This is a genomic window from Blastococcus jejuensis (genome assembly GCF_039534705.1).
GTDB classification, from domain to species: domain Bacteria; phylum Actinomycetota; class Actinomycetes; order Mycobacteriales; family Geodermatophilaceae; genus Blastococcus_B; species Blastococcus_B jejuensis.
This window is the reverse complement of record NZ_BAAAVV010000012.1, coordinates 1-54,684: the sequence shown is the minus strand read 5'-3', so window position 1 is coordinate 54,684 and position 54,684 is coordinate 1. Positions and strand designations below refer to the sequence as shown.

The following is a 54,684-nucleotide window of genomic DNA, read 5'->3' as shown; positions in this document are numbered from 1 at the left end:
CGGTGAGCTGTGCGAGCACGTCGACGTCCTGCACACCCTGGCCGGGGACGACCTGACCGGCGCCATGCGGACCTACCGCGGCGAGGGCAAGGCCTTCGGCTGAGCACTGCGCGAGAGGCCGGTGGGGCCGCTGGTGACCGTGCCCCCGTGTCGGGGACGACCTCCGGTCGAAAGGGCCACGAGCACATACGGTCCCGTCCGTATTCGTAGCCAGATGCGAGGAGCACGCGTGTCCCACCCCCAGCAGACCCAGTACCAGCAGTACGAGCCGCCGCACTACAACCCGCCTGCCGGCGCACCGCCGAAGAAGGGGGCCGGGCTCGCGATCGCCTCGATGGTGCTCGGCATCATCGCTCTGCTGCTCAGCTGGGTGCCGATCATCAACAACCTCGCCGCGGTCCTCGCGGTCGTCGGCCTCGGGCTGGGCATCCCGGCGCTCATCCTCGCTCGGCGCGGCACGCACAACGGCACGGGCCTGGCGATCACCGGCCTGGTGACCTCGGTCCTCGCCCTGGTCCTCGTCATCGTGACCCAGCTGTTCTTCCTGAAGGTCATCGACGAGGTGGACAACGCCATCGACCGGAGCACCAGCACGGCGGAGGCGCCGGTCGCCCCCGCCGACGCGCCCGTGGACGGTGCGACCGCCCCGGCGGCGGACGTCGTACCGCTGGGCGTCCCCGTCCCGGTGGGCGACTACCAGGTGACCGTCGACCTGGTCGAGCTCGACGCCAACGCCAGCGTGGCCGCCGCGAACGACTTCAACGAGCCGCCGACCGGTCAGTACGTCATCACCCAGCTCACCGTCACGTACGTGGGCGCGGAAGAGGGCATGCCCGGCTGGGACCTGACCGCGATCTTCCACGGCACGGACAACCGCCAGTACAGCGACGCCGACTGCTCGGCGGTCCTGCCGGACGACGCCATGGACGCCCCCACCCTGAACAGCGGCGGGTCGGACACCTTCCAGTTCTGCATGGACGTGCCCCCGGCGGCCATCGAGGGCGGACAGCTGTCGGTCGAGCCGACCATCAGCTTCGACGACGAGGCTCGGGTCTACTTCGCCATCAGCTGACACCTGCGCGACCGTGCCGCCGGTCCGTCCCGCTCGGGACGGGCCGGCGGTGCCGTTCACGCAGGCGGGACGCCCGACTCCCGCGCGCGACGGTCAGCGGGCGCGGTGGACTCGCGTCTCGTCGAACACCGGCTCGGCCGACTCGTAGACCCGGCCGTCGGCCCCGAACACGAGGAAGCGGTCGAAGGACCGGGCGAACCAGCGGTCGTGCGTGACCGCCAGGACGGTGCCCTCGAACGCCTCCAGCGCCTCTTCCAGCGACTCGGCCGAGAGCACGTCGAGGTTGTCGGTCGGCTCGTCGAGCAGCAGCAGCGTGGCGCCGGAGAGCTCCAGGAGAAGGATCTGGAACCGCGCCTGCTGGCCGCCCGACAGCGTCCGGAAGGGCTGGTCGGCCTGATCGGTGAGGCCGTACCGGCGCAGCGCCGCCATCGCGCGGCCCCGGTCGACCCCCGGCCGGCCCGGCTCGCCGTGCCAGAGCAGGTCGACCGGGGTGCGGTCCTGCCACTCGGGGTGGGCGTGCGTCTGGGCGAAGAACCCGGGGACGACGCGGGCGCCGAGCCGCCAGTCGCCGGTGTGCGCGACGGACTGCCCCGCCAGCAGCCGCAGGAAGTGCGACTTGCCGGCCCCGTTCGCACCGAGCACGCCGACCCGGTCGCCGTACCAGACCTCGAGATCGAACGGCTGCATCAGACCGGACAGCTCCAGCTGCTCGGCCATGACCGCCCGCACGCCGGTCCGGCCGCCGCGCAGCCGCATCGCCACCTTCTGCTCCGGCGGTCGGTCCGGGGGCGGACCCGCTGCCTCGAACTTCGCCAGCCGGGTCTGCATCGCGTGGTACCGGTTGGCCATGTCCGGGGAGTTGGCCGCCTGCTGCTGCAGGGTGCGGACCAGGTCGATCAGCCGCTGGTGCTCCTCGTCCCAGCGCCGCCGCAGCTCGGCCAGCCGCTCGTGCCGCGCGGCCCGCGCCTCGTGGTAGCTGACGAACCCGCCGCCGTGCACCCACGCGGTGCCGCCCTCGACGGTGACCACGCGGTCGGCCACCCGCGCGAGGAGCTCCCGGTCGTGACTGACGAACAGGACGGTCTTGCGGGTGTCGAGCAGCCGCTCCTCGAGCCACCGCTTGCCCGGGACGTCGAGGTAGTTGTCGGGCTCGTCGAGCAGCAGCACCTGGTCCGGCCCGCGCAGCAGCGCCTCGAGCGCCAGCCGCTTCTGCTCTCCCCCCGACAGTGTCGACAGCTCGCGGTACTTGCACCGCTCGAACGGGATGCCGAGCGCGGCGACGGCGACGGTGTCCCAGGTGACCTCGGCGTCGTACCCGCCCACGTCGCCCCAGTGCGCCAGCGCGCCGGCGTAGGCCATCTGCGACCGCTCGTCGTCGGTCTCCATGAGGACGAGCTCCGCGGCCTCGACGGCCTCCCAGGCCTCGCGGACGGCCGGGGGCGAGAGATCGACCAGGAAGCGCTGCACGGTCGTGTCGTCGCGGACCGAGCCGATGAACTGGCGCATGACGCCGAGCCCGCCGGTGCGCGCGACCGACCCGGCCTCCGGGATCAGGTCACCGGCGATGATCCGCAGCAAGGTCGTCTTGCCCGCCCCGTTCTCACCGATCAGCGCGGCCCGGGCGCCGTCCCCGACGCGGAAGTTCACGTCGTCGAGCAGGACCCGCCCGTCGGGAAGCGTGTGCCGGACACCGGTGACGTCGACGTAACCCACCCGGACATCCTCCCGTCCGGGGCAACCGGGTTCCGCGCGGTCAGCCCAGCGACACCCGCAGGCGCTGGCGGGCGAGGCGCTCGACCAGTTCGGGCAGCGCACCGTCGGGCGAGCCGCGCAGTTCCTCGCGGCAGGTGCGCACCACCACGGCGACCGAGTGCCCGAGTTCGGGGAACTCCTGGCTGAGCCGCAGGACGGCGGAACGGACGGACGGGTCGGTCGAGGTGGGCAGAACAGCCAGCACCATGAACGGTCCTCCGGTTGCGCGAGCCGCGCGATGCGGCAGTCGATGTCCCCCCGCAGGGTCGCCGACGGACCGTTCCGACGGCGAACCATTTCCTGGGGACACCGTGACGGCTGGGACGCCGGGAAGCCAGGGACCAAGGTCCCCGCGGGCCGGACGGCGGTGCCGACGGGGCCCATGTGCCCCTGTCGCGGCGGCCCTCCGACGCGACAGCATCGCCACGGAACTCACGACGGAGGTGCACCGTGCTCTTCCACGACCGCAGGGACGCCGGCCGCCACCTCGCCCGGCAGCTGCACCGGTTCAGCGGGCAGGACGTCGTCGTCGTCGGTCTGCCGCGCGGCGGGGTGCCGGTGGCCGCCGAGGTGGCCCGGGCGCTCGACGCGCCCCTCGACGTCATCGTCGTCCGCAAGCTCGGGGTGCCCTTCCGGTCGGAGCTCGCGATGGGCGCCGTCGGCGAGGGCGGTGTGCTGGTGCTCGACGAGCGCGTGCTGGACCTCGCCCGCGTCGACCGGTCCGCCCTGGAGCGCGTCGAGGACCGCGAGCGCGCCGAGCTCGAGGCGCGGGTCGCCCGGTTCCGGGCGGTCCGTCCGCGGGTCCCGCTGACCGGTCGCACGGTCGTCCTGGTCGACGACGGCATCGCGACCGGCTCGACGGCCCGGGCCGCCTGTGCCGTGGCCCGGGCGCTGGGCGCCGCGCGGCTGGTCCTCGCCGTCCCGGTGTGCGCGCGGGACAGCGGCCGGCTGCTGGCCGAGGACGTCGACGAGTTCGTCTGCCTGGAGATCCCGGCGCACTTCGCCGCCGTCGGCCAGGCCTACGACGACTTCGGGCCCACGTCCGACGACGAGGTGCTGGAACTCCTGCGCGAGGCCGAGCGCCGGCATCCCGGTGCGGCGGTGCCGGCCGCACCCACCGAGCCGCCGCCCCGCGACGAGGAGGTCACCGTCACCGCTGGCGGCGTCCTGCTCGCCGGGCACCTCACGGTGCCCGAGCACGCCCGGGGCGTGGTCGTCTTCGTGCACGGGAGCGGGAGCAGCCGGCACAGTCCCCGCAACCGCTACGTCGCCGGCGTGCTGCAGGCCGCCGGGCTGGCCACCCTCCTGTTCGACCTGCTGACCCCCACCGAGGAGCACTCCCGGGCCGCGGTGTTCGACATCGGGATGCTGGCCGCGCGGCTGGTCGAGGTCACCGCCTGGCTGCGGCGGCAACCCGGCTGCGCGGCGCTGCCGATCGGCTGGTTCGGCGCCAGCACCGGCGCGGGGGCGGCGCTCGCGGCGGCGGCGATGCCCGGCGCCGACGTCACCGCCGTCGTCTCCCGGGGCGGACGGCCCGACCTGGCCGGCCCACGGCTGGCCGAGGTGCACGCCCCCACCCTGCTGATCGTCGGTGGGCTCGACACCGCGGTGCTCGAGCTCAACGAGCTCGCCCGGCTGCGCCTGCGGTGCGAGAGCCGGCTGGCCGTCGTCCCGGGCGCGACCCACCTGTTCGAGGAGCCCGGGACCCTGGAGCAGGCCGCCGAGCTGGCCCGCGACTGGTTCGTCGACCACCTCGTGCGGACCGCCCAGCCCAGCGCCTGACCGGGACCCCTCGTGCGCGACGGCGTCCTGGTGCTGGCGCTCTGCGGTGACGTGATGCTCGGCCGCGGGGTCGACCAGGTGCTGCCGCATCCGGGGGACCCCGCGCTGCGGGAGGAGTGGGTCCGCGACGCCCGACGGTACGTGGAGCTGGCCGAGGCCGTGAACGGCCCGGTCCCCCGCCCGGTCGACCCGGGGTGGCCGTGGGGCGACGCGCTCCCGGTGCTGGCCGCCGCGGACGTCCGGATCGTGAACCTCGAGACGAGCGTGACCCGCAGCGACGACTTCGCGCCGGGCAAGGCCGTGCACTACCGGATGCACCCGGCCAACCTGCCCGCGTTGTCGGTCGCACGGCCCGACGTCTGCGTGCTCGCGAACAACCACGTGCTCGACTTCGGCCGCCGGGGCCTGGCCGAGACCCTCGACACCCTCGCGGGCGCGGGTCTCCGGGTGGCCGGAGCCGGGCGGGACGCGGCCGGGGCGGAGCGACCGGCCGTCCTGCCGGTGGGCGGCGGGCGCCGGGTGCTGGTGGCCGCCGTGGGACTGCGCTCCAGCGGGATCCCCGGCTCGTGGGCCGCGACGGCCGAGCGGTCGGGGGTCGCCTACCTCGACGGGCTCTCCGACGCCGCAGCCGACGACGTGCTCCACCGGATCGAGCGGGTGCGCGGCGAGCGCGACCTCGTCGTCGTCTCGGTGCACTGGGGACCGAACTGGGGGTACGAGACCCCGGCCGAGGAGCGTCGCTTCGCGCACCGGCTGATCGACGGCGGGGTCGACCTGGTGCACGGGCACTCGTCGCACCACCCGCGCGAGATCGAGGTGCACGCCGGGAAGCTCGTGCTCCACGGCTGCGGGGACCTCGTCGACGACTACGAGGGGATCGGGGGGCACGAGCGGTTCCGCCCCGACCTGCGCCTGCTGTACCTGGCGACGCTCGACGCGGGTTCGGGTCGGCTGATCGGGCTGCGGATGGCGCCGCTGCAGGCGCAGCGCCTCCGGCTGCAGCGCGCCTCGCCCGGCGACTGCCGCTGGCTGCGCGACCGGCTCGCCCCGGCGCAGGGGCGGATCCGCACCGAGGACGACGGCACGCTGGCGCTCGACCCGGAGCGGGGCTGACCGGCCGGGTCAGGCGGCGTAGTACGCGTTGCCGCCCTCGCGGGTCGCGGCGACCGCGTCGCGCACGAGGGTGCCCAGCGCGTCGGCGTCGACCGTGTCGAGCGAGGTGAACCGGATGCAGCTCTTCCCGCACGAGACCTTGCCCAGCTGGGCCGCGCGCGACTCGGCGAGGTACTCCCCGTCGACCACGGCGCAGACGTAGAGGGAGAGGTGCCGCTTCTGTGCCGCGAGCGCGATCAGCGGCCACATCGTCGTCGTCTTCGCCGACTTCGGCCGGTAGGGCATCAGCCCGTAGCCGAGCATCGTCGAGGAGCCCACGGGCACCAGCTGCCGGTCGATGCCGGGCGCCGCGGCCATGACGAGCTCGTCGACCCGGCGCAGCTCCTCCTCGCGCGGGCCGGCGGCGCCGAACCAGGCGTCGACGTCGGTCATCGCCCCTCCCTCAGGCCAGCGCGATGGACAGGATCGTCGCGGCCGCGGCCAGGATCATGGCGAGCACGACCAGTGCGGCCACCAGCCGCCGCCGGCGGTCGGCATCGCGGCCCCCGGCCCCACCCATCCCCATCATGTCGGGCAGGCTACCGCCGGACGCCGACGTTTCAGCGTGGTCGCCGCCCCCACAGCAGCGTGTCCAGGGCGGTGCCGGCCGGGGTCTCCCGGCGCACCTGCTCGAACCGGTCGACGTCGAGCAGCGCGGCGACCGGGGCCAGCCGCTCCACGCTGCACAGGATCGCCGGGTCGGGCGGACCCCCGACGCCCGCCGTCAGGTTCTCGACGTCGTGCCCGAGGACCAGCAGCCGGCCGCCCGGGCGCAGCCAGCCGACCGCCCGGGTGAGCAGCGCGACGGTCTCGTCCTGCGGCAGGTGCAGGTAGGCGACCAGCACGAGATCCAGGCTCTCCGGTGGCGCCGTCCAGGCGAGGACGTCGGCGGTGACCCACGTGACCCGGTCGCCGCCGGGCTGGGCCCGGCCACGGGTCAGCCCCACGTCGGAGAAGTCGACGGCCGTCGCGCGCCAGCCGAGCCCGGCCAGCCACAGCGCGTGCCGCCCCTCCCCCGCGGCCAGGTCGACCGCATCGCCCGGCGGCACGTCGGCGAGCAGGTCGGCGATCAGCCGGTTGGGCTCCGCCGACCACTGCTGCTTCTCCGCGTACCGCTCGTCCCAGTCCTCCGCGCGCATGCCGCGCAGTGTGTCAGTGCAGGACCATGCCACCGGCGACGTTGAGCGCGTCCCCGGTGAGGTAGTCGGAGTCGCTGGAGGCGAGGAAGAGCGCCGCCCGGGCGACGTCGCCCGGTTCGGCGAGGCGACCGAGCGGCGACAGCGCCGACCAGGAGTCGACCGGACCCCGGTTCCGGCACGCCGGATCCATCTCGTCGAGGACGTAGCCCGGGCACAGGCAGTTGACCGTGATGCCGTGCGGTCCGAGCTCGTGGGCCGCGGCCCGGGTGAGCGCCATGACGGCGGCCTTCGAGGCGGCGTAGTGCGCCTGGCCGCCGCCGCTCGTGCCGCCCATGCCGGCCACGTTGATCACCTTGCCCGCGCAGTCGGCCGACGGGGTGCGGAACGCGATCATGGACCGGGCCGCGACCTGCGTGGTGATCAGCATGGCCCGCGTGCCCAGGTCGAAGACCTCGCCGAGTTCGACGGGCTCCATGTCCAGGAGGGCGGAGAAGCGCATGACCCCGGCGTTGTTCACCAGGACGTCGAGCCCGCCGAGCCGGCCGGTCGCCCGGTCCATCACCTCGCGCGTGCCCCGCACGTCGGACAGGTCGACCGCGTAGCCCCAGGCGCCGATCTGCTCCGCCAGCCGGGCGGCCGCCTCGGCGCACCCGTCGAGGACGGCGACGTGCGCGCCCTCCTCGGCGAACGTGCGGGCGATGGCCGCCCCGATGCCCTGGCCCCCGCCGCTGACGATGACGCGTCGTCCGGCGAGCCGGTTCACGCCGGGGACCCCAGAGATGTCAGGGGTGCGGGAAAAGGTTGTGCCATGACTGTTCTCCTCGGGTTGTGCGCCGACCCCGATACCCCGCCCCGGCCGCCTCACCCACGATGCAGGGGTCTTTGTCGGACCGCTTTGGCACTGTGTCCCCCGTGACGTCCCCGTCCGAGGTCGGTCTGCTGCGCCTGGTGGCCCAGCGGGTGGCCGGGCCGCACGAGGCCACGCCGCTCGACGTCGTGCGCCGGTTGACCGCCCTGCAGGGGCAGGACTTCCCGGGCGCCCTCACCGCCGTGGCCCTGCGGACGGCGGCCGGCACGCGCGAGGAGGTCGCGGCGGCGCTCGACGCCGGCGAGATCGTGCGCACCTGGCCGATGCGCGGCACGCTGCACCTGGTCGCGGCCGACGACCTCGGCTGGATGATCGGCCTGCTCGGGCCGCGCGTCATGGCCGGCGCCCGGCTGCGCCGGCAGCAGCTCGGCATCACCGACGAGGACATCGACCGCGCCCGCGCGATCGGCGTCGAGGCCCTGCGCGGCGGGCGGCGGCTGCGCCGCGCGGAGCTGCTGACCGCGCTCGCCGACGCGGGCGTCGACACCGCCGGGCAGCGCGGCTACCACCTGCTCTGGTACCTCGCCCAGACCGGCGCGCTGTGCCTGGGCCCGGTCGACGGCGGCGAGCAGCGCTTCGTCCTCACCGACGAGTGGATCCCCGCCCCGCGCCGGCTCGACCCGGACGAGGCCGTGCACGAGCTGGCCGACCGGTTCTTCCGCGGCCACGGCCCGGCCACCGTGAAGGACCTCGCCCGCTGGGCCGGCCTCCGGGTGACCGAGGCGCGCGCCGGCCTGGCGTCCGCCCGCGACGGGCTCGCCCGGCTCGAGGTCGACGGTGTCGAGCACTGGCTCGACCCCGAGACCCCGGATCGGCTCGCCGCCTGCCGCGCGGAGGCACGGGGCGTGTTCCTGCTGCCGGGGTTCGACGAGTTCGTGCTGGGCTACGGCGATCGCGGCGCCGTCCTCGACCCCGCGCACGCCGACCGGATCGTCCCCGGCGGCAACGGCATGTTCCGCCCGACCGTCGTCCACGAGGGGCGCATCGTCGGCACCTGGGGGTTCACCGGCCGCGGCGCGAAGCGGGCGGTCCGGGCCACGCCCCTCACCGCCTGGCCCGCCGGCGTCGAGCAGGGGATCGCGGCGGCGACGCTGCCGGCCTAGTTCGAGAACAGCCGCGCGAAGAAGCCCTTCCGAGCCGGCCGCCATCCCATCTCGTGCAGGAGGACGAACAGCGGCTCCTTGATCCGGGCCGTCTCGAACTCGTAGCTCCAGGTGTGGCCGGCCTCGCCGTGGGAGGTCGCCCGCAGCGCGGCGCCGCCGCCCCACTGCTTGCCGATCGATTTGCCCTTGAACACCTGCTTCGAGCCCCCGAACTCGATCTTCCCGCCGCTGAGCCGGACCTCGCTCTCGCTCTCCTGCTTGCGCTCGGAGAAGCCGTACGTCCCGGCCGGCTCGTCGAGGGTGACCGTGAGCTCGTAGTCCTTGTCGATGGTGCCGGCGGAGAGCAGCCCCTGGTAGGTGACGTCGGCGATGTCCCACGTGCCGATCACCCGGTTGCCCTCGCAGCGGTAGCGAAAGGGCTGGCCGGCCGGGTTCAGCTCGGCGGCGATGCGGGCGCAGGTGTCGGCGATGCTCGGTGCCACAGTTTCAGCTCCGCTTCTCGACGAGGAATACGGGGATCTCCCGGTCGGTCTTCGCCTGGTAGTCGGCGTAGCTGGGGTAGGCCGCGACCGCCCGCTCCCACCAGAGCGCCTTCTCCTCGCCGGTGATCTCGCGGGCCACGCCGTCCCACGGCTCGGGGCCGTCCTGCACGGTCACCTGGTCGGGGTGCGTGCGCAGGTTGTGCACCCAGGCCGGATCGGTGGGCCGGCCACCCTGCGAGCCGACCATCGCGTAGACGCCCTCGTGCTCGACCCGCATGAGCGGCTGCTTGCGCACCTTGCCGCTCTTCGCACCGCGGGTGCTGAAGATGACGACGGGCAGGCCGGTGTCGCGCAGGGTGTTGGCCTCCCGTCCGCCGGTCGCCTCGTAGCGCTCGACCTGGTCGCGGACCCACTGCTGTGGGCTGGGCTCGTACTCACCTTCCAGCGGCATGGAACCGAATCTAGAGGCCGCCGCGGCGTCAGGCCCGGGGAGGCTGGTAGTCGATCGTGTGCGGCACGAAGTAGCTGAGGTTGTCGGTGATCAGGCCGTCGCTCTCGCGGATGCCCAGGCCCGCCGGCTCGCCGTCGACCACCCACGCGCCGAGCACCGGGTGGTGGGGGCCGTCGACGCCGGCGAAGTCGGGCAGCGGCGCGAACTCCTGCAGCACGTATCCCTCGGTCCCGTACCGGCCGGGCAGCTCGGCGAGCACCTCGCCCTCGCGGACGATCGCCACGTTGGCCCCCTCGCGACCCCACAGGGGCTTGCGGACGTAGGAACGCCAGCTCGTGGGCGCCTCGTCGGCGAAGTAGGCCGGCAGCAGGTAGCGCCCCAGCGCCGGGTCGGTGCCGAAGAGCTGCCACAGCACCGGCAGCAGTGCCTTGGTGCTCCACAGCATCTTGTAGACCGGCTCGACCCAGGTGGTCCCGCCGGGCCGGGCGGAGTCGGCGAGCACCGCCGGGCCGAACTCGTCCTCGAGCAGCCACTCCCAGGGGTAGAGCTTGAACACCAGGTCCAGGTGGCGTCCCTGGGCGTCGTAGAACCGGCCGTCGCCGTCGTCGAGCACGATGTCCTCGACGACCAGCTCGATGGCCTCGTAGCCGGCCTGCACCACTGTGTCCATGAGGTAGGCGACGGTCATCCGGTCCTCACCGGAGGTCTCCTCGCTGGTCCAGGCCAGGTGCACCCGGGGCCGCACACCGGTCCGCCGCTCCCACTTCACGAGGTTGCGGGTCCAGGCCGCGACGAGCTTGTCGTGCAGTGCGTTCCACTGGTCGCGGCCCTGCCCGGTGAACAGGTGCCAGTTCCACTGGGTGACGGCCGACTCGACCAGCCCGGTCGGGGTGTCGGCGTTGAACTCCAGCAGCTGGGGCGGGCCCTGGCCGTCGTAGCGCAGGTCGAAGCGGGCGTAGATGCTCGGCGGCTCGGATTCCCACGTGCGCCGGATCTGCGGCCGGGCCATCGGCGGGATGCGCATCCGATCGAACAGGTCGTTGTCGACGACGTGGTCGCCCGCGGCCACGCACATCTCGAACAGCTGCGCGACCGCCCCCTCGAGCATCTGGACCTCGTCCATCGAGAAGTCGTAGAAGGGGCCTTCCCGCCAGTAGCTGCGCACCTCGCCGCCGGGCACCTGGGTCTTGTTGTAGACCAGGCCCTGCGCCTCGATCTCGGCCTCCCAGCCGGGCCGGACGACGCCGCTCTCGATGCGCCTCATCTCCCCCTCCCCGCCGGCGAGAGCGAGGTGCTCAGCTGCCTGCTCCGGTGCCCGCCCGGCCGCCGACGCCGCTGCCGATGCCGCCGCTGACCCGCGTCCCGCCGGTCACCTTCCCGGAGGCCGGCAGGCCGGCGCGCTGCCGGGCCGCAGAGTCGCGCGGGTCGATGCGCGTGCCGCCGGAGGGGAGCCGGCTGCCGACCGGGAGCCCGGACCGGAAGCCGCCGATGTACAGGAAGAACAGGCCGCCGCCGTTGTAGCTGTCGTCGCAGTAGTCGTCGTCGACGATGTTGCCGTCGGCGTCGGTGCAGTACGCGACCTGCTCCTCGCCCTCGTCCTCGCCCGCGCCGCAGCCGGCCATGAAGCCGGTCGCCGCGGTGGCGAGCACCGTGGTCGTCAAGGCGGCGCGGATGCGGTTGGAGACCGCCATGACTTCTCCCGTCGTCGGTTTGACCAGACCCTAGGACGTTCTCGCCTCGCGGTGGGCGCCCGGCCCGCGCGGCACGCGCCGGACTCCGGGACGATCAGCTCCGAACCGACTGGAGGCCCCGATGAGCACCGCCGTCCCCGTCCCCACCGTCACCGTCCGCGGCGAGGCGCTCCTGGTCGTCGATCCTGAGATCGCCGACCTCGGGGTCACCGTGCGAGTCCGGGCCCGCGACCGCGAGACCGCCCTCGAGCGAGTCCGGGCCCGGCAGGACGACGTGACCGCGGCCGTGCGGGCCGCCGGCGACGCCGTCGAGACCGCCGAGACGACCCGCGTCGCCGTGTACCCCGGCAGCCGTCCGGACGGCGCCCCCGGCGATCCGGTGGCCAGCCAGCACACCCGGATCACGGTCGGCCGGCTGGACGCGGTCGGCGACCTGCTCGTGGCGCTGGGCCGGCTGGACGACGTCGAGGTGTCGGGACCCTCGTGGGGCCTGCGGCCCGACAGCCCGGCCTACGAGCAGGCCCGGCTGGCGGCGGTGACCGACGCGGTCCGCCGTGCGCGGACGTACGCGGCGGCCTTCGGCGCCGAGCTGACCGCGCTGCTGGAGGTCTCCGACGCGGGGATGTCGGGCGGCCTCCGAGTCGCGGGGGCGATGGAGACGGTGGCACTGTCCGTGCCGGGCGGGCTCCACCTGGACCTGACGCCGGCACGGTCCGAGGTGCACGGCGCGGTCGAGGTGCGGTTCGCGATGTCGGCGCCGGACAGCGGTACGTGGAGCACGGAGGTCTTCCGAGGATGAGGTATCGCGAGGGCGGCAGCCTCGACACGTCGGCAGTCCAGGATCGCCGCGGCGGAGGCGGGCGGCTCGGTGGCGGGCGCGGCCTCGCCGTCGGGGGCGGCGGCCTGGGCGTGGCCGGTCTGGTGGTCTTCGTGCTCATCCAGCTGCTCGGCGGCGGTGGCGGCGACGTCGGCTCGGCCCTCAGCGGGCTGGGCGGGCTCGGGCAGGGCGAGCAGGCCGACAACAGCCAGCTCGAGCAGGCCTGCGACGACAGCGGCGACGCCAACACCTCGGTCGACTGCGCGGTCGTCGCCGACATCGAGTCCATCCAGGACTTCTGGACGACGCAACTGGGCGAGCGCTACGTCCCGACCGACACGGTGTTCTTCTCCGGGCAGGTGCAGACCTCGTGCGGCGGGGCCACCAGCGGATCGGGCCCCTTCTACTGCCCGGCCGACCAGCGCGTGTACATCGACCTGAGCTTCTTCGACCAGCTCCAGGAGCAGTTCGGCGCCCAGGGCGGCCTGTTCGTCAACGCCTACGTGATCGCCCACGAGTACGGGCACCACGTGCAGAACGTGCTCGGCACCAACCGGCAGGTCACCCCCGGCGAGTCCGGGCCCACCAGCGGCACGGTCCGCCTCGAGCTGCAGGCCGACTGCTACGCAGGCGCGTGGGCCAACCACGCCGAGACCGTGCCCGACGACTCCGGTCAGCCGCTGATCGAGGAGATCACGCAGGACGACATCGACCGGGCGCTGGACGCGGCCGGGCGGATCGGTGACGACTTCATCCAGGAGAACCTGGGCAACGGCACCGTGAACCAGGACGCGTTCACCCACGGCTCGTCCGAGCAGCGCCAGCGCTGGTTCCTCACCGGGTACGAGACCGGCGACCCGGCGCAGTGCGACACGTTCGGCACCGACGACCTCGGTTGACGATGAGCGCACACCTCGCCGTCACCCGGGACGGCCCGGTCGCCGTGCTGACCATCGACCGCCCCGAGAAGCGCAACGCAATGACGGCGCGCATGTGGGCCGAGCTGCCCGACGTGCTCGCCGGTGCGGCCGCCGACCCCACCGTCCGCGTGCTGGTCGTCACCGGTGCGGGGCCGAGCTTCTGCGCCGGCGCGGACATCGGTGACCTGCTCGGCGGCGACGATCCGGCCGACCCGATGGCCGACGTCCGCCGGCACAACCTCGCGGCTCAGGCGGCGCTCCGGGAGTTCCCGACGCCCACCGTGGCGATGATCCGGGGGCACTGCATCGGCGGCGGGGTGGAGATCGCCGCGGCCTGCGACCTGCGGTTCACCGACCCGACCGGGCGCTTCGGGGTCACCCCGGCCAAGGTCGGCATCGTCTACGCACCGAGCTCGGTGAAGGCCCTGATCGACCTGGTCGGGCCCGCCACGGCGAAGTACCTCCTGTTCAGCGGAGAGCAGATCGACGCAGCCACGGCCCTGCGCACCGGGCTCGTGGACCGGGTGGTGGACCCGGCCGATCTCGAGACCGAGGTGCACCGCTTCGCCACCGTCCTCGCGTCCCGTTCTGCGCTCACGCAGCGCGCCGTCAAGGAGGTCGTGCGCGCGCTGGAGGGCGGGGGCGACGGCGCGGCCGAGGCGGCCCGCTGGTACCGGAAGACGGTCAGCTGCGGAGAGCTCGCCGAAGGCGTGGCCGCCTTCGGCGAGCGACGCCCACCGCGATTCCCGTGGCCGGTCTGACCGGTCGTTTCCGTTTCGGAGTCACCCGGTCGGGGGTACCGAGTCCTCGCGGCGCTCCCTGAAGAAGGCGGGGAGCGATGCGGCTCTCCGCATCACACGCCTGCCCGCCGGGTTCCGAAGCGCATGGATGCGCCGGAGCACGTCTGCGGCCAGGGAGCGCCTCAGCCGACCCCCATGAAGAAACTGCCGAGGAGGACCGATGACTCATTCCATCGACGCCCCACTCCCGCCCCCCGCCACCACGGGGACGGGCACCTACACGCCCCCCACCACCGCCACGGGCTCCCCGTCGACGTCGGACGTCGCGCGCGACGAGGCCATGAACGTCAAGGACACCGCGGCGCAGGCCGGCAGCCAGGTCGCCTCGACCGCCGCCGACCAGGCCAAGGAGGTCGCGCACGAGACCCAGCGTCAGGCCAAGGACCTGCTCGACCAGGGCCGCGCGCAGCTGAAGGACCAGACGATCACCCAGCAGCAGAAGGCCGCCCAGGGCCTCACCTCCCTGGCGCAGGAGCTACGCGGCCTGGCCGACGGAACCAGTGCCGGCGCCCCCGGCCCCGCCCGTGACCTGCTGCAGCAGGCCTCCGGGATGGTCGAGACCTTCGCCGACAAGCTGCAGAACCGGGAGCCGGCGCAGCTGCTCGACGAGGTGCGCGACTTCGCCCGCCGCAAGCCCGGCATGTTCCTGCTCGGCGCGGCCGCCGCCGGCGTCCTCGCCGGCCGGCTGACCCGCGGCGTCCAGGCCGCGCACTCCGACTCGTCGGGCAACGGCTCCGGGTACCGCCCCGGCCAGACGAACTACGTCGACCCCGCGCCGACGTACTCGGACTACACGGCCACGGGCCCCGACTACACGGGTACCGACTACCCGAGCACCGGCGCCCCGCTCGCCCCTGCGACGACGCCCGGCACGGGCGCCCCGCTGCCTCCGCCGCCCTACGGCACGGTCCCGCCGGCCGGCAGCGTCGTGCCACCGGCGGCCCCGGCGGGCTGGGACGACCCGAGCCGGCGCCCGGGCGGGGTGGGCTGATCCATGAGCTCCCCCTACTCCGGGGCGACGCCGGCGGGCGCGCCGCAGACCTACCCGTCGCAGGGCTTCTCGGACACCGCGGAGATCCCGACGACGACGCAGCAGAACTACGCGGCGGACTACAGCGGCGCCATGGGCACGCCCACCACGGCCGAGGGGCGACCCGACGTCGAGGGCACATCGGTGGGCCAGCTGATCGGTGAGGTGACCAAGGACCTCTCGACGCTGATGCGCCAGGAGCTCGAGCTGGCCAAGGTCGAGGTCAAGACCGAGGCCAAGAAGGCCGGCCAGGGCGCGGGCATGTTCGGCGCCGCCGGGTTCGCCGGCTACATGGTGCTGATGTTCGCCTCCTTCGCCCTGTGGTGGGCGCTGGCCAACCTCATGGACATCGGCCTGGCCGCGCTGATCGTCGCGATCCTCTGGGGCGTCATCGGCGCCGTGGCGTTCGTGATGGGCAAGAAGAAGTTCCAGCAGGTCAACCCCAAGCCCGAACGCACCGTCGAGACCCTCCAGCAGGTTCCCGGCGCCCTCAAGCCCCACTGACCCCCCGACCGCAGAGCATCAGGAGTCGCAGACATGACCAGCAGTGACCCGGACGTCATCCGGCGGCAGATCGAGGAGACGCGGCGCGAGCTCAGCTACGACGTCGACGCCCTCAACGAGAAGGTCAACCCGGCGCGCGTCGTCGACCGGCGGGTCTCCGCCGCGAAGGGACGCGTGACCAGCCTCAAGGAGAAGGTCATGGGCAGCGCGTCAGACACCACCGCCTCGATGCACGGCACCGCCGCCAACGCAGCCGGCTCGGTGCAGAACGCCGCCTCCGGCGCCGTCGGCACCGTGCAGGACGCCGCGTCGTCGGCGGCCGGCGCCGTGCAGCAGGCACCCGACGCGATCGTCCGGCAGACCCAGGGCAACCCCCTGGCCGCAGGCGTCATCGCCTTCGGCGTCGGATGGCTGGTCTCCAGCCTCCTGCCGGCGTCGGAGAAGGAGAAGCAGCTCGCCCAGCAGGCCGAGAGCGCCGTCAAGGAGCACAAGGACACGCTGCTCGAGCCCGCCAAGCAGGCGGCCCAGGAGATCGGCGAGCAGCTCAAGCCCGCCGCTCAGGAGGCCGTGGAGTCGGTCAAGGCGACCGCCCAGGACGCCGCCTCCACCGTCAAGGAGGAGGGCCAGACCGCCGTCCAGGACGTGCAGGGCCAGGCCCAGGAGTCCAAGAGCAAGGTGCAGACCCAGGCCTCCAGCTCCTGACCCACCGGGGTCGGTGACCAGCCGACCGCAGCGACTGCGCCCCGCCGGGATCTCCCGGCGGGGCGCAGTGCTGTGCGGCCTCACCCCTGCGGGTGAGACCCGCCCCGGCGCACTGCAGCCCTCCCCCCGGATGACCGTTGTCCCAGGTGACAACGCCATCCGGCTCCGCGCGGACACCTCGCCGCGGCGCCCCGACCGACGGGAGCACCGTGGACGCGAGCCTGCCCGTCCGGGTGCTGGTGGCCGACGACGAGGAGGACATCCGCGCGCTGGTCTGCCTGGCCGTGCGCAAGGCCGGCGCCGGCGAGGTGACCGCGGTCGCCGACGGCTCCGCCGCCCTGGCCGCGGCCCGCAGCGGCCTGCCGGACCTCGCCGTCCTCGACGTGTCGATGCCCGGCGCGTCCGGTCTCGAGGTGTGCGCCGCGCTGCGCCAGGACCCCGCCACGGCCGGCATCCGCATCCTGCTGCTGTCGGCCGGCGCCTCGCTCGAGGACGTCGCCCGAGGCCTGGCGGCAGGGGCCGACGCGTACCTCGCCAAGCCCTTCTCCGTCGCAGGCCTGGTGCACCAGGTCCGCAGCCTCACCGAGCGCCAGCCGGCATGACGACGGCGGTCCTCGGCCGGCCGGCGCCCCAGGATCAGCGGCGCCGCTGGTTCCGCGGTCTCCTGCCGGGCGCCTCCTCGGTGCTCGGACGATCGCTGCCCTCCACGGCGATGTTCGCCGTCACCGCTGGGCTGCTCGCCCTCGGCGCGTTCCCCGTCGTCGACGGCGAGCTGGTCGCGGCCGGCCTGGTGCTGGCCGCGCTGACCACCGCGGTGACCACCGCGACGGCCCGCCTGGTGGACCGGAACTCGACCGGGGACAGCGCCGTCCTCGTGCCGGCCGCACACCTGGCGGCCGTCGCGCTGCTCAGCGCGGGCACCGGCTCCCCCGCCGTCCTGTTCCTCCTGCTCGGGCCCGTGCTCGCGCTGGCCCTCACGCCCGGCCGCCGGCACGTGCTCGTGGCCGCCGTCGGCACCGCCTGCGTGCTCCTGGTGCCCGGCGCCCTCAACTCCCTGTCACCCGCACCGACAGACCTCCCGGGCGCGCTGCTGCTCGGGCCGCTGGCCGTGGCGGTCGGCGGGCTCGCGGTGAACGAGGCCGCGCGCCGGCACGGCCTGCGCGCGGCGGAGGTGGTCCGGCTGCGGACCGAGCGGTCGGCGCTCCTGGCGCAGGTGCAGACGCGGGCCGACGAGCTCGATCTCGCCACCCGCATGCTGGCCGCCCGCGCCCAGACCATGACCAGCGTCATCGACGCCGTCACGGAGCAGTCGATCATCGGCACCGACCGCGACGGCGTCATCCGCGTGTGGAACCCCGGCGCCGAGCGGATGCTCGGGCTCCCCCGCGCCGACGTCGTCCGCACGCGGTCGATCGTCGAGTTCCACCTGCCCACCGAGCTGGAGACCGCCGCCGAGGACGCCGGATCGGCCGCGGGCATGGCCGCCCTCGTGCACGCCGCGCAGGAGCACGGCAGGGACGTGCGGGACTGGACCTACGTGGCCGCCGACGGCCGGCAGCGCACCGTGTCCGTGGCGATCACGCCGCGGACCGACGACTCCGGCGCGCACGCCGGCTGGAACTTCGTCGGCACCGACATGACCGAGGTGCGGGCCACCGAGCGGATGAAGGACCAGTTCGTGAGCCTGATCAGCCACGAGCTGCGGACGCCGCTGAGCTCGATCCTCGGCTACCTGGAACTGGTGCTGGACGACGAGGAGCAGACGCTCACCGACGAGCAGCGGGCCTACCTGGGCACCGTCGAGCGCAACGCACACCGGCTCCAGCGCCTGGTCGGCGACCTGCTGTTCACCGCGCAGGTCGAGGCCGGCCGGTTCACGCTGCAGCCCGAGGACGTCGACCTCGCGGCGGTCGTCCGTGCCGCGGAGGAGACCGCCCGGGTCAACGCCACGAACGGCGGGGTCGAGATCTCGGTGGACGTGCCCGACGACGGTCTCGTCGTCCCTGGCGACGCCGTGCGGCTCGGCCAGGCCTGCGACAACCTGGTCTCCAACGCGGTGAAGTTCACGCCGACCGGCGGCCAGGTGACCCTCACCCTGCGCCGGGCCTGGCAGGCGGCCGACGGCGAGGTGCTCGACCACGAACTGCCGGGCACGGCACCGGTCGCCCGTCTCGCGGTCAGCGACACCGGTGTCGGCATCCCGGCCGGCGAGCAGGGGAAGCTGTTCACCCGCTTCTTCCGGGCGTCGACCGCCCAGCGCAACGCCGTCCCCGGCGTCGGGCTCGGCCTGACCATCACCAAGGCCATCACCACCGCCCACGGCGGCGCGCTCGACGTGACCAGCGCCGAGGGCCAGGGCACCACCTTCACCTTGACACTCCCGGTTTAACCCAATAACTCTGTCGTCCTCCGGACGACACCGCGGCCAATGGCCGTCCCCCGGTGCGTTGAGCCGCTGCGTCACGCCTGCGCGGACCCCTCCGGGGCCCACTCGGCGCGACCTGACCGTCCCCGGCTCTTCAACTCCCCTTCTTCTTGCGCTTCTCTTGCGGATTGCTCCATTCGGGCGTGCGGAATGACGGTCACCTTGGTCCTTGTCAGCGGGAAGGCCTGCTGGCACGGACGAAAGGGAGAAACGGACATGACCAGCAAGCCCCGCACCATCGCTTCCAGCTCCACCGCCCGCAAGGTCGTCGGCTCGCTCGGCGTCCTGGGCACCGCTGCCGCGGTCGCCGGCATGGGCACCTTCGGTGGCTTCACCGACAGCACCGCCCCGGTCGCCACCACGATCCAGTCGGGCACCCTCTCCATCGACCTGACCCAGCAGGGCTACAGCGTCCCGGTGACCACCGCCGGCTTCCTGCCCGGTGACTCGCTCACCCGCGCGGTGAACCTGGTCAACGACGGCAACTCCGCCCTCGGCTCGGTCACGCTGAACTCCTCCGCCACGGCCGGCAGCATCCTGACCACCGACATCGTCAACGGCCTGCAGCTGGCCGTGAAGAAGTGCTCGGTGGCGTGGACCCAGGGCGGCACCGCGCTGGCCCCGACCTACACCTGCTCGGGCACCGAGACCCTCGTCGGCTCCGGCCCCGCCGTCAGCACCATCAACCTGGCCGGCGCGGCCGCGCTGAACGCCGGTGGCACCGACCACCTGACGTTCTCCATCTCGCTGCCGACCACGGCCGACAACACCTTCCAGGGCAAGTCCGCGTCGCTGAGCCTGACCTTCACGGGCACCCAGCGCACCGGCACCGCCCGCTGATCACGGCCTGACGACCACACGGAGATCTCGCCATGACCGCCGTCCTCCCCGTCCGTCGCCCGGGGGCAGCCGTCCAGCTGCCCCCGGCCGGGGACCCGCGCCTGCTGATCGGCCAGTTCGCCGACCAGGCCGGCCACCTCCTGGGCCGCGCCCTGCGCAGCCTGGCCCCGTGGCTGGTACGCGGAATCCTGGGACTGGCAGTCCTGGCCTTCGCCGGCCTGGCCGTCGGACCGCACCTCTTCGACTACCGCACGATGACCATGCTCACCGGCAGCATGGCCCCCGAGATCAACCCCGGTGACGTCACCATCGTCACCCCGATCGCCGTCACCGACATCACCGAAGGCATGGTGCTCACCTACCACCAGCCCATCGGCGAGCGCGCCCTGATCACCCACCGGGTCATCTCGGTCGACAAGACCCTCGACGGCACCGTCACCATCCAGACCAAGGGCGACGCCAACACCGCCGTCGACCCCTGGACCGCCACCCTCGAAGGCGACACCGCCTACCAGGTGCAGGCCGTCATCCCCGACCTCGGCCACCTCATCCAGGCCCTGCGCACCCCCGTCATCACCCAGGCCCTCACCTACGGCGCCCCCACCCTCCTGGTCGGCTGGCTCCTGCTCACCATCTGGCGCCCCACCCCCACCGACGACACCCAGCACCCCGAGGACACCAAGGAGGCCCAGGCATGACCACCACCCGACGCATCCTGGTCCTGACCGCCCTCGCGGCCACCATGTTCCTCGGCAGCGGAGCCGCCGCCCAGGCGTCGTTCACCGAGTCCGCCAAGGTGACCGCCACCCCGATGTCGATCGCCACCGGCACCGTGAGCGCGCCGGCCGCCGGCTCGGGCTCGCTCACCTGCGGCCGGACCAGCGCCACCATGGGCCTGACCTGGACGAAGAGCACCTCGGCCCGCATCAGCGGCTACCGCGTGACCGTGCACTTCAGCGACGGCTACACGCAGACCGTCGACAAGGCCGCGACCGACACGTCGTGGTCCCAGGGCATCACCCTCTACAACGTCACCGCCTACGCCGTCCGGTACACGGTCAGCACCGTGACCGACTACGGGTGGACCGCCGAGTCGGCCTCGACGGGGTGGTTCCAGTGCTGACCGCCCTGGTCGTCGACGACGAGTCCGACGCCCGCCGCCGCGTCGCCGGCCTGCTCCGCCTCGGCGGGTGGCAGGTGCGCGAGGCCACCGGCGCCGAGGACGCGCTCCGCCAGGCCGCGACCGACGACCCCGACCTCGTCGTCACCGACGTGTCGATGCCCGGGCAGAACGGGCCGACGATGCTCCGCCGCCTGCGGCACAACGGCTCCCGGGCCCGCTTCGTCGTCGTCACCTCCGACCCGACGCCGGACGTGCGCGCCGAGGCAGCCGCCGCCGGCGCCCTGGCCACGCTGGCCAAGCCGGTCGAGGCCCGCATCCTCCTGGACTTCCTGCGCCGCCGGACCACGGGGCCGGCTGCGCAGGAACCGACCGCCGAAGACCGGCCGTCGGCGATCACCGACGTCGACGACCTGCACGACGAGGACCTCGACGCCGAGCTCATGGACCGGCTGCAGGAGATGTATGCCAGCGCGCTGCCGGGCCGGCTCTCGGCGATCGCGGCCGGCGCTCGAGCCGGGGACGCGGCCGCCGTCGCGTCGGCGGCGCACACGCTGGCCGGGACCAGCGGGCAGCTGGGGCACCCCGCGGTCGCCGAGGTGTGCCGGGCCATCGCGGCGGACGCCCGCCGCGGCGTCCTCGCCCACGCCCGCGTCGTCCAGCTGAGGGCTCTGGCCATGTGATCTGTCGTCCTCCGGACGACACCGTTCTTGCGGGTTTCTTGCGGATCGCACGCGGCTGGCCTGCGGTTGCTCCCGGAAAGTCGTCTGTGTCAGCGGGAAGGCCGCCGGCACGGACGAAAGGGAGAAACGGACATGACCAGCAAGCCCCGCACCATCGCTTCCAGCTCCACCGCCCGCAAGGTCGTCGGCTCGCTCGGCGTCCTGGGCACCGCTGCCGCGGTCGCCGGCATGGGCACCTTCGGTGGCTTCACCGACAGCACCGCCCCGGTCGCCACCACGATCCAGTCGGGCACCCTCTCCATCGACCTGACCCAGCAGGGCTACAGCGTCCCGGTGACCACCGCCGGCTTCCTGCCCGGTGACTCGCTCACCCGCGCGGTGAACCTGGTCAACGACGGCAACTCCGCCCTCGGCTCGGTCACGCTGAACTCCTCCGCCACGGCCGGCAGCATCCTGACCACCGACATCGTCAACGGCCTGCAGCTGGCCGTGAAGAAGTGCTCGGTGGCGTGGACCCAGGGCGGCACCGCGCTGGCCCCGACCTACACCTGCTCGGGCACCGAGACCCTCGTCGGCTCCGGCCCCGCCGTCAGCACCATCAACCTGGCCGGCGCGGCCGCGCTGAACGCCGGTGGCACCGACCACCTGACGTTCTCCATCTCGCTGCCGACCACGGCCGACAACACCTTCCAGGGCAAGTCCGCGTCGCTGAGCCTGACCTTCACGGGCACCCAGCGCACCGGCACCGCCCGCTGATCACGGCCTGACGACCACACGGAGATCTCGCCATGACCGCCGTCCTCCCCGTCCGTCGCCCGGGGGCAGCCGTCCAGCTGCCCCCGGCCGGGGACCCGCGCCTGCTGATCGGCCAGTTCGCCGACCAGGCCGGCCACCTCCTGGGCCGCGCCCTGCGCAGCCTGGCCCCGTGGCTGGTACGCGGAATCCTGGGACTGGCAGTCCTGGCCTTCGCCGGCCTGGCCGTCGGACCGCACCTCTTCGACTACCGCACGATGACCATGCTCACCGGCAGCATGGCCCCCGAGATCAACCCCGGTGACGTCACCATCGTCACCCCGATCGCCGTCACCGACATCACCGAAGGCATGGTGCTCACCTACCACCAGCCCATCGGCGAGCGCGCCCTGATCACCCACCGGGTCATCTCGGTCGACAAGACCCTCGACGGCACCGTCACCATCCAGACCAAGGGCGACGCCAACACCGCCGTCGACCCCTGGACCGCCACCCTCGAAGGCGACACCGCCTACCAGGTGCAGGCCGTCATCCCCGACCTCGGCCACCTCATCCAGGCCCTGCGCACCCCCGTCATCACCCAGGCCCTCACCTACGGCGCCCCCACCCTCCTGGTCGGCTGGCTCCTGCTCACCATCTGGCGCCCCACCCCCACCGACGACACCCAGCACCCCGAGGACACCAAGGAGGCCCAGGCATGACCACCACCCGACGCATCCTGACGCTGGCCGGTCTGGTCCTGGCCGTGATCGTCGGCACCACGATCCCGGCCTCGGCGACCTTCGCCGACTCGACCTCCGCCCCGACGATGACGATCGCCACCGGCACGGTGGCCGCGCCGACGGGCCTGTGGCTCAACGACTACTGCGTGACCACGACCACCACGGTGCGGCGGACGGTCTACACCGACCCGGTGACCGGCGTCCAGACGCAGACCGCGTACAGCTCCAGCTCGTCCACGGCTACGAGCACCACCAACGTCCAGAGCAGCGTCTCGACGCCGGTGGCCGGCCCGGGGGCGAACGAGACCACCACGACGACGGTCTCGAAGAACACGAACCTGCACGTGACGTTCGGCTGGACGGCCAGCCCGTCGCCCCGGGTGACCGGATACCTGATCTCGGCGTTCCTCGGGATCGACGGCTCGACCGCTCCCCTGCTGACCACCACGGCCACCTCGGTGAGCCAGGTCAACGACGCCGACATGCTCTACTACCAGCCCCGCCTGAAGGTCACCACGCTGACCGCGTACGGCTGGACCGCCGACTCGGGCCTGACTGCCCTGCTCTCCTGCTGACCCCGCCCTCCCCCGTGATCATGAAGTTGGGGAAGCGACACACCGACCGACGTCGACGTGTCGCTTCCCCAACTTCATGATCGTTTCGGGCGGGGCGATGAAGGCGGGCCGAGAGACGGTGCCGTGCGGGGACCGGAGTCAGGCGGCGACGAGGCGGTAGCCGACCCCGCGCACGGTGCGGATCTCAGGCGAGTTCAGCCCGGCAGCGACCAGCTTGCGGCGCAGGTTGGACATGTGCGCCTCGACCAGCCGGAGGTTGCCCTCCCAGTCGGTCTGCCAGACCTCGCGGAGCAGGGTCTCCCGCTGGAGGACGCGGCCGGGCCGGGAGGCCAGGGCGGCGAGCAGGTCGAACTCGGTGCGGGTCAGGTCGACGACCTCGCCGTCGACGCGGACCTCGCGGCTCTCCTCGTCCACCTCGAGCTCGTTGAGCCGGCGGACCGACGTCTCTTCGGCGGCCGGCTCGGGTGCCGGGGCGGCCTGACGCGGGAAGCGGAGCATCGCCTGGACGCGAGCGACGAGCTCGCGCGGCGAGAAGGGCTTGGCCATGTACCCGTCGGCGCCGACGGCCAGCCCGATGAGCAGGTCGACCTCCTCGGCGCGGGCGGTGAGCATCAGGACGTAGGCCTGGCTCTCGGCGCGGATCTGGCGGCACACCTCGGTGCCGTCGGCGTCGGGCAGGCCGAGGTCGAGCACGATCAGGTCGGGCGCCTCGCGGCGGACCTCCTCCATGCACGCGGCTCCGGAAGCCACCGCACGGACGTCCATCCCGGCCCGTCCGAGCACGGTGACGACGAGCTCGCGGATCTCGTCGGTGTCCTCCACGACGAGCACGGACTGAGCTGCCACGACCTGTCCTCCTCACCCAACGGTCGTCGGCGCGGAGGGCAGACCCCTTCGTCACCTGACCGGGTGATCGGCAGGAGCGGCATTCCCCTTGAGTCCAGCGGACTTGCCGGTTTCCGTGGGCCTCCCCGAACGGGTGACGAGAGGCCCCTGCGGAATCGCTGTGAGGTGTCCCACAGCGGTCCTCGCGGACCAGCGGCGATCACTCTCCGTGTTCGCCGGAGGTGGTTTCGGGGAGGCGGCCATTGGTAACGAATGCATAACGTGGAGCCGATGACTGCCCCGCCGACCTCGGCCCCCCGAGCCACCGACGGCAGCCGCACCCGCGAGGGGCGCCGGCTCGATCTCGACGTCGTCCGCGGCCTGGCCATCGTCCTGGCGCTGGGCTGGCACTTCAGCGGCACCCCGACCGGCAACGCCGTGATCGACACGCTCACCTGGCCCGGCCGCACGTTCGGCTGGGCCGGCGTCGACCTGTTCTTCGTGCTCAGCGGCTTCCTGCTCGGCCGGCTCGTGCTCAACGAGCAGGCCCGCACCGGCCGCTTCGACGGCCGGCGCTTCACCGCCCGGCGGCTGCTCAAGCTGTGGCCGGTGCTGTACGTCTTCCTCGCCGTCCACGCGCTGTTCGGCCCGGAACCCGTCGGGTCGTACCTGTGGCAGAACGCGGTGCACCTGCAGAACTACGCGGGCACGTCGCTGGCGCACCTGTGGTCGCTCGCGGTCGAGGAGCACTTCTACCTGGCCCTCGCGGTGCTGTTCCCGCTGTTCGCGCGCCGCAAGGGCTCGCCGCGGGCGCTGGCGGCGATCCTGGTCGGCGTGCTGGTCGCGGCGCTGGCGCTGCGGATCTGGGGTTACACGCAGGGCATCAGCGACGTCCGGCTGCAGTGGCGCACCCACTTCCGCGTGGACTCGCTGACCTTCGGTGTCCTGCTGGCGCTGGTCAGCGTGCACTGGCCGGAGCTGTTCGAGCGGGTGCAGCAGCGCCGCCGGCTGCTGGCCGGCGTGCTCGCCGTCGGCGTCCTGCACCTCGTCGTCTTCGGGAAGTCGGGCCCGATCGGCACCACGATCGGCTTCACGGTCGCGTACCTGACGGCGGCCGCGCTCCTGCTGCTGGTCTTCCGCGCCCGGTGGGTGCCGCGGGCCCGGTGGATCGCAGAGCCGATGGCCATGCTCGGCCGCTACTCCTACGGCATCTACATCTGGCACCTGTTCGCCGCGCACGTCGCCCTCGACCTGCTCCCGGGCCTGGATCCGGAGTCGACGGGTGCGTGGGCGCAGGCGATCGAGTACTCCGTCGCGATCGCCGTCGGGGTCCTGGCCACCGTGGCCGTGGAGAAGCCGGCGCTCCGGCTGCGCGACCGCCTGCTGCCGGCGAAGGACCACGCCGGCCCGGGCCGCGACGACGACGTCCCCGTGCACGCCCGCACGCGGCGGACGCCCTCGCACGTGTCGATCACCCTGCCGGCGCGCCACGACCCGCTGGTGCGCGCGGCGGCCTGACGCCTCAGTTCAGGCGGCGCGTGGTCTCGGGGAGCACGCCGCCGGCGACGATCGCCGCAGTCGCGTCCTGCAACGCCGTGAGGGCCACCTGCTGGGTGAAGGGCCCGGTGGACACCCGGGCGACGCCGAGTTCCTGCAGCTCACGTGCCGGCAGCGACTTCCCGGGCACGCTGATCACGCTGACCTTCCGCTCCCCCAGGCCGTCGACGAGCGCCGCGATCTCGTCGCGGGTGACCGCACCCGGGACGAAGACGACGGGGGCGCCGGCGTCCAGGTACGCCCGGCCGCGCCGGATCGCCTCCTGCACGGCGGCCTTCCGGTCCTCGGCCCGCAGCATCGCGTCGGTGCGAGCGTTGAGCACGAAGTCGATGCCGGCCTCCCGGCCCGCCCGGAGCACGGCCTCGACGTCGGCGACGGCCTCCTCCAGCGGCTTCATCTTGTCCTCGAGGTTGCCGCCGACGGCGCCCATCTCGATCACCCGCCGGGCGGTCTCCCCCGCGTCGCCGTAGCCGGCCTCGAAGTCCATGGTCACCGGCAGGTCCACCGCCGAGGTGATCAGGCCGACCATGTCCAGGTGCAGGTTGAGCGGGATGTTCTCGCCGTCCTCGAACCCGAAGCTCGCGGCGATCGAGTGGCTGGCCGTCGCCAGGGCCCGGACGCCGTCGGTCGCGGCGACCACCCGGGCCGAGACGACGTCCCAGACGTTGGCCAGCACCAGGATCTCCGGCGCTTCGTGGAGCTCGAGCAGGATGCGGGCGCGCTCGGCGAGGTCAGGCCGGGTCGGATCAGACATGGACCCGAACCTAGGCGACTCGTCGACAAGCCGACATGCCGACAGGACGGAAGACCCTGGCGCAAGGGACTTAGGAGAGGCTAACCTCCAGGCGACGCCCGGCGGTGCTCCTGCCGGCTCTCCATACCGGCCGGCTCCTGCGAGGCAACCGCTCATGTACGTGTGTCACTGCGCCGTGGTCACCGACCGCGACGTTCTCGAGTCCGTCGCCAACGGCGCGCGCTGCGTCAACGACGTCGCCCGCCAGACCGGGGCCGGCCGCATCTGCGGCGGATGCATCAGCACGGTGCGCGAGCTGGTGTGCCAGGCTTGCCCGGTCACAGCCGAGCGAGAACAAGAGGTGGCCCGTGCAGCCCGTTAGCCCCCGTGTGGTCGAACTGCTCAACGAGGCGTTGACCTTCGAGCTCACCGTCACCAACGCGTACTTCCTGCACGCCCGGATGCTCGACTCGTGGGGCCTGAACAAGCTCGGCAAGGTGTTCTACGACCTGTCCATCGACGAGATGAAGGACGCCGACGCCATCATCTCGCGCGTCCTGCTCTTCGACGGCCACCCCAACGTGCAGCGGCTGAACGCGATCCGGGTCGGCGAGACGCCCGAGGAGATGCTGGTCCTCGCGCTCGACAGCGAGAAGGCCGCCGTCGCGCAGTTCAACGCCGCGGCCAAGGAGTGCCACGACCTCGGCGACCACGGCACCGCCTCGGTGTTCGAGGAGATGGTGCTCGACGAGGAGAAGCACGTCGACTGGTTCGAGGCGCAGCTCGGCGCGATCGAGCGGGTCGGCCTGCCGCAGTACCTGGCCCAGCAGATCCCGGCCGGCGAGGCGCCCGCCTGACCCCTGATCACCACGCACTGAGGGCTGCCTCCCGACCTCGGGAGGCAGCCCTCATCTGCGTTCTCACCCGGCGAGCAAGTCCTCCAGCGCGTCGAGCTGCAGGTTCGCCGCGGTGAGACCGATGCCGGTGAAAAACACGTCGTCCTCGACGGCGTAGGCCCGGCCTTCCTGGACGGCGGTCAGCCGGGGCCACAGCGGCCCGGCCAGCGCCCCGGCGAGGCCCGACTCGTCGTCGGCGCCGTAGGAGGAGTAGAGGACGACGTCGGCGTCGATCCGGGTGAGCTCCTCGGGGCTGAGCTCGGTGAAGGTCGGCACGTCAGCCGTGGGCAGCTCCAGCTGGGTGAGGCCGATGTCGGCCAGCACGGTGCCGATGAACGACGCGGCGCTGTAGACCCGGATCGTCCCGCCGACGAAGCGGGCCGTGCCCACGGTGGTGGCCGACGGGTCGCCGACCGACGCGCCGAGCTCCGCGGCCCGCTGCTCGTAGTCGTCGAGCGCCCGCTCGGCCTCGTCCTCGAGCCCGAGCGCCTCGCCCGCCAGCCGGAAGTTGTCCTTCCACACCGCCCCGACCCGCTCCGCGAACACGGTGGGGGCGATCTGGGCCAGCTGGTCGTAGATGTCCTCGTGCCGCACCTTGTTGGACAGGATGAGATCGGGCTGCAGCGCCGCGATCGCCTCCAGGTTCGGCTCGGCGATCGTGCCGACGACCTCCACCCCGTCGGCGTCCTCGGCGAGGTAGCTGAGGAAGCCCTCGGCGACGTCCGTGGTCACCGCACCCACCGGCGTGACCCCGAGGGCCAGCGCGGAGTCCAGCTCACCGGTGTCGAGGACGACGACCCGCTCGGGGCGCGCCGGGATCTCCGTCGTCCCCATGGCGTGCTCGACCGTGCGCGGGAACGCGGCGTCCGCCGAGTCCGAGCCGGCGGCCTCCTGCGACTCCGCGGCGCCACCGCACCCGGCCAGCCCGAGCGCGGCGGCGGCGAGGAGCGCGGCGAGCCGGCGGCTCATCGGGCGTTCTCCGCGGCGGCGGCGAGCTGGTCGACGAGCTGGTCGAGTGCGTAGGGCAGCGACAGCACGCTCACCGAGCTGACCGCCGCGCCGAAGCTCTCGTCGTCGATGAGGACGGCGGCGTCGTCCTGGATCGCCGGCACCTGGCCGTAGATCGGCAGCGCCGCGACCTCCTCGGCCGACAGCCCGTCGGCGAACCCGACGATCACGTCGGACTCGATGTCCGGTGCGCTCTCCAGCGCGAGCTGGGCGTAGAAGGAGCTCTCGCTGTCGCCGCCGAGCGTCTCGACGGCGGGCGCGACGGTGAAGCCGAGGTCCTCGATCAGCTGCACCCGCGGGTCGGTGGGCAGGTAGAGGTAGAGCGCCTCGGCGCCCATGCTCGTGTAGGCGAAGGTGAGCCCCTCGAACTCGGGGTGCTCGGCGGCGATCTCGGCGACCCGGCCGTCGGCCTCGGTGATCAGCTCCTCGGCCTCCGCGCTCCTGCCGAGGGCCTCGCCGATCATGCGGGTCTGCTCGCGCCACGGCGTCGTCCACGGCTCACCGGGATAGGCGACGGTCGGCGCGATGCCGCTCAGGCTGTCGTAGACCGACTCCTCGAAGCCCTCGTACGGGGCGAGAATGACGTCGGGCTGCAGCGCGGCGATCGCCTCGAGCGGCGGGCCGTCGGCGGTGTCGAGCAGCGTGGTCACCTCGGGGTCGTAGAGGTCCTCGTTCCACGGCAGCACGCCGTCGTCGCCACCGCCGTAGACGTAGGACGGCATGCCGACCGGGTCGAGACCGAGGGCGTAGACGGTGTCCTGCGCGCTCCACCCGAGGACGACGACCCGCTCGGGCTGCTCCTCGATCGTGGTCTCGCCGAACGTGTGCTCGATCGTGACGGGGAACGCGTCGCTGGACCCGTTGGCGCTGGACGTCTCGGTGGTCTCGTCGGCGGATGCGCCGCAGCCGACGAGCGCCACCAGGGCGAGCGGGACGGCCGCCAGGACCGGCAGTGGGGCACGGACACGCATCTGGATCTCCTCGCTGGTTCTGTGGAACACTGCGCCCCACAAGCGAGGTGAGGCTAGCCTAACTTAGGTTCGCCTAAGCAAGCGGCTACGAGATGAGGTCTCCGATGACGGTCGAGACGGTGCAGGTCCCCGCCTACCGGACGTTCGCGGTGCAGGTCGCGCGGGTGCGGCGGCTGAGCCCGAGCTTCCTGCGGGTGACCTTCACCGGGCCCGACCTGGACCTCTTCGCGTCCAACGGGCTCGACCAGCGGATCAAGGTGCTCCTCCCCCTGCCCGGGCGCGGGATCGCCGACTGCCCCGAGGGCCCCGACTGGTACGGCGCCTGGCGGGCGCTGCCCGCGGAGCGGCAGATGCCGATCCGCACGTACACCGTGCGCGCGGTGCGCAGCGACCCGGCGGAGGTCGACGTCGACTTCGTGCTGCACGGCGCGACTGGACCCGCCTCCGCGTGGGCCGAGCGGGCGGCCGTCGGCGACGAGGTGGTGCTGGTCGGCCCGAACGCGTTGTTCGAGGGTCCGACCGGTGGCATCGAGTGGCACCCGCCGGCCGATGCGTCGTGCCTGTTGATCGCGGGCGACGAGACGGCGGTGCCGGCGATCTGCGCGATCGTCGAGTCGCTGCCGCCGGGGCGCCGCGCCCACGTGCTGCTGGAGGTGCCGACCGCCGGGGACGCGCTGAACCTGGCGGCACCCGACGGCGTGCGGGTGAGCTGGCTGCCCCGCGCGACCGACGCCGGGACGGCGCCCCGCGGGCTCCTGCTGGCCCGGGCACTGATGAACGCCCTGACCGAGCTCGACCTCTCCCCGTCACCGGCAGCCGACCTCGACGACGTCGACATCGAGAGCGGGATCCTCTGGGAGGTGCCGGACGCACCGCGCGGCACTTCCGGCGCCTACGTATGGCTGGCCGGCGAGGCGGGTGTCGTGAAGGGGCTCCGCCGGCACCTCGTGCAGGACGTCGGCATCCCGCGGACCGCCGTGGCCTTCATGGGCTATTGGCGCGAAGGCCGCCCCAGCTCCTGACCCCGACCCGGAGCTTTCGGTACCGAAAGCTGGGATGGTCCATCCGGGTTGCACGATGCCATCGGACGGTGTCACATAGGGAGATGCCCGGTACCTACGACGTCCTGGCCATGGACGGCCTCGGCATCCTCGGCACGGTGGGCTTCTTCGTCCCCGCCGCGCTCCTGATCGCGCTCGTCGTCGGCGCCGTCGTCCGCGACCGCAAGCTCAGCGCCCGGGAGGCCGCCGCGGAAGCCGACGAGGCCGCGTTCAAGCGGGAGGAGATCCCGACTCCTCCTCCGGGAACTGACTGAGCGCCGTCTCGACGGCGGACTCGACGGCGGCGGCCATCTCGGTGCGGAACGCGGCCAGCAGCGCCTGCGCCGCCACCGGCTGCAGTCGCGCCACCATGGCCTGCACCCGCTCCAGCTCCTCCGGCGGCGAGCCCGCCGCCACGAACGACCGCCAGGCGGTGTCGACGAACATCTGCACGTAGGTCTGCGCGATCTCGCGCACGTGCTCGGTGACCGCGGCCTGCGCGGCGATGAGCTCCTCGGGGGGCACGCCCAGCTCCACGACCTGCAGCCCCGCGGTCAGCAGCGCGGGGTCGAGCACTTCGAGCCGGCCGTCGTCCAGCCGGCGGATCAGCCCCAGCTCGACCAGCTGGTCGACGACGGCGGAGTTCTCGGCGACGCCGGCCCGCGCGGCCAGCTCCTGCCCGGTGGTGACCTCGGGCTCGGGCGGCAGCCACGGTGCGAGCAGCGCCCGGTGCAGGGCGAGGGTGGCCGAGCTGGCCGTCGGCGGGGCCGAGGCGAGGGTGCGCTCGATCATCGCCAGCGAGTAGCCCTCGGCCAGCATCTCGCGCACCAGGATCAGGCGGGCGACGTGCTCGCGGCCGTAGTACCCGGTGCGCCCGACCATGCGCGGCGGCGGCAGCAGGCCGCGCGCCGAGTACGCACGCAGGTTGCGCACCGTCACGCCGACCCGCGCGGCGAGCTCGTCGACCGTCAGCTCGCGCTGGGTGTCATCGCCCTCTGGTCGGGGCATTGCCGCCGTGGTCACGGTCACCTCCTCGTCATCGTGACCTCCACCGTAATCCGCTCGTTGATGTATCAGTTGTCGATGTCACCGTCATGGGTGTTGCATAGCTCCATGACACCGAGGGGGTCCCGTGCTGCTTGCCGCTGACACACGTCCGGCCGGAGGTGCCGCCATCGGCGAGGTCCTCCTCGCCACCGCGCTCGGCCTCGGCCTCACCGTGCTCCTGCTCGGGTTGGTGTTCCTGCACCGCACCCGGCGGACCACCGTGCTGACCCGCATCGGCAACCGGCTGGGCAAGGCCACCGGCGTGCCGGCCTGGGTGGCCCTCCCGACGGTGCTCACGACGCTGTCGCTGCTCGTCGCCCTGCTCGGGATGCTGTGGGACATCAGCCTGCACATCGGCATCGGCCGCGACGAGGGCCCGCTGGCCAACCCCGCCCACTACCTGATCCTCTTCGGCCTGTTCGGCGTCTTCGCCGGCGGTGTGCTGGCGTGCTCGATGCCGCTGGACGAGAAGCCAGGCCCCTCCGCCGTCCGCTTCATCAAGGGCTGGGACGTGCCGGTCGGCGGCATCCTGCTCACCGGCGCCGGGTTCTACGCCCTGCTCGGCTTCCCGCTCGACGACGTCTGGCACCGGCTGTTCGGCCAGGACGTGACGCTGTGGGGCCCCACCCACCTGATGCTCATCACCGGCGCGGGGCTCTCGATCATCGGCCTGCTCATCCTCGAGCAGGAGGGCCACGGCGGGCTGTCCACCGACGACGGCGACCGCAAGGTCGGCCGCACCACCCGCTTCGTCCGGCAGGCCTCGGCCATGGGCGGGCTGCTGCTGGGCCTGTCGGTCTACCAGGGCGAGTTCGACTTCGACGTCCCGCAGTTCCGGCTGGTCCTCGAGCCGTTCATGATCGCCGGCGCCGCGGGGCTGGCGCTGGTCGCGGCCCGGCTGTTCATCGGCCGCGGCGGGGCCCTGGCGGCCGCGGCCTTCTTCCTCGTCATCCGCGGCGGCATCGCGCTGATCGTCGGCCCCGGCTTCGGCGAGATCCTGCCAACCTTCCCGCTGTACCTGGGCTCGGCGATCGTCGTCGAGGCGCTGGCGCTGTTCATGTCGTCCGACCGCCGGCCGCTGGTGTTCGGCGCCGTCGCCGGCACCGCGATCGGCACGATCGGCCACGCCACGGAGTGGGGCTGGACCCACGTCGTGCAGACCCTGTCGTGGAACAGCGACATCCTCGTCGAGGGCACGCTCATGGCGATCGGCGGCGGCGTCGCCGGCGCGCTGCTGGGCGTGCTGCTCGCCACCGGGCTGCGCCGCCGGCTCCCCCGCCCGGCGGTCGCCCGCACCGTCCTGCTCGGCAGCCTCGCGCTGATCGCCGTCGGCACGACCAACGGCCTGCTGGCCACGGTGCCCGACGACGTCGAGGCCACCTTCGCCATCGAGGACGTGACCAGCGACCCGCGGACGGCGGACATCACCGTCCAGCTCGACCCGGCCGACTTCCCCGACGACCCGGCGTGGGTGCAGATCACCGCCTGGCAGGGCGACGGCCTGGTCGTGAACGCGCTCGAGCGCACCGGCGAGGGCGAGTACCGGACGACGGAGCCCGTCCCGCTGCACGGCAGCTGGAAGACGCTGCTGCGCGTGCACGACGGGCGGGTGCTCACCGCCTTCCCGATCTACCTGCCCGCCGACGAGGCGATCCCGGCCGACGAGATCGTGGCCGAGGACGGCATGACGCGGGAGGCGATCCCGGAGATCGAGATCCTGCAGCGCGAGCTCAAGTCCTCCGGCGGTGGCCTGTGGGCGGTGGCCAACTTCGTCGTCCTGGGCTGCACGCTGGCCCTGATCGCCGCCATGTCGTGGGGCGTGGGCCGCTACTCCCGGCGGGCCAGCGCCCGGGAGCCGTTCCCCGACACCCCGGCCGACGCCGACAGCGAGACGGCCGGGACCACCACGGGGGCACGCGACCGGTGACCCACCGTCGACTGCTGGCCGCGCTCCTCGTCGGCGGCCTGCTGGTGGCCGGCTGCGCGGGCACCGATCCCGACACCGCCGCCGGGAGCCCAGCGCCGTCGTCGACCTCGTCGTCCTCGTCGTCGTCCCCGGCTGCCTCACCCACCGAGGACGGGCAGCGGATCGAGGTCGAGGTCGCCGGCGGCCAGGTCACCGGCGACACCGGCCGGGTGCCGGTGGCCGCCGGTGAGCACGTCACGCTGTCGATCACCAGCGACGTCGCCGACGAGGTGCACGTGCACGGCTACGACCTGGACGCCGAGCTCGTGCCGGGCACACCCGCCGAGCTGACGTTCGACGCCACGATCCCCGGGGTGTTCGAGGTGGAGCTGCACGAGTCGGGGACGGTGCTGCTCACCCTCCAGGTGTCGTGATCCGCATTGCGACGGTAGGGCGCCGCGCGGCGACCGTCGGCACCCCGCCCAGCGGAGGGGCTGCATGACCGCCGTCGCCCACGGCGTCGGTTCGCGGACCGACCTCCCGATCCCGCTCGGCCTGGCGCTCTACGGCGCAGGGGCGGCGATCCTGTTCGGCTTCGCCGTCCTGCTGCTGTTCTGGCGGACGCCGAAGATCGGTGGCCCCGACTCCGGCCGCCCCCTGCCCGCCGGCGTGCAGCGGGTGCTCGACTCCCCCGTGACCCGCCGGGGCCTGCAGGCGGTGGCGCTCGCGCTCGCGGTGCTGGTCGTCGTGGTGGCGTTCGCCGGGCCCGCCGACGGCGACCGCAACCTGGCGCCGTGGGCGCTGTACGTGACCTTCTGGGTCGGCCTCGTGCCGGCCAGCCTGCTGCTCGGGCCGGTCTGGCGGGTGGCGAACCCGCTGCGGCTGCTGCACCGCGCGCTGCGTCCGGTGCTCCCGGTTCCGCCGGGCGCGGGACGACTTCCTGCGCTGGGGCTGTGGCCGGCCGCGGCGTCGCTGGTGATCTTCCTGTGGCTCGAGCTGGTGTACCCGGACCGCGCCGAGCCGGTCACCGTCGGCGTCTTCCTCCTCGTGCACGCCGTGGTGCACCTGGCTCTGGCCGCGTGGTTCGGCGAGGAGTGGTTCGCCCGGGGCGAGTGCTTCGAGGTCTACTCCACGCTGATCGCCCGGCTCTCGCCGTGGGGACGGCGCGACGACGGCCGGCTCGTGCTGCGCAACCCGCTGGCCAACGCCCTGGCCACACCCGAGCTCCCGGGGCTGGCCGCGGTCGTCGTCGTCCTGCTCGGCTCGACGGCCTTCGACGGCCTGTCCCGCACCGTCTTCTGGCAGACCGGCCCGGGGGCTGCGAACGACGTCTTCTCGGGCACGGTCGGGCTGGCCGTGATGATCGGCGTGGTCGCCGGCCTCTACGTGCTGGGCGCCCGGCTGTCGGGGCGCATGGGCCGGCAGGATCCGGCGATCCAGCCGCGGCGCTACGCGTCGACCGTCGTCCCGATCGCGCTGGGCTACACGGTGGCGCACTACTTCAGCCTGCTGGTGCTCGACGGGCAGAAGACCCCGATCCTGGCCAGCAACCCGTTCGGCACCGCGGGCGTGGACCTGTTCGGCACCTACGGCAACGTGGTCGACCTGAGCGCGGTCAGCGCCGACGCGATCGCCTACGTGCAGGTGCTGGCCGTCGTCGTCGGGCACGTGCTCGGCGTGACGCTGGCCCACGAACGGGCGCTGCGCGCGGCCCCCCGCCGGCCGGCGTCGGACCAGCTGCCGCTGGTGATCGTCATGGTCCTGTTCACCGTCGGCGGGCTCGGGCTGCTGTTCGGCTTCTGACCAGCGGTTTACGCGCTCACCCGAATGGTGGGTCCTGGGCCCGTTCGACTACAGGAAACACCCCTGCGGGCCGAAGGGAAGAGAGCCCTCACCGGCGCCACCGGGGTCCGCTACCCCGACCGAGCGGAAGGACCGCTCCGTGATCGCTGTGACCTGCCGAAACGGTGAGCACTTCTCGATCGACCCCGACGCGATCGAGCGCGTGGAGACCGCGAACGACACCGTCGTGCACATGGTCGACGGCTCCAAGTACGTGATCGACCAGCCGCTCGACGAGCTGATCCGCACCGTCCGCGACCACCGTGCCGCCGCCTTCGTGGCCCGCATCCACCTCGTGGACGGCTACGCCGCGACCCCCATGGCCACCCGCAACGCCCGTCGCACCCGGCCGGACACGCCGATCGTCGTCCTCCCCGGCCGCGACGCGGACGCAGGCCGGGACCTCGACCTGGACCTCGACGAGGCCTGAACCCGTGGCCGGGTCCACAGTCATCGGCATGGCGCTGGCGGGCGTCTCGCTGGTGGCCATGATGGTGCTGGAGGGCTCCAGCCCGCTGGCGATCGTCCTGCTGCCCCCGCTGGTCCTGGTGTTCGGCGCCACCTTCGGCGCCGCGATCGCCGGCTCCACGACCTCCGACTTCCGCAAGCTCGGCTCCTGGTTCCGGCTGGCGTTCGCCCCGGAGCCGTCGTCACGCACGACGGAGGTCGTCACGCTGCTTGTCGACCTGGCGACGACGGCCCGCAAGCAGGGGTTGCTGCCGCTGGAGGACCGCACCCGCACCATCGCCGACCCGTTCCTGCGCCGCGGCATGCAGATGATCATCGACGGCCAGCCCGACGAGCAGGTGCGCGCGGTCCTCGAGGGCGAGATCGCCGCGCAGCGCGCCGACAACCGCGTGGCTGCCCGGTTCTTCCTGAAGATGGGCGGCTACGCGCCCACGATCGGCATCATCGGCACGGTCGTCGGTCTCGTGCAGGTGCTGCAGAGCCTCGCGCGCCCCGAGACGCTCGGCCCGCTGGTCGCCACCGCCTTCGTCGCGACCCTGTGGGGGGTGCTGTCGGCCAACTTCATCTGGCTGCCGATCAGCGCCAAGATCACCCGCAACACCGAGCTGCGCACCGCGGAGATGACGCTGATGCTCGCCGGCATCAGCGAGATCCAGGCCGGCGCGAGCCCGCGGGCGCTCCGGGCCCGGCTTCAGGCGATGCTGCCGCCCAGCGAGGTGCAGCGCACCGCCGCCTGATTAGTCGTCGTCGCCGCCGCGTTCTCTGTCCTTCTTCTTGCCGCCGTTGCCGTTGCCGTTCCCGTTGTTGCCGTTGTCGCCGTCGTCGTCCTCGACGACGACCGGTGGGGCCGGCGGCGCGACGGCGTGCGACACCGTGACCGTGGCCCCGGCGAGCAGCCCGTCGGTCGGGGTGAGCGCGGTGACCGCGCCCTCGGCGACGTCGGCCGTCTGCACCGGCTGCAGCGCGACGGTGAGGCCGAGCGCGGTCAGCTCGGCCTGGACCTCGGTGACCGGGCGCCCCAGGTAGGCGGCCGGGTCGAGGGTCACCGTCGGCGGCGTCTGCGCCGCCGTGCTCGGCTGCTCGGCGGCGGTGGGCGTGGCCGCCGAGGACTCGCCGTCGCCGCCGGAGAGGACGCCGATGCCGCCGACGAGCGCGGCGATCAGCAGGATCGCCGCAGCGGCACCGGCGATCAGCGCGGTGGGCCGGCGGCGCTCGGGCGGCGGAGTGCTGACGTGCCGGTCGTCGTCCGGCGGGAGGACGGGCAGCGGCATCACCGCCGTCCCGGTCGGCCCGGCGTCGTGGGCGGTCGGGGGCCGGCCGGCCAGGGTCTCGTCGACGGCGCGCAGCAGCGCGTCGCCGTCGGGGAACCGCTGCGCGGGGTCCTTCGCCATCGCACGGTCGACGAGCGCGCGGACGTCGGCCGGGATGGTGTCGGGCAGCGGTTCGGGCTGCTCGCGGATCTGCTTGACCGCGATCTGCACGGAGTTCTCGCCCTCGAAGGCGCGCCGGCCGGCGAGGCACTCGTACACGACCGCGCCAAGGGCGTAGACGTCGCTGGCCGGCGTCGCCCGGCCGCCCTGCGCCTGCTCCGGGGAGAGGTAGTGCGCGGTGCCGATGACCTGGCCGGTGCGGGTGAGCGGGACGCTGGACGCCGACCACGCGATCCCGAAGTCGGTGATCTTGACGGTGCCGTCGTGGGCCACGAGCACGTTGCCCGGCTTCACGTCGCGGTGGACCAGCCCCGCGCTGTGCGCGACGGAGAGAGCGGCGGCGGTCCCCCGCAGGATGCGCAGCGACGTCGGGACGTCGAGCTGCCGCTGCCGGGCCAGCAGCGCGGCCAGCGACTCGCCGTCGACGAGTTCCATGACCAGGTAGGCCAACTGCTCGCCGTTCTCCTCGACCTCGCCGTAGTCGAAGACCGAGGCGATGTTCGGGTGGTGCAGGGCGGCCGCGTGCTGGGCCTCGGCGCGGAACCGGGCGACGAAGGAGGCGTCGCCGGTGAACTCGCTGCGCAGGATCTTCACCGCGACCGGCCGGTTCAGCACCGTGTCGCGCCCCCGCCAGACCCGGCCCATGCCGCCGCTGGCCAGCAGCGCGCCCAGCTCGTAGCGGTCGTTCAGGAGACGGGCGCTCGTCTCCATCGAAGGCTCCTCAGCGTTCCGGCCCCGTGGCCGCCGTCGTCGTCCCGACGTTTCCTTCCCGGGGGGCCGCAGCGCGAACCACCCGGGGACCGGCCGACACCCTCCGGGGTGAACGCGACCGTCCCGGGGAGCCTACGTCAGGCCGACACGACCTCGAACCAGTTGACCAGGCCGCCGGCGCGCTGCGCCGCGCCGTACGCGCGGGCGCAGTGGGCCGTGAAGTCGCCGTACCGGCTCCGCCAGCGGGCGGCGGCTTCAGGCAGGTCCTCCCGGGTGACGTCGCCGACGGCGAGGTGCCGGGGGAAGCCGTAGGTGAGCGGGACGAGCACGCCGTCGGGCTCGAGGACGAGCGGCGCGCAGAGCTCGGCGAGCGGGCGCTGCCACTGCGACGGCGGCAGGTCGGCGTTGCGCAGGTGCCGCTCCGTGCCCAGCGCCGACACGGTGGCGAGGTCCAGTTGCACGCGCAGCCGCTCCCCCACCATCGCCTGGGCGGCGAGCGCCTCGGTCCAGCCGAAGAAGCGCTCCCGGTCGTCCGGCGCCGACTCGGGCAGCTCGGTGCGGGCCCGGCCGACCGCCTCCAGCGGGTGGATCTGCAGCAGCTTCGCCCCCGCCTCCGCCGCGAACCCGGCGACCCAGCGCAGCTCGTCGACGTTGTGCTGGGTCAGCGTGAAGATCAGCCCGAACGGCAGCCCCAGCCGGTGCACCTCGGCGAGGCCGGTGCGCAGCAGCTCGAAGGCCTTCGGGTGCGCGCGCATGCGGTCGTGGGACTCGGGGACGCCGTCCAGGCTGATCGCCAGCAGGTCGAGGTGCTCGGCGACCGGCTCCAGGTAGCGCGGCCGCAGCAGCGTGCCGTTCGTCGTCAGCGTGGTGCTCATGCCCCGCTCGTGGGCGCGCCGCAGCAGCGCCGCGGAGCCGCCGTACAGCAGCGGCTCCCCGCCGGACAGGCTCAGGACCCGGTACCCCTCGTCGGCCGCGTGCCCGACCAGCCGCTCGAGGACGTCGAGCGGCAGCGCGTCGCGCTGGTCGGGGCCGGACTCCGAGTAGCAGTGCAGGCAGCGCAGGTTGCAGTGCCGGGAGGCGTGCACCTGCAGCGCCGGGACCGCCATGCCGGCTCAGTGCAGTTCGTAGTGGTTGCCGAAGCTGACCAGGAAGCGGTCGGGGTCGATGATCCCGAGCGGGAACCAGTCGTGCCAGTACCACTTGTTGGCCTTCACGAAGTGCTCGAGGACCAGCTGGGCGGCCTCCGGGCGGACCTGCAGGACGCCGTGCAGCACGTCGGGCACCGGGATGCCCTTCGTCGTCCAGTCGACCAGCTCGATGCCGTCCTGCTCGACGAGCGCGATGAACCGCTCGAAGTCCTCCTTGTCGAGGCTGACGACGGGCTCCTCGAGGGACCTGCGGATCAGCTTCTCCGACCCTCGCGTGTCCGGCGAGGCCTTCGCGTTCTTCGACTTGGCCATGGGGTCATCCGATCGGCTCGCGATACCGGCCCCCGTGCGTACCGCACCCTCCCGAGGGCTCCGCGGCTCCGCAAGCAGTTCGCACCCGGCGGGCAGCGCCGCGCGTTTCCCTCACTCACCGCAGGCGTGCGGATGCGCCCCATGCAGTCGCTGCCGGGCAGCGCGCCAAGACCCTTCTCCCGCCGAACCGGTCGGTGCCAGGATGCGCCCCAACGCTCGAGGGGAGCGACCGATGAGCGCAGCCAGGCCGGGCCGTCGTGCGCTGCGCTCCCGCGTCTCCGCCGTCCTCCTGCTCGTCGGGGCCTTGCTCGTCGGATCGCTGCTCGTGGCCTCGCTGCTGGTCGCAACACGGCTCGGCGGCACCCCGGCGGCGGCCGAACCCGTGATCGACCCCGTCACGGAACCCGTCACCGAGTCCGTGACCGAGCTCCCGGCCGGGCCCGCGGCGGGGCTCGGCGTCAGCGGCAACCTGCTGCTGCGCGACGGGGAGCCGTTCCTGCCCCGCGGGTTCAACATGATCGGCCTGCTCACGCCGGACTGGTGCCCGCGGACGACCGGCATCGCCGCCCGGGAGCACTTCGGGCCGGAGGAGCTGGCCGCGGCCGCGGCCTGGTCCGCCGACACCCTGCGCTTCCAGGTCAGCCAGCGCGGCCTGGCCGACCCGGACATCCCGGCCGAGGACCGCGCCGTCTACCTCGCGTCGGTGGTGGAGCGGGTCGGCGTGGCCCGGGCCGCCGGCTTCGTGGTGATCGTCTCGATGCAGGACCAGTACTACGGCTGCGGCGACGTGCACCCGCTGCCGTCGGCCGCCACCGTCGACGCGTGGAGCGCGCTCGCGCCGGCGCTGATGGCCGACCCCCTCGTCGCGTTCGAGCTGTTCAACGAGCCGCGCAACGAGGACGACGCGGCCGGCTGGGCCCAGTGGCTGTCCGGCGGCAGCACCCCCGACGCCAATCTCGGGGACGTCGCCGTCGGGCACCAGGCCCTCGTCGACCACGTGCGGGGGCTGGGGGCCACCAACCTGCTCATCGCCGACGCGGCGCGGCTCGGCGAGCGCACCACCGGCATGCCGCGCCTGGTCGATCCACTGGGCACCCTGGCCTACGGCATCCATCCCTACTACTTCATCCGCGGGCCGTCCTGGTGGGACGAGCAATACGGGGACGCCGCCGCCGAGGTCCCGCTCCTGGCGACCGAGTGGAACTACCTGCGCGGCGTGTGCGGCCAGGCCCAGCAGCAGATGGCCCCCGATCTCCTCGACTACCTGCGGCGGCACCACATCGGCGTCTTCGGCCACGCCTTCGACGTCCCGGGGACGACGATCGCCGACTGGACCTGGACGCCGTCCGAGTGCGGCAGCGCGGTCGGCGGCTCGGGACAGGTGCTGCGCGCCTACTTCGCGAGCTTCGACGGTCTCGACGTCACCCCTCCGGCGAGTCCGCTGGACCTGCAGGCGACGGAACTGGCCGCGGACCGGGTCAGCCTCGGCTGGACGGCCGCCGCGGACGACGCCTCCTACGTCGTCCTGCGCGACGGGGAGGTGATCGGCGAGCCGACCGGGCCGGCGTGGACCGACACGACCGTCCGGGGTGCGACGGGCTACGTCTTCACGGTGCGGGCCGTCGACGCCGCCGGGAACGTCAGCGGCAACGCCGTCGCCCTGGAGGTGACGACGCCTGCCCCGCCCCCCGACACGACTCCGCCGAGCCCGCCGGGGCCGGTCACCGCGCGGCTGGACAGCGCGACGCAGGTGACGCTGCGCTGGGCGGCGGCGACCGACGACGTCGGCGTGGTCGGCTACCGGATCGCCCGCGACGACGTCGTCCTGCGCACGGTGACCGGGCTGGCGACGACCGACAGCGGGGTCGCGGCCGGGCCGCACACCTACGTCGTCACCGCCGTCGACGACGCCGGCAACGAGTCGCCCGGGAGCACGGCTGCGGTCGTCGTCCCGGCGACGGCTCCGCGGGGGCTCACCGGCACGTACTTCGACACGGCGACGCTGACCACGCAGCGGGCGGTGCGTGCCGATCAGACGGTGAACTTCGGCTGGGGCACCGGCCGGCCGGTGTCGAGCGTCGCCCCGGACACGTTCAGCGTGCGCTGGACCGGGCGGATCCTGCCGCCCGCCGACGGCACGTGGACGTTCTACGCCTCCAGCGACGACGCGATCCGCGTGTGGGTCGACGGGCGGCTGGTCGTCGACGACTGGACGCCGCACGCCCTGCGCGAGGCACGCGGCAGCATCGCGCTGAGCGCGAACCGCAGCTACGAGATCCGGATCGAGTACGTCGAGCGCACGGCGGCAGCGATCGCACGGTTGTCGTGGAGCGGGCCGGGCACGGCCAAGCAGATCGTGCCGGCGGGGCGCCTGCTCAGCCGGTGAGGGTGCGGGTCCGACGTGGTTGCTACGCGGACTTGGCGTGCACCTGGGCCCGCACCCAGCCGATCAGGCAGTACAGCGCGGCGTGCCCCTCGGGCCCGACGAAGCCCTGTTCCAGCTGGGCGGCCTCGATCAGCTCCGTGCTGTCGGCCGAGCCCGTCCGGTAGAAGTTGCCGAGCACCTCGCCCGACGGCGCGGCGTTGCGGAAGAGCCCCGCGATGGCGACGGCGACGCCGTCGGAGACGGCCAGCGAAACCGGAGGGTGCTTGAGGGAACCCCGCCGGTCGAGCACCTGCGCGATCTCGGCAGCCACCTCCCCGTCACCCGCGGGTGACCCGAGCCTGGCCTTGACGATCACCGTTCCCCCTTGCGCGCACCGTTGCGGTCGTTCACAGATGCATCGGCACGTACGGGTGAACCCTTGAGGCGAGCGAACGATTCGGTTGCCATGAGGCAACCATGCCTCAGGACGCGTCGGCCCGAGACTTGCCTCGCCTCGCGGCGGCCGATCCGGACTTCGCCGAGCCCCCGAAGGCCATCGAGAGGCCCAGCACGAAGCCGAAGTCGTACCAGTTCCCGTTGTTGTGCACCTCGTAGACGTTCACCCCGTCGGTGAACAGCGAGATCAGGAACGTGATGGGCGCGATGATCCCGTGCCAGAGGCCCAGCCAGAACCCGGCCTGGTCGGCGCCGGCCTGGACGACGTCGTTGGGGCCGGCGGCGCACGAGGCCAGCACGAGCACCGCCGCGACGAGCAGTGCCAACCTGGTCGCGCGCGACATCAGCACGGGTTCCACCTCATGGGCCTGAGTCAACGGGACCTCGAGGACCCGTTCCCAGACCCGAAGGTCCCCCGGCACGGGGACCAGGGTCAGCGCGGGGTTGGAGGGCGCAAGGTCATGTGGTCATGCTCTGACCATGACGACGGTGTCGTTGACCGACGCGAAAGCCCGCCTCTCCGACCTCGTGGCCCGGGTCAGTGGCGAGCACGAGCGGGTCTACGTGACGGTGCGCGGCCGTCCCTCCGCCGCGCTCCTGGCGACGGAGGACCTCGAATCGCTGGAAGAGACGATCGAGATCCTGGCCGACGCGGACGCGATGCGACGGCTGCGTTCCTCGGACGCCGAGGTGGCTCGTGGAGAGACGGAGACGAGTGAGGAGCTCGCGGCCGCCATGCAGCGCCGCCTCGCCTCCCGGCCGTGACCGGGTTCCGCCCCCCGATGTCCTCGCCACCACCCGCCAGTCCCCAGCTCACCGAGAATCTGCCAGAGGCGGTCGCCGCAGCTGCGTACGAGTTCATCACCGGGCCGCTGCTCGCCGACCCCCACCGCGTCGGCAAGCCACTGCGCCCACCCCTGGAGGACCGGCGCAGCGCGCGGCGCGGCACCTACCGGGTCATCTACCGGATCGACGGCGGCAGGCGGACGGTGACGGTCGTCGACATCGCACACCGCCGGGACGCCTACCGCCCAGGCCGCTGATCGCCGTGTACCGGCGACCGGATGGGCAACGCGCTGGGGAGCTCGCCGGCCCGGTCGCGGCCCTCCTCCTCGTGCTCCTTGTCCCTACCGTCCCCTTTGCGGTCTTGCTAGCGCTCGCCCTACTGGCCCTCGCTGTCGGCGCCCTCGGATCCGTGATCGCGAACGGTTGCACCCGCGTCCGAGCGCGCGCTGACGGCTCGCGCTCAGACGTCGACCGAGTGATGCTGCGCCGCCAAGGCGGGATCGGGCCCGGGCGGCGACTCGAACTACTCCTCAAGGACGGAACTCAGCTGCCCCTCGTCGCCAACGACACGCTGCCTGTGCCTGGACAACGGCGACAGCTGGAGCAGCGCGCGACGAATCTGCGCCACTGGCTACGAGGCCGCTCGTAGGAAGCGCGGGCGACCCTCGATCTTCGCGCTTGTCCGATTAGTGACGTTCTGGGACACCCGGGCCGGGCCAAGGTGACGATCGGGTGCTCACACCGGTAGGTGACAGGTGATCCCTCTGCGTGTACTTGGGCACGACCGCGCGGCTCAGCGCATCAGGTCGGAGCGGGCGAGCGAACCGGCTCCTCGCTCACCGCCAGCGGGGACAGGACGAACGAGAAACGCGCCAGGCGCGGGCCCCAGTACCGGAAGCCCCAGTACCGGAAGGCTGTGAGGGAGGTCCTCGCGAAGGTGTGGTATCACGAAGTCGACCTCGTCCTGCCGGATGACGAGCCCGAAGACGTCGCTCAGGCGCGGATTGACCACCCCGTCCCCGGCGTCACCCTCGCCTGTACCCACATCGCCGCCCTCAGTCGCAGCTACCTATCGAGACGCTAACGGAGGCGCCCGACAGTCCGGACCCGCCGCAGAACGAACTGTCGTGCGTCAGCTGGCGCCGGGCGACCGGGGAGCGGCCAGTCCGACAGGACCATCCGTGACCAGGACGGAGCAAGAGACTCGACAATCGTGCAGCTAGGGCTGCAGCCAGTCCCGGTCGGGGCGCGCGAGCAGCCGCGCGTTCTTGATGGCCATGTGGAGCGGCAGTACGGTCTCCCCGACGTACTCGCTTCCAACCCGACGCACTACCAACGCCAGTTGCGCCCGCCCCGAACCGTCGATGCTCAACGGCAGCAGCAACTGCACCTCCCCACGATGGAACTGAGGGACGGCGGTCTTGTAGTTTCGGGCGACCCGTTGCTTCGCGGTCTCGACAGCCGCCATGGTCGCCGCGCGAGCGAGCGGCGGGTTGTCGCGGAATCCCTCGGGATAGCGGTGAATGTTGTCCTCTACGAAGTGGTCCCAATCGAGGATCAGCGGCCGTCGCACGTCATAAAAGAGGGCCTCGGGGTCCTCCCAATACTGGGCGAGGGCGGGACGGATCTCGAAGGCTCCTGAGATCCGGTTGTCGCTGGCCTTCGTCCAGTCGACGAACCTCCACTCGTGGGACTCGTCCCGCGCCGCCTCGGCGAAAAAGCCGTAGATCTCCTCCTGGTTTGGGGTCACCAAACCAGTATTGAACGCCGAGACCCGGCTGCCGTCGGTCCTCACGCCCTCCGCGACCTTGCCCTGCTCCTCCACTCTGGCGAACGTGTAACGGACGTAACTTTCAAGAATCGGGAGCCGGCCTGAGGTGGCCATTGAGTCCTCTGCCTCCAGGGTCCAGTCTTCGGGCTCGGCCAGACCGGCAAGTCGCTGGTACGCCTCCGACGGGACGAAGGCGAACCGGTCCCAGGGGTGGCGGGCATCGAGGCGCTTAACGTAGATCGCCTGGTCACCGCGCTCAGTCGGCTTGCGGAAGAACTCGACCGGCTCCCCTACGACGAGTTCGGCTTTTCCACCCGCGCTAAGGATGTTGCTGTAGTGCACGAACACCTCGTCGCGCGCCTCGGTGTCGGCAATCTTGCCGAATCCGCGAGCGAAATCGAACGAAGCCACGCTCCCTGAGCGGCGCTGTGGTGGCGGGTGAACGGCGGCCACCTGCAAGCCCCGTTCTCCCTCTGTAACGTCCACGAGGATCGGTTCACCTGAGACTAGGGTTCGGTACCCCTCCCCTGGCAGGACCGAGCGGTGGACATATGCATCCCCGAGGCCCGGGACTTCTACGAATCCGAACCCCTTGTGGTCGTCGAAGAATTTCACGGTCGCGCCCTTGCCCATGGCTCCCATCTCGCCTCCTTCGGCGCAGAGTCCACCCTGCACATTCTCATGGGCTAGCCAAAGGCTCCCACCAGCGCGGTGCCCTGGAACTTCGACTCCGGGTTCGTGTCGCGATGGGTCTCGCATCGCGCCTTCGGCCTGCACAACGCGTGAGGCCAACGTGCGGCCAAGTATTTGCAGTCCATACTTGCCGGGCTGAGCAGTCCTGTCCCGAAGTGGGATCGGCAACCGGCGCGTCTCGACTTCGACGCCAACTCCCGATCCGCCAACTCCCCTCACGCCAGCACACCAATGAAGTCAGGGCATCATTCGACCGCCTTCAGTTGGTCTTCAGCCGGTCAATGAACTTCCGCAGGAACCGCAGGGTCTGGTCCTTGTCGGCAAGGTGCTCCTGGTCGAAGCGACTGTCCGCCCAAGAGGTTTTGCCGATGGATCGGTAGCGCAACTCCCCATCGGAGATGCGGTATCGGCGCTCCTCTCGGAAGTTCTTGCCCTGGAAGTAGCTGCTCGCCTCAACACCGTCGTTGAGTTTCATGAGCATCTCGACTACCGGCTTGGTCAGGCGCACGGCGTTACCCCTCTTCCCGGGCGCGACCATCGCCCCTGAGCCAAGGATCGCGGGCCTGCGGCGACACTGCCGAGAGGACCGCTAGACCCGAGCCCTGGTCGAAGCATTGCAGCACCATGGCCTCCTCGCCGTCTGAGGCAGACATGAAGCAGCCAGCGCTGACCACGGTAAGAAATCGGGATCGCGGCAGCGCCGCTTCTACCGTTGGCGATCGACTACCGGGGGCAGCCCGGTAGCGGTGCACGTAGGTGACGGCCGCACAGAGCTACGGGTTTGGGTTCTCGGTCGTACCGCTCGCCGTGGGCGTCTGCCGACTCCGTACCGGCATTGGGTGGCCGCAACCGCTCTGAGCACCCTCCGCGACGTGACACACTGAACCGCCCCCGGATTGATGGAGGCTTCCAACCCCCGAAGGATGGAAGTCATGGCGGCACCGAGGAAGTACCCCGACGAGCTGCGTGAGCGGGCGATGTGGCTCGCGCTCGATCTGGTGGAGGGGTCGGAGAAGCTGAGCGTCAAGGCGGCGTGCAACCGGGTGGGCGAGCAGCTGGGGATCGTGCCGGATTCGCCGCGGAACTGGGTGCAGCAGGCGCGCGTGGATGCCGGCGCCGTGCCGGGTCTGACCACCGATGAGGGGGCGCGGCTGGCCGAGCTGGAACGGGAGAACCGCGAGTTGCGCCGGGCGAACGCGATCCTCAAGAGCGCGTCGGCTTTCTTCGCGGCCGAGCTCGACCGGCCATCCCTGCGCTGATCGACTACATCGACCAGCAGTTCGGAGTCGAGCCGATCTGCCGCGCGCTCACCGAGGCGGGCGCCAAGATCGCTCCGAGCACCTACTACGCCGCACGGACCCGACCGCCCTCGACGCGGGCGGTCCGCGACGACCAGCTCAAGGCCGAGATCCGGGTGCACGAGGCCAACCTCGGCGTCTACGGCGCCCGCAAGGTCTGGCGGGCGCTGAACCGCGAGGGCGTCCCCGTCGCCCGCTGCCGGATGGAGCGGCTCATGCGCGAACTCGGCCTGGTTGGCGCGGTGCGCGGCAAGATCAAGCGCACCACCGTGCCCGCCGACGTGGCCGCCCGCCCCGGAGACCTGGTCGAACGCGACTTCACCGCGTCGGCGCCGAACCGGTTATGGGTGGCCGACCTGACCTACGTGGCCACCTGGTCCGGCTTCGTCTACGTCGCCTTCGTCATGGACGTGTTCTCCCGCCGCATCGTCGGCTGGCGAGCCTCCACATCACTGCGCACCGATCTGGCCCTCGACGCCCTCGAGCAGGGCCTGTGGACCCGAGCCCGCGATGAGCGGGAGGTCAGTGGCCTGGTGCACCACTCGGACCGCGGCGTGCAGTACCTCGCGATCCGCTACACCGAACGCCTCGACGCCGCCGGCGCTGTCCGGTCGGTGGGCAGCAAGGGCGACTCCTACAACAACGCCGCCGCCGAGTCCCTCATCGGCCTCTACAAGACCGAGCTCATCCGTCGTCGCGGGCCCTGGCGCGGCCTCGACGACGTCGAACTGGCCACCCTGGAGTACGTCCACTGGTTCAGCCACCGCCGCCTGCATGGCGCCTGCGGCGACATCCCACCGGTCGAGTACGAGCAGCAGCACTACCGTCAGAACGCCGCCCTCGACACCCTCAAGGCGGCAGAACCGAGCCTCCATTGAACCCGGGGCGGTTCAGGTCGTGCGGCCGGAGATGGCGGCGCAGCTCCCGGCTGATCGTCGACGGGGATCGTCCCAGCCGACGGGCGATCTCGCGGACGCCGAGCTTTCGATCGCGCAGGGTGGCGATCCGTTGTCGTTCCAGCAGGGACAGGTAGCGCCCGGAGCGTGCCGACTCGGCCAGCCGGCCCGGTGGTAGGCCGCCGTTCTCTGCTCGCCATCGGTAGCCGGTCTTGCGGCCGATGCCCAGCAGCTTGCAGGCGGCGACCGTGCCGACGCCGGCCTGCAGCAGCTTCCAGTACTCGGACTCGAGATCAAGTTGCAGTTGCGGCCTCGCCGTCCCACTCGCACACCCCTCGCCTACCAGGAGTGTTGCGACAAGCCGTGGAACCCGCCCGTCGCGAGGGGGTCAGTTTTCAGGCGCCGTCGACACCCACGACATCGCAGAGCGCGGCTCGTCATGACTTGAGCTCCTCGAGAGGGTCACCGTCGCGCGCACCTCTACCTCCAAAGGTCCGCTTGGCATAAGTTGAGCAGGGTGTCGACTTCGGGGCCGGGGCGGGGACGAATGATTACGAGCGATCACGAGTCAAAGTGGAGGCGTGAGCTGAGGCGCAGCAGACCCAGCCATCACACGCTGATCAGGAGCCGAAGGGACCATGGCTGCGCCTTTCGGCAGACGTCCCACCCCATGAGGATCATTCCCCGGCTTGTAGCTACATGCGCTCGCGTCAAGAGGAGCGGCGAGGGTGACTAAGGTAGACGCCGAGGCGTACTGGCGTGGTATCCGTTACTTCGATCGCCGACCGGCGGACATTGGGCAGAAGGGCCATCCGACCCATCTCTTTCTTCACGGCCTAGCTGGCTCGCTGGACCAATGGAAGCTTGTCATTCGTCAGATGGATGAATCGATCCCGGTCCTGGCCCTCGACATTCCCGGATTTGGTGCAGGGGCATCGACCGCGGACGCACAGTTCACGATCGACGACGCCGTTGGCAAGCTGGTCGACTTCTGCGAGCACGAGGAAGTGCGCAATTGCGTTTTGGTATCACACTCGATCGGTTGCGTAATAGCAGGCAGATTAGCCGCCGAAATGCCAGCCGTCTTCACGCGAGTGATCTTGGTAAGCGGGGCACTTGACAGCGCATCCGAGTTGGCACAGTGCCCGATCCGGGCGCTATCCCACCCCCGACTGGGCTTCTCTGTAGGGGCTGCCTTCTTTGCCGGGATGAGCCCCGTGCCACCGAGCCTTCTGCACGCGCTGGCAGCGTCGCCCCGCCTCAGACAATTATCGCTATGGCCTTTCGTGGCCGAGCCGGCTGCCTTGAAGAGTGGCGATATCCTGGAGACTCTGGCGCATACCGGCAGTCCATCGGCACTACGTGTTCTGCGCGATGCCGCCCGAATCCCCCATCGTGAGATAATTCGCGACATCCCTCAACCCGTTGACTTGTTGTGGGGCGAGCGAGATAGGCTCATATCAAGGGAAGACATAGACCTGCTTCGGTCAACAGTCAGACTAGACCGCGAACGATCCATTCCTGACTGCGGGCATTGGCCCTGGATCGAAAAGCCTGGCGCCGTGGCGGACTTCATCCAGTCCTCTCACCGGGCATGAAGAACTCCTCAACGCTTCGCACCGTCGACTTCGATCCATTCGCTTTTACGTTCATTCTCAAAGGCTTCGAGCGGCGGCACACCTCGGCACTGTTGTGGTTCCCCGTCACTATGGCCATCGCTATCATCGCGGCCACGGTCATAGACGGGACTTTCGGTTCCATCAGCGACGTACGACCGGTTCAGGACGCCGCAAGAGTGCTGGGATTAGAAGTCGAGGACGCCTCCCCGCCGAGCTTTCCGCTGCTACGTGATACCTACAGTTGGTTTCAAGCGGCGACTATAGCGGCCGGGCTCCTTCTGTTACACCATCAATGGGCGATGATGTCTCGCTGCCTGTCCTCTCTCGCCGACAATGGGGCGATCGTAGCGCCTCAGACTATTAAATCTTCGCCCTTGTCGCGCGCCCTTCGTATTGATCGCCTCGCTGGGGACGATCCAGAACTCGCCTTCAGCACCTTCATGACTCGGCTCATGGAGAAACTGTCAGCTATAGCCCCTTGGCTCTCGGCAGCGAAGCTGCTGCTTGCTGTTGTGTTGTCGAGACTTCTCATGCTTGGCCAAGAACAGGGCCTCTTTCAGTCCCTAGCCCCGAGCGATCTAAGTGATGCTGCTCGTCAAGCCTGGCTCGAGGAGGCTTACCGTAGCTGGTGGGCTGGTACGGACCACGTTGCGGGTCACGTCGTCTACAGCGTGTTGGCCGTCATAGCAATCTTCATCATCCTGAGCTTCCAGGTCGTCGGATTCCTAGCCGTGTATGTGATTGTGGCGCTGCATCATCTGACCTCGCCCGGCGCAGATTGGACGAACCGTGACGGTCGATACGGGTGGTCCCCTTTGGGTGCCACCTTCCGCACGGTCATCTGGGCAAACGCTCTACTGGCCGCTACGTTGATCAACGTTGTCGTTTACCTGGGTGCACACAACTACAAGTGGATTCTCGGCCTGGTAGTTCTGTACGCAATTGCGATGCCGCTCTTTGTCTTCGTCCCATGGCTTGTGTTCCGCCGCGTGCAGGACACCGTCAGGCGGCGGCGCGCTTCGCGGATCGCAGACGTAATACAAGCACAGGGCCTTGACGTGAACCATCACATCGCAGAAACCGCGACTCTATTAGCCGAGATAGAGCGGTGTCATAACGTGAGAATTAAACCGCTCAGCCTTCGCCCCGTCTCGTGGTCCACCCTTACCCTATTTGGGGCCTTGCCAATTGTCCTGGCGGCGGCTCAGATCTTCTTCAACCTCCGCCTGGGTGCCCAATGAAGCCACCTCAGAAGGACCGCCTAACGCGACTCCATAGGCGCTACGAAGAGTACTTTTCGGGTCGACCGGCCGTCTCATTCGCTCTCCAGTATCTCGATGGGACCCAGATCCTGCTGGGGCCATCGAGTCCCGTCTTTAGGCTCGTTTCAAGGAATAGCTCTGGAGATGCGGCGCTCGATTCGCAGGACCGACTCGTAATTGGCGAAGCATTCATGGCGAGCGCCATAGACATTGAGGGAGACATCCTTGTCGGAATGTCGGTGAGAGGCTTCTTCAGCGACAGGCATCCCGTTGCCTGGGCGAAGCGGTTCCTGCCAAGGATCGCTGAGGGCCGGCTGCGTGGGGACGAGAAGGTTATCGCGGCACACTACGACAACGATGCGGATTTCTTTCTCAGCTTCTTGGATAGCCGCCATCGATGTTATACACAAGGCTCCTTTGCTGGGGAGGCAGAGTCACTCGAGGATGCGATGTCCCGGAAGCTGACTACCGCTCTTGACTCGCTAAGAGTTAACCCTGGAGATTGTGTGTTAGATGTGGGAGGAGGCTGGGGGGCATTCCTTGAGTTTGCTAGCCGGAGGGGGCTGCATATAACTTCGCTGACACTATCGCAGGCGTCGGCAGACTACCTAAGATCCCTGGTAGCACAAGAGTCGCTTAGCACCGCCACGGTCGTTCGCCGCCACCTCTTCGACTACCGCCCAGACCGTCGGTTCGATGCGATTGTCAATATGGGTGTTACCGAGCATCTGCCAAACTACGCGGCGACGCTTAGGAGTTATCAGCGGCTGCTGCGGCCCGGGGGGCGCATTTATATCGATGCTCTAGCCATGCGCAAGAGGCACCATGTCTCCTCGTACATGAGCAAGTACATTTACCCCGGCGACGCGTCGCCACTAATCTTACACCGCTTCCTTCGAGAAGTAGCTCGTTCTCCTTTCTCTATTGAGGCGATCGTCGACGAGCGCGAGAACTATTACCTGACATGCAAGGCGTGGGCCCAACGTCTCGACAAGGCTCGGGTTGACGTAGAAGCTCGATGGGGCAGGCAGATGTATCGCCGCTATAGCGCCTTCCTCTGGGGCTCGGCTTCCGGGTTCTGGACTGGCCATCTCGACGCTTATCGCCTTCATCTACAGTTGCCGGACAGAGGGGATGCGGGGCGTTACTAGTTGCGTCGGTACAGCAGGCCGGTGCTCGACGCCTAGGACGACCACTTGCGTCGGCCGGGCGACTGGCGCCATCCCCATGGCGGCGGCAGGCGCTGTGCTGCCTCGGCTCCTGTTGCCGTCTTGCCGCCAGCAAGCGCATCCTCGTTGGGTACAAGGGGTGGCGGCATCGGCTCCTCGATGCCTCAAGTTCGCATTGTCTTGACGCCTTAATAGAGACCGTGCCGGAGGATGCATCCAGGCCTCGCGGCGCAGCCCGCGCCAAGCCCGTGGCAGACCCAAGAACGTCATCAGCTTCCTAGAGCAACCACCTTGCGGTGTACGCCTTCCGGGTGCCCACAAGCTCTTTTGCTGGTGCCGAAGGGCGGTCCAATCCGGCGTAACAACCGCCTCACGGTTGCGAAGTCCAGCAGCGGGGGACGGTCCCCAGGGAGAAGCCGCTCTTCCGGCTGTCTAGCCTGGCACTGCAGTGGAGCTCGTCGAGCGGCGCGTCGAAGTCCAGGTGCCTCTCGCGCCCAGCCGCCGCGACTGGACGGGGCTGCTCAGCGAACTCGCCAGCCAACTGAACGACGGACGGGTCTACGACCGCGACCTGCCCGCTCTGGCGCGGGCCCAGGAGCCCGTACTGGAGGGGTACCGGCGACGAGCGCACCTCACCGGCGCTGAACCAGGCTCCAGTACTTCTGCGGTAGCCGTAAGCAGCCGCCCAGCCCTCCAGTCGGCACGTCTCAAAGCTCGAGCGCGTGCGGTTGGGGACGGACTGGAGGTGTTCTGAAGGCCGCTGCCCCATCGTTGCGGGGCAGCCGTCACGCAGAAACGCGCGATCGATCTGGGAGAGGCCGACATGGGTGATCCGCAGCCGCTTCGGGACGTCATGGCCGCAGATCGACTCCTCCTCACGGCCGAGGAGGCCGCGAACGTCCTCCGCATCGGTCGCACGACGGTCTACGCACTCATGAAGAGCGGGGATCTGCGTCCCGTGCACATCGGCCGCAGCTGTCGGATACCCCAGGCAGAGGTTGAGCGCTACGTGCACCGGCTCCAGGCTCTCCCATCGCGTCCACAGCCTTCGCCGGACGCCGCGTGAATCCACAGCGCGCCTACTCGTCGCGTGAGCGGTCTCCCAGACTGAGCCTCCGGAAGAGCGCCGAGAGGTAGCTGATGGCGGGACGCGCGTCGAACGGCGAGTCGACGATCTACAAGGGCGCCGACGGACGCTGGCATGGCTACGTCTCCGTCGGCTTCAAGCTCGACGGCACGCTCGACCGCCGGCACGTCAGCAGCAAGAACCGCGGCGTCGTCGTCGCGAAGGTCCGAGACCTTGAGCGCAAGCGCGACCACGGGACTGTCAGCACCACGAGCGCTCCGACGGTCGGCGCATGGCTCGAGCACTGGCTGACCACCATCGCCCCGCGCCGCGTGCGCCAGCGGACGCTGGAGAGCTACGAGTCGGCCGTCCGCAAGCACCTGATCCCCGGCATCGGCCGGCACCGCCTCGACCGGTTGCGTCCCGAGCACCTCGACCAGCTGTACACCGCCCTGCTCGACGACGGCTACTCCCCCGCTTCCGTTCTCCGACACCACCGCATCCTGTCCCGGGCCCTCACGGTCGCGGTCCAGCGCGGCCACGTCCCACGCAACGTCGCCGCGCTCGTCGACCCGCCTGCACAGCGGCAGAGCGACCTGGCCACCGCCCTCGACCTCGACGAGGCCCGCGCCGTCCTGGAGGCCGCCGCGTCTGTCCGCAACTCGGCCCGCTGGACGGTCGCCCTGGCCCTCGGCCTGCGCCAGTCCGAGGCCCTCGCGCTGCAGTGGAAGGACATCGACCTGCTCAACAACACCCTCACGGTCCGGCGCAGCATCCACCGCGTCCGCGGCGGTGGCCTGATCTACGAGGAGCCCAAGAGCAAGCGCAGCCAGCGCACCTTGGCACTCCCGCTACCGCTCGTCGCCGAGCTGCACCGGCACAAGGCCGCCCAGCTGGGCGAGCGGATGCTGGCCGGCTCCGAGTGGCACGACGAGGATTTGGTTTTCGCCCAGCCCAACGGCCGGCCGATCGACAAGAAGACCGACTACGACGACTGGACGCGGCTGCTGCAGCGGGCCGGCGTCCGCCACGTCCGGCTGCACGACGGCCGGCACACCGCCGCCACGCTGCTGCTCAGCGAGAACGTGCACCCGCGGGTCGTCATGGAGCTGCTCGGCCACAGCCAGATGCGCACCACGATGGACATCTACAGCCACGTCATGCCGGCCCTCGCCCGCGAAGCAGCGGACCGGATGGGCGCCCTGCTGCTGACGAGTAAGGGCAGGCAAACTGCAACCACAACTGCAACCAGACGGGAAGCGGTCGAAGGGCAAACAGAAGAAAGCCCTGCTCAGATGGGTGGAGCTGAGGGGACTCGAACCCCTGACCCCCACACTGCCAGTGTGGTGCGCTACCAGCTGCGCCACAGCCCCTTGCCGACCCGGTCTGGTGTGTCCGAGCCGGAGGCAACTGTACAGGGCTGCGGCCGCTGACCCGCGCAGGGGTGGTGACACCCGGCGAAGGGTGCCGCCACCCGCGGGATGCCGGTCAGGGCTGCTTCATCTGCCCGATGCGGATGTTGTTGCCGAAGGGGTCGCGCAGCCCGAAGTCGATGCCGTAGTCGCGGTCGGTCGGCTCCTCGGGGAGCTCGACGCCCTTCGCCTTCAGCTCGGCGTGGGTCTTGTAGGCGTCGTCGCAGCGGAAGAACAGGGTGCCGCCGGTGGCGCCCTTGGTCAGCAGCTCGCGAACCTCGGCCGCGGTGTTCTCGCTCATTGCCGGCGGGCCGGGCCGCTCCAGCAGGATCTCGCGGTCGGGGACGCCGGGGACGTTGACGGTCAGCCACCGCATGAACCCGAGGTCGGCGTCGGTGTGCACCTCCAGGCCCAGCTTGCCGACGTAGAAGTCGAGCGCCTGGTCCTGGTCGAGGACGTAGATCTGAGTGATTCCCAGGTTGTTCAACATGGGTTGCTCCTATGTCAAGCCGCCTGCGGCAGGGAGGCCGCGGCGGTCTGGTCGGTGGGTCGGAGGAGGTTGAAGACGATGCGGGCGAGGCGTCGTTTGAGGGCGCGCAAGGCCTCCATCGTGG

General features: G+C 71.4%; 61 protein-coding genes, 1 tRNA gene and 2 pseudogenes (1 of these 64 only partly in view). 39 read left to right on the top strand and 25 right to left on the bottom strand.

All coding sequences use genetic code 11. The annotated features are described in order from the left end of the window. Nucleotides 1-103, top strand: partial view of an alanine racemase gene (locus ABD644_RS19020; RefSeq protein WP_344690610.1) — the end only. It extends 1,115 nt beyond the left edge of the window; only the last 103 of its 1,218 coding nucleotides appear in the window; the start codon falls outside the window, past its left edge; it ends in the stop codon at nt 101-103. A 126-nt stretch (nt 104-229) separates the two neighbouring features. After that, nucleotides 230-1,072 carry a DUF4190 domain-containing protein gene (locus ABD644_RS19015; protein ID WP_344690609.1) on the top strand — a complete coding sequence of 281 codons (843 nt, stop codon included), beginning with the start codon at nt 230-232 and terminating at the stop codon, nt 1,070-1,072. Nucleotides 1,073-1,165: 93 nt separating this feature from the next. On the opposite strand, the gene ABD644_RS19010 is transcribed toward ABD644_RS19015, so the two are convergent. Together ABD644_RS19010 and ABD644_RS19005 are read right to left on the bottom strand one after the other, a co-directional pair. Continuing rightward, nucleotides 1,166-2,785, bottom strand: coding sequence for an ABC-F family ATP-binding cassette domain-containing protein (locus tag ABD644_RS19010; protein ID WP_344690608.1), 1,620 nt, complete (start codon nt 2,783-2,785; stop codon nt 1,166-1,168). Between the two features lie 40 nt (nt 2,786-2,825). Further along, nucleotides 2,826-3,032 (bottom strand): hypothetical protein, encoded by a 207-nt coding sequence (locus ABD644_RS19005; RefSeq protein WP_344690607.1) that lies wholly within the window; start codon nt 3,030-3,032, stop codon nt 2,826-2,828. A 242-nt stretch (nt 3,033-3,274) separates the two neighbouring features. On the opposite strand from ABD644_RS19005, the gene ABD644_RS19000 reads away from it, so the two are divergent. Both ABD644_RS19000 and ABD644_RS18995 read left to right on the top strand, forming a co-directional pair. Then, the gene (locus ABD644_RS19000) at nt 3,275-4,606 is read left to right on the top strand and encodes a phosphoribosyltransferase family protein (protein ID WP_344690606.1); all 1,332 of its coding nucleotides are present in this window, start codon (nt 3,275-3,277) and stop codon (nt 4,604-4,606) included. A gap of 12 nt (nt 4,607-4,618) precedes the next feature. Beyond that, nucleotides 4,619-5,719, top strand: coding sequence for a CapA family protein (locus ABD644_RS18995; protein ID WP_344690605.1), 1,101 nt, complete (start codon nt 4,619-4,621; stop codon nt 5,717-5,719). Nucleotides 5,720-5,728: 9 nt separating this feature from the next. On the opposite strand, the gene ABD644_RS18990 is transcribed toward ABD644_RS18995, so the two are convergent. Genes ABD644_RS18990 through ABD644_RS18975 form a run of 4 tightly spaced genes read right to left on the bottom strand, consistent with a single transcriptional unit; the run spans nt 5,729 to nt 7,660 of the window. Beyond that, on the bottom strand, nt 5,729-6,151 hold the full coding sequence (locus tag ABD644_RS18990; RefSeq protein WP_344690604.1) for a DUF1801 domain-containing protein: 423 nt from the start codon (nt 6,149-6,151) through the stop codon (nt 5,729-5,731). A gap of 10 nt (nt 6,152-6,161) precedes the next feature. Next, a complete protein-coding gene (locus tag ABD644_RS18985) occupies nt 6,162-6,287 on the bottom strand; it encodes a hypothetical protein (RefSeq protein WP_344690603.1) in 126 nt (41 codons plus the stop codon). A 31-nt stretch (nt 6,288-6,318) separates the two neighbouring features. Then, nucleotides 6,319-6,897 (bottom strand): class I SAM-dependent methyltransferase, encoded by a 579-nt coding sequence (locus tag ABD644_RS18980; protein ID WP_344690602.1) that lies wholly within the window; start codon nt 6,895-6,897, stop codon nt 6,319-6,321. A gap of 13 nt (nt 6,898-6,910) precedes the next feature. Further along, entirely contained in the window at nt 6,911-7,660 is a 750-nt protein-coding gene (locus tag ABD644_RS18975) for an SDR family NAD(P)-dependent oxidoreductase (protein WP_344690601.1), read from the bottom strand. A gap of 149 nt (nt 7,661-7,809) precedes the next feature. Between ABD644_RS18975 and ABD644_RS18970 the strand changes: the two genes are divergently transcribed. Then, entirely contained in the window at nt 7,810-8,868 is a 1,059-nt protein-coding gene (locus ABD644_RS18970; protein WP_344690600.1) for a winged helix DNA-binding domain-containing protein, read from the top strand. Here the strand turns inward: ABD644_RS18970 and ABD644_RS18965 are convergent. Genes ABD644_RS18965 through ABD644_RS18950 form a run of 4 tightly spaced genes read right to left on the bottom strand, consistent with a single transcriptional unit; the run spans nt 8,865 to nt 11,492 of the window. Beyond that, nucleotides 8,865-9,350: a hypothetical protein gene (locus ABD644_RS18965; protein ID WP_344690599.1), complete on the bottom strand. Its 486-nt coding sequence runs from the start codon at nt 9,348-9,350 to the stop codon at nt 8,865-8,867. The two genes, ABD644_RS18970 and ABD644_RS18965, sit on opposite strands and share 4 nt — an antisense overlap. A gap of 4 nt (nt 9,351-9,354) precedes the next feature. Next, entirely contained in the window at nt 9,355-9,801 is a 447-nt protein-coding gene (locus tag ABD644_RS18960; protein ID WP_344690598.1) for a nitroreductase family deazaflavin-dependent oxidoreductase, read from the bottom strand. A gap of 28 nt (nt 9,802-9,829) precedes the next feature. Beyond that, nucleotides 9,830-11,065: a glutathionylspermidine synthase family protein gene (locus ABD644_RS18955; protein WP_344690597.1), complete on the bottom strand. Its 1,236-nt coding sequence runs from the start codon at nt 11,063-11,065 to the stop codon at nt 9,830-9,832. Nucleotides 11,066-11,096: 31 nt separating this feature from the next. After that, complete coding sequence (locus tag ABD644_RS18950; RefSeq protein WP_344690596.1) at nt 11,097-11,492, bottom strand: hypothetical protein; 396 nt, start codon at nt 11,490-11,492, stop codon at nt 11,097-11,099. Nucleotides 11,493-11,613: 121 nt separating this feature from the next. Between ABD644_RS18950 and ABD644_RS18945 the strand changes: the two genes are divergently transcribed. From ABD644_RS18945 to ABD644_RS18875, 15 genes are all read left to right on the top strand, one after another. Then, nucleotides 11,614-12,291 carry an SIMPL domain-containing protein gene (locus tag ABD644_RS18945; protein ID WP_344690595.1) on the top strand — a complete coding sequence of 226 codons (678 nt, stop codon included), beginning with the start codon at nt 11,614-11,616 and terminating at the stop codon, nt 12,289-12,291. Then, nucleotides 12,288-13,208 (top strand): KPN_02809 family neutral zinc metallopeptidase, encoded by a 921-nt coding sequence (ypfJ, locus tag ABD644_RS18940; protein WP_344690594.1) that lies wholly within the window; start codon nt 12,288-12,290, stop codon nt 13,206-13,208. The genes ABD644_RS18945 and ypfJ overlap by 4 nt, the downstream gene beginning before the upstream one ends. A 2-nt stretch (nt 13,209-13,210) precedes the next feature. Then, entirely contained in the window at nt 13,211-13,990 is a 780-nt protein-coding gene (locus tag ABD644_RS18935) for an enoyl-CoA hydratase/isomerase family protein (RefSeq protein ID WP_344690593.1), read from the top strand. A 199-nt stretch (nt 13,991-14,189) separates the two neighbouring features. Continuing rightward, on the top strand, nt 14,190-15,020 hold the full coding sequence (locus ABD644_RS18930; RefSeq protein ID WP_344690592.1) for a hypothetical protein: 831 nt from the start codon (nt 14,190-14,192) through the stop codon (nt 15,018-15,020). Between the two features lie 3 nt (nt 15,021-15,023). Next, nucleotides 15,024-15,563 carry a phage holin family protein gene (locus ABD644_RS18925; protein ID WP_344690591.1) on the top strand — a complete coding sequence of 180 codons (540 nt, stop codon included), beginning with the start codon at nt 15,024-15,026 and terminating at the stop codon, nt 15,561-15,563. Between the two features lie 33 nt (nt 15,564-15,596). Beyond that, nucleotides 15,597-16,265 (top strand): DUF3618 domain-containing protein, encoded by a 669-nt coding sequence (locus tag ABD644_RS18920; protein WP_344690590.1) that lies wholly within the window; start codon nt 15,597-15,599, stop codon nt 16,263-16,265. 209 nt (nt 16,266-16,474) lie between these two features. Next, the gene (locus ABD644_RS18915; protein ID WP_344690589.1) at nt 16,475-16,867 is read left to right on the top strand and encodes a response regulator transcription factor; all 393 of its coding nucleotides are present in this window, start codon (nt 16,475-16,477) and stop codon (nt 16,865-16,867) included. Further along, complete coding sequence (locus ABD644_RS18910) at nt 16,864-18,654, top strand: sensor histidine kinase (protein WP_344690587.1); 1,791 nt, start codon at nt 16,864-16,866, stop codon at nt 18,652-18,654. The genes ABD644_RS18915 and ABD644_RS18910 overlap by 4 nt, the downstream gene beginning before the upstream one ends. 252 nt (nt 18,655-18,906) lie before the next feature. Continuing rightward, entirely contained in the window at nt 18,907-19,530 is a 624-nt protein-coding gene (locus ABD644_RS18905) for a hypothetical protein (protein WP_344690584.1), read from the top strand. A gap of 32 nt (nt 19,531-19,562) precedes the next feature. Further along, nucleotides 19,563-20,228 carry a signal peptidase I gene (locus tag ABD644_RS18900; protein ID WP_344690583.1) on the top strand — a complete coding sequence of 222 codons (666 nt, stop codon included), beginning with the start codon at nt 19,563-19,565 and terminating at the stop codon, nt 20,226-20,228. Continuing rightward, nucleotides 20,225-20,653, top strand: a complete 429-nt coding sequence (locus ABD644_RS18895; protein ID WP_344690586.1) for a hypothetical protein — start codon at nt 20,225-20,227, stop codon at nt 20,651-20,653. Before ABD644_RS18900 ends, ABD644_RS18895 begins: the two co-directional genes overlap by 4 nt. Next, complete coding sequence (locus ABD644_RS18890; protein WP_344690585.1) at nt 20,647-21,333, top strand: response regulator; 687 nt, start codon at nt 20,647-20,649, stop codon at nt 21,331-21,333. The genes ABD644_RS18895 and ABD644_RS18890 overlap by 7 nt, the downstream gene beginning before the upstream one ends. Nucleotides 21,334-21,465: 132 nt before the next feature. After that, a complete protein-coding gene (locus tag ABD644_RS18885; protein WP_344690584.1) occupies nt 21,466-22,089 on the top strand; it encodes a hypothetical protein in 624 nt (207 codons plus the stop codon). A gap of 32 nt (nt 22,090-22,121) precedes the next feature. Further along, nucleotides 22,122-22,787 (top strand): signal peptidase I, encoded by a 666-nt coding sequence (locus ABD644_RS18880; protein WP_344690583.1) that lies wholly within the window; start codon nt 22,122-22,124, stop codon nt 22,785-22,787. Further along, nucleotides 22,784-23,383, top strand: coding sequence for a hypothetical protein (locus ABD644_RS18875; protein WP_344690582.1), 600 nt, complete (start codon nt 22,784-22,786; stop codon nt 23,381-23,383). The genes ABD644_RS18880 and ABD644_RS18875 overlap by 4 nt, the downstream gene beginning before the upstream one ends. A 138-nt stretch (nt 23,384-23,521) precedes the next feature. On the opposite strand, the gene ABD644_RS18870 is transcribed toward ABD644_RS18875, so the two are convergent. Further along, nucleotides 23,522-24,229, bottom strand: a complete 708-nt coding sequence (locus ABD644_RS18870; protein ID WP_344690581.1) for a response regulator — start codon at nt 24,227-24,229, stop codon at nt 23,522-23,524. A gap of 270 nt (nt 24,230-24,499) precedes the next feature. Between ABD644_RS18870 and ABD644_RS18865 the strand changes: the two genes are divergently transcribed. After that, nucleotides 24,500-25,726, top strand: a complete 1,227-nt coding sequence (locus ABD644_RS18865) for an acyltransferase family protein (RefSeq protein WP_344690580.1) — start codon at nt 24,500-24,502, stop codon at nt 25,724-25,726. A gap of 4 nt (nt 25,727-25,730) precedes the next feature. Here ABD644_RS18865 and ABD644_RS18860 read toward each other — a convergent pair whose 3' ends face one another. Continuing rightward, a complete protein-coding gene (locus tag ABD644_RS18860; protein WP_344690579.1) occupies nt 25,731-26,519 on the bottom strand; it encodes an isocitrate lyase/PEP mutase family protein in 789 nt (262 codons plus the stop codon). Between ABD644_RS18860 and ABD644_RS22765 the strand changes: the two genes are divergently transcribed. Beyond that, the gene (locus ABD644_RS22765) at nt 26,476-26,880 is read left to right on the top strand and encodes a (2Fe-2S)-binding protein (protein WP_425547479.1); all 405 of its coding nucleotides are present in this window, start codon (nt 26,476-26,478) and stop codon (nt 26,878-26,880) included. The genes ABD644_RS18860 and ABD644_RS22765 overlap by 44 nt on opposite strands. After that, nucleotides 26,867-27,355, top strand: a complete 489-nt coding sequence (bfr, locus tag ABD644_RS18855) for a bacterioferritin (protein ID WP_344690578.1) — start codon at nt 26,867-26,869, stop codon at nt 27,353-27,355. Before ABD644_RS22765 ends, bfr begins: the two co-directional genes overlap by 14 nt. A 63-nt stretch (nt 27,356-27,418) precedes the next feature. Here the strand turns inward: bfr and ABD644_RS18850 are convergent, their stop codons facing one another. Further along, nucleotides 27,419-28,363, bottom strand: a complete 945-nt coding sequence (locus tag ABD644_RS18850; protein WP_344690577.1) for an ABC transporter substrate-binding protein — start codon at nt 28,361-28,363, stop codon at nt 27,419-27,421. Continuing rightward, nucleotides 28,360-29,373, bottom strand: coding sequence for an iron-siderophore ABC transporter substrate-binding protein (locus ABD644_RS18845; RefSeq protein WP_344690576.1), 1,014 nt, complete (start codon nt 29,371-29,373; stop codon nt 28,360-28,362). The genes ABD644_RS18850 and ABD644_RS18845 overlap by 4 nt, the downstream gene beginning before the upstream one ends. A gap of 104 nt (nt 29,374-29,477) precedes the next feature. Here ABD644_RS18845 and ABD644_RS18840 point away from each other — a divergent pair, with 104 nt between their 5' ends. Both ABD644_RS18840 and ABD644_RS18835 read left to right on the top strand, forming a co-directional pair. Then, nucleotides 29,478-30,395 carry a siderophore-interacting protein gene (locus tag ABD644_RS18840; protein WP_344690575.1) on the top strand — a complete coding sequence of 306 codons (918 nt, stop codon included), beginning with the start codon at nt 29,478-29,480 and terminating at the stop codon, nt 30,393-30,395. A 68-nt stretch (nt 30,396-30,463) separates the two neighbouring features. Further along, entirely contained in the window at nt 30,464-30,688 is a 225-nt protein-coding gene (locus tag ABD644_RS18835) for a hypothetical protein (protein WP_344690574.1), read from the top strand. On the opposite strand, the gene ABD644_RS18830 is transcribed toward ABD644_RS18835, so the two are convergent. After that, on the bottom strand, nt 30,645-31,436 hold the full coding sequence (locus ABD644_RS18830) for a MerR family transcriptional regulator (RefSeq protein WP_344690573.1): 792 nt from the start codon (nt 31,434-31,436) through the stop codon (nt 30,645-30,647). The two genes, ABD644_RS18835 and ABD644_RS18830, sit on opposite strands and share 44 nt — an antisense overlap. 109 nt (nt 31,437-31,545) lie before the next feature. Between ABD644_RS18830 and ABD644_RS18825 the strand changes: the two genes are divergently transcribed. The 5 genes from ABD644_RS18825 (at nt 31,546) to ABD644_RS18805 (ending at nt 36,413) form a co-directional block, all read left to right on the top strand. Continuing rightward, on the top strand, nt 31,546-33,387 hold the full coding sequence (locus tag ABD644_RS18825) for a hypothetical protein (protein ID WP_344690572.1): 1,842 nt from the start codon (nt 31,546-31,548) through the stop codon (nt 33,385-33,387). Beyond that, nucleotides 33,384-33,800 carry a cupredoxin domain-containing protein gene (locus ABD644_RS18820; RefSeq protein ID WP_344690571.1) on the top strand — a complete coding sequence of 139 codons (417 nt, stop codon included), beginning with the start codon at nt 33,384-33,386 and terminating at the stop codon, nt 33,798-33,800. Before ABD644_RS18825 ends, ABD644_RS18820 begins: the two co-directional genes overlap by 4 nt. Nucleotides 33,801-33,864: 64 nt before the next feature. Continuing rightward, complete coding sequence (locus ABD644_RS18815; RefSeq protein ID WP_344690569.1) at nt 33,865-35,169, top strand: hypothetical protein; 1,305 nt, start codon at nt 33,865-33,867, stop codon at nt 35,167-35,169. A 139-nt stretch (nt 35,170-35,308) separates the two neighbouring features. Beyond that, entirely contained in the window at nt 35,309-35,638 is a 330-nt protein-coding gene (locus tag ABD644_RS18810; RefSeq protein WP_344690567.1) for a flagellar FlbD family protein, read from the top strand. Between the two features lie 4 nt (nt 35,639-35,642). Then, on the top strand, nt 35,643-36,413 hold the full coding sequence (locus ABD644_RS18805) for a motility protein A (RefSeq protein ID WP_344690565.1): 771 nt from the start codon (nt 35,643-35,645) through the stop codon (nt 36,411-36,413). Here ABD644_RS18805 and ABD644_RS18800 read toward each other — a convergent pair whose 3' ends face one another. The 3 genes from ABD644_RS18800 to ABD644_RS18790 all read right to left on the bottom strand — a co-directional run bounded on the left by ABD644_RS18800 (nt 36,414) and on the right by ABD644_RS18790 (nt 39,277). Then, a complete protein-coding gene (locus tag ABD644_RS18800) occupies nt 36,414-37,817 on the bottom strand; it encodes a protein kinase domain-containing protein (protein WP_344690564.1) in 1,404 nt (467 codons plus the stop codon). It abuts the gene before it with no gap. 137 nt (nt 37,818-37,954) lie between these two features. Next, nucleotides 37,955-38,923, bottom strand: coding sequence for a radical SAM protein (locus ABD644_RS18795; protein ID WP_344690563.1), 969 nt, complete (start codon nt 38,921-38,923; stop codon nt 37,955-37,957). A gap of 6 nt (nt 38,924-38,929) precedes the next feature. Next, on the bottom strand, nt 38,930-39,277 hold the full coding sequence (locus ABD644_RS18790; protein WP_344690562.1) for a hypothetical protein: 348 nt from the start codon (nt 39,275-39,277) through the stop codon (nt 38,930-38,932). Between the two features lie 232 nt (nt 39,278-39,509). Between ABD644_RS18790 and ABD644_RS18785 the strand changes: the two genes are divergently transcribed. After that, nucleotides 39,510-41,663: a PA14 domain-containing protein gene (locus tag ABD644_RS18785; protein WP_344690561.1), complete on the top strand. Its 2,154-nt coding sequence runs from the start codon at nt 39,510-39,512 to the stop codon at nt 41,661-41,663. Between the two features lie 22 nt (nt 41,664-41,685). Here ABD644_RS18785 and ABD644_RS18780 read toward each other — a convergent pair whose 3' ends face one another. After that, a complete protein-coding gene (locus tag ABD644_RS18780) occupies nt 41,686-41,973 on the bottom strand; it encodes a hypothetical protein (RefSeq protein WP_344690560.1) in 288 nt (95 codons plus the stop codon). Nucleotides 41,974-42,124: 151 nt separating this feature from the next. Further along, on the bottom strand, nt 42,125-42,448 hold the full coding sequence (locus tag ABD644_RS18775) for a hypothetical protein (RefSeq protein ID WP_344690559.1): 324 nt from the start codon (nt 42,446-42,448) through the stop codon (nt 42,125-42,127). 130 nt (nt 42,449-42,578) lie between these two features. On the opposite strand from ABD644_RS18775, the gene ABD644_RS18770 reads away from it, so the two are divergent. Further along, nucleotides 42,579-42,863, top strand: coding sequence for a type II toxin-antitoxin system Phd/YefM family antitoxin (locus tag ABD644_RS18770; RefSeq protein WP_344690558.1), 285 nt, complete (start codon nt 42,579-42,581; stop codon nt 42,861-42,863). Further along, nucleotides 42,860-43,141, top strand: a complete 282-nt coding sequence (locus ABD644_RS18765) for a type II toxin-antitoxin system RelE family toxin (RefSeq protein ID WP_344690557.1) — start codon at nt 42,860-42,862, stop codon at nt 43,139-43,141. The genes ABD644_RS18770 and ABD644_RS18765 overlap by 4 nt, the downstream gene beginning before the upstream one ends. A 962-nt stretch (nt 43,142-44,103) precedes the next feature. Here the strand turns inward: ABD644_RS18765 and ABD644_RS18760 are convergent. Further along, complete coding sequence (locus ABD644_RS18760; protein ID WP_344690556.1) at nt 44,104-45,297, bottom strand: DUF3825 domain-containing protein; 1,194 nt, start codon at nt 45,295-45,297, stop codon at nt 44,104-44,106. 310 nt (nt 45,298-45,607) lie between these two features. Then, the gene (locus tag ABD644_RS18755) at nt 45,608-45,856 is read right to left on the bottom strand and encodes a hypothetical protein (RefSeq protein ID WP_344690555.1); all 249 of its coding nucleotides are present in this window, start codon (nt 45,854-45,856) and stop codon (nt 45,608-45,610) included. A 424-nt stretch (nt 45,857-46,280) separates the two neighbouring features. On the opposite strand from ABD644_RS18755, the gene ABD644_RS18750 reads away from it, so the two are divergent. Next, nucleotides 46,281-47,524, top strand: a protein-coding gene (locus tag ABD644_RS18750; RefSeq protein ID WP_344690554.1) for an IS3 family transposase whose coding sequence is annotated in 2 segments (ribosomal slippage) — nt 46,281-46,566 and nt 46,566-47,524 — 1,245 coding nt in all. Because the reading frame shifts where the segments join, the coding sequence is not laid out codon by codon here. A gap of 31 nt (nt 47,525-47,555) precedes the next feature. Here ABD644_RS18750 and ABD644_RS18745 read toward each other — a convergent pair. Then, nucleotides 47,556-47,687, bottom strand: a pseudogene (locus tag ABD644_RS18745) (helix-turn-helix domain-containing protein); the annotation flags it as partial. Between the two features lie 583 nt (nt 47,688-48,270). Between ABD644_RS18745 and ABD644_RS18740 the strand changes: the two are divergent. The 5 genes and pseudogenes from ABD644_RS18740 to ABD644_RS22755 all read left to right on the top strand — a co-directional run. After that, entirely contained in the window at nt 48,271-49,140 is an 870-nt protein-coding gene (locus ABD644_RS18740; RefSeq protein WP_344690553.1) for an alpha/beta fold hydrolase, read from the top strand. Beyond that, on the top strand, nt 49,137-50,402 hold the full coding sequence (locus tag ABD644_RS18735) for a hypothetical protein (protein ID WP_344690552.1): 1,266 nt from the start codon (nt 49,137-49,139) through the stop codon (nt 50,400-50,402). The genes ABD644_RS18740 and ABD644_RS18735 overlap by 4 nt, the downstream gene beginning before the upstream one ends. After that, entirely contained in the window at nt 50,399-51,574 is a 1,176-nt protein-coding gene (locus ABD644_RS18730) for an SAM-dependent methyltransferase (RefSeq protein ID WP_344690551.1), read from the top strand. Before ABD644_RS18735 ends, ABD644_RS18730 begins: the two co-directional genes overlap by 4 nt. Nucleotides 51,575-52,415: 841 nt before the next feature. Further along, nucleotides 52,416-52,658, top strand: coding sequence for a helix-turn-helix domain-containing protein (locus ABD644_RS22760; protein WP_425547477.1), 243 nt, complete (start codon nt 52,416-52,418; stop codon nt 52,656-52,658). A gap of 74 nt (nt 52,659-52,732) precedes the next feature. After that, nucleotides 52,733-53,758 (top strand): annotated as a pseudogene (locus ABD644_RS22755) (site-specific integrase); the annotation flags it as partial. Between the two features lie 200 nt (nt 53,759-53,958). Here ABD644_RS22755 and ABD644_RS18715 read toward each other — a convergent pair. Together ABD644_RS18715 and ABD644_RS18710 are read right to left on the bottom strand one after the other, a co-directional pair. Continuing rightward, a tRNA-Ala gene (locus ABD644_RS18715) sits at nt 53,959-54,031 on the bottom strand. 115 nt (nt 54,032-54,146) lie between these two features. After that, nucleotides 54,147-54,560 carry a VOC family protein gene (locus tag ABD644_RS18710; protein WP_344690548.1) on the bottom strand — a complete coding sequence of 138 codons (414 nt, stop codon included), beginning with the start codon at nt 54,558-54,560 and terminating at the stop codon, nt 54,147-54,149. Nucleotides 54,561-54,684: the final 124 nt, after the last annotated feature.

Bases quoted from the DNA above. Each gene is read 5' to 3' on its own strand.
- ABD644_RS18900 (WP_344690583.1), top strand. From the start codon at position 19,563: ATGACCGCCGTCCTCCCCGTCCGTCGCCCGGGGGCAGCCGTCCAGCTG.
- ABD644_RS18960 (WP_344690598.1), bottom strand. From the start codon at position 9,801: ATGCCGCTGGAAGGTGAGTACGAGCCCAGCCCACAGCAGTGGGTCCGC.
- ABD644_RS18945 (WP_344690595.1), top strand. From the start codon at position 11,614: ATGAGCACCGCCGTCCCCGTCCCCACCGTCACCGTCCGCGGCGAGGCG.
- ABD644_RS19005 (WP_344690607.1), bottom strand. From the start codon at position 3,032: ATGGTGCTGGCTGTTCTGCCCACCTCGACCGACCCGTCCGTCCGTTCC.
- ABD644_RS18935 (WP_344690593.1), top strand. From the start codon at position 13,211: ATGAGCGCACACCTCGCCGTCACCCGGGACGGCCCGGTCGCCGTGCTG.
- ABD644_RS18910 (WP_344690587.1), top strand. From the start codon at position 16,864: ATGACGACGGCGGTCCTCGGCCGGCCGGCGCCCCAGGATCAGCGGCGC.
- ABD644_RS18980 (WP_344690602.1), bottom strand. From the start codon at position 6,897: ATGCGCGCGGAGGACTGGGACGAGCGGTACGCGGAGAAGCAGCAGTGG.
- ABD644_RS18990 (WP_344690604.1), bottom strand. From the start codon at position 6,151: ATGACCGACGTCGACGCCTGGTTCGGCGCCGCCGGCCCGCGCGAGGAG.
- ABD644_RS18815 (WP_344690569.1), top strand. From the start codon at position 33,865: ATGACCGCCGTCGCCCACGGCGTCGGTTCGCGGACCGACCTCCCGATC.
- ABD644_RS22765 (WP_425547479.1), top strand. From the start codon at position 26,476: ATGCGGGCGCGCTCGGCGAGGTCAGGCCGGGTCGGATCAGACATGGAC.
- ABD644_RS18895 (WP_344690586.1), top strand. From the start codon at position 20,225: ATGACCACCACCCGACGCATCCTGGTCCTGACCGCCCTCGCGGCCACC.
- ABD644_RS18785 (WP_344690561.1), top strand. From the start codon at position 39,510: ATGAGCGCAGCCAGGCCGGGCCGTCGTGCGCTGCGCTCCCGCGTCTCC.
- ABD644_RS18845 (WP_344690576.1), bottom strand. From the start codon at position 29,373: ATGCGTGTCCGTGCCCCACTGCCGGTCCTGGCGGCCGTCCCGCTCGCC.
- ABD644_RS18950 (WP_344690596.1), bottom strand. From the start codon at position 11,492: ATGGCGGTCTCCAACCGCATCCGCGCCGCCTTGACGACCACGGTGCTC.
- ABD644_RS18875 (WP_344690582.1), top strand. From the start codon at position 22,784: ATGACCACCACCCGACGCATCCTGACGCTGGCCGGTCTGGTCCTGGCC.
- ABD644_RS18800 (WP_344690564.1), bottom strand. From the start codon at position 37,817: ATGGAGACGAGCGCCCGTCTCCTGAACGACCGCTACGAGCTGGGCGCG.
- ABD644_RS18955 (WP_344690597.1), bottom strand. From the start codon at position 11,065: ATGAGGCGCATCGAGAGCGGCGTCGTCCGGCCCGGCTGGGAGGCCGAG.
- ABD644_RS18930 (WP_344690592.1), top strand. From the start codon at position 14,190: ATGACTCATTCCATCGACGCCCCACTCCCGCCCCCCGCCACCACGGGG.
- ABD644_RS18865 (WP_344690580.1), top strand. From the start codon at position 24,500: ATGACTGCCCCGCCGACCTCGGCCCCCCGAGCCACCGACGGCAGCCGC.
- ABD644_RS18920 (WP_344690590.1), top strand. From the start codon at position 15,597: ATGACCAGCAGTGACCCGGACGTCATCCGGCGGCAGATCGAGGAGACG.
- ABD644_RS18840 (WP_344690575.1), top strand. From the start codon at position 29,478: ATGACGGTCGAGACGGTGCAGGTCCCCGCCTACCGGACGTTCGCGGTG.
- ABD644_RS18730 (WP_344690551.1), top strand. From the start codon at position 50,399: ATGAAGCCACCTCAGAAGGACCGCCTAACGCGACTCCATAGGCGCTAC.
- ABD644_RS18770 (WP_344690558.1), top strand. From the start codon at position 42,579: ATGACGACGGTGTCGTTGACCGACGCGAAAGCCCGCCTCTCCGACCTC.
- ABD644_RS18735 (WP_344690552.1), top strand. From the start codon at position 49,137: ATGAAGAACTCCTCAACGCTTCGCACCGTCGACTTCGATCCATTCGCT.
- ABD644_RS18860 (WP_344690579.1), bottom strand. From the start codon at position 26,519: ATGTCTGATCCGACCCGGCCTGACCTCGCCGAGCGCGCCCGCATCCTG.
- ABD644_RS18790 (WP_344690562.1), bottom strand. From the start codon at position 39,277: ATGGCCAAGTCGAAGAACGCGAAGGCCTCGCCGGACACGCGAGGGTCG.
- ABD644_RS18985 (WP_344690603.1), bottom strand. From the start codon at position 6,287: ATGATGGGGATGGGTGGGGCCGGGGGCCGCGATGCCGACCGCCGGCGG.
- ABD644_RS18760 (WP_344690556.1), bottom strand. From the start codon at position 45,297: ATGGGAGCCATGGGCAAGGGCGCGACCGTGAAATTCTTCGACGACCAC.
- ABD644_RS18885 (WP_344690584.1), top strand. From the start codon at position 21,466: ATGACCAGCAAGCCCCGCACCATCGCTTCCAGCTCCACCGCCCGCAAG.
- ABD644_RS18795 (WP_344690563.1), bottom strand. From the start codon at position 38,923: ATGGCGGTCCCGGCGCTGCAGGTGCACGCCTCCCGGCACTGCAACCTG.
- ABD644_RS18880 (WP_344690583.1), top strand. From the start codon at position 22,122: ATGACCGCCGTCCTCCCCGTCCGTCGCCCGGGGGCAGCCGTCCAGCTG.
- ABD644_RS22760 (WP_425547477.1), top strand. From the start codon at position 52,416: ATGGGTGATCCGCAGCCGCTTCGGGACGTCATGGCCGCAGATCGACTC.
- ABD644_RS18850 (WP_344690577.1), bottom strand. From the start codon at position 28,363: ATGAGCCGCCGGCTCGCCGCGCTCCTCGCCGCCGCCGCGCTCGGGCTG.
- ABD644_RS18925 (WP_344690591.1), top strand. From the start codon at position 15,024: ATGAGCTCCCCCTACTCCGGGGCGACGCCGGCGGGCGCGCCGCAGACC.
- ABD644_RS18710 (WP_344690548.1), bottom strand. From the start codon at position 54,560: ATGTTGAACAACCTGGGAATCACTCAGATCTACGTCCTCGACCAGGAC.
- ABD644_RS18905 (WP_344690584.1), top strand. From the start codon at position 18,907: ATGACCAGCAAGCCCCGCACCATCGCTTCCAGCTCCACCGCCCGCAAG.
- ypfJ (WP_344690594.1), top strand. From the start codon at position 12,288: ATGAGGTATCGCGAGGGCGGCAGCCTCGACACGTCGGCAGTCCAGGAT.